24 protein-coding genes (2 of these 24 only partly in view) are annotated in these 57671 nt (G+C 70.7%); 11 read left to right on the forward strand and 13 right to left on the reverse strand.

Annotated elements, in window-relative coordinates; genetic code table 11:
- On the reverse strand, window positions 1-672 hold the 5' portion of the coding sequence (locus WNM05_RS10760) for an MFS transporter (protein WP_434634909.1). The gene continues 648 nt to the left of window position 1, outside the view; the window shows 672 of its 1320 coding nt (coding positions 1-672); the start codon lies at window positions 670-672; its stop codon lies beyond the left edge, outside the window.
- Between the two features lie 64 nt (window positions 673-736).
- On the reverse strand, window positions 737-9172 hold the full coding sequence (locus tag WNM05_RS10765) for an amino acid adenylation domain-containing protein (protein WP_434634912.1): 8436 nt from the start codon (window positions 9170-9172) through the stop codon (window positions 737-739).
- A 231-nt stretch (window positions 9173-9403) separates the two neighbouring features.
- Between WNM05_RS10765 and WNM05_RS10770 the strand changes: the two genes are divergently transcribed.
- Entirely contained in the window at window positions 9404-9637 is a 234-nt protein-coding gene (locus WNM05_RS10770; protein WP_434634913.1) for an MbtH family protein, read from the forward strand.
- A 55-nt stretch (window positions 9638-9692) separates the two neighbouring features.
- Here the strand turns inward: WNM05_RS10770 and WNM05_RS10775 are convergent, their stop codons facing one another.
- From WNM05_RS10775 to WNM05_RS10795, 5 genes are read right to left on the reverse strand one after another with little or no spacing between them, the layout of a single operon-like run.
- On the reverse strand, window positions 9693-10460 hold the full coding sequence (locus WNM05_RS10775) for a glycosyltransferase family 32 protein (RefSeq protein ID WP_434634915.1): 768 nt from the start codon (window positions 10458-10460) through the stop codon (window positions 9693-9695).
- The gene (gene hmlD / locus WNM05_RS10780; RefSeq protein ID WP_434634918.1) at window positions 10457-11227 is read right to left on the reverse strand and encodes an SDR family oxidoreductase HmlD; all 771 of its coding nucleotides are present in this window, start codon (window positions 11225-11227) and stop codon (window positions 10457-10459) included. The genes WNM05_RS10775 and hmlD overlap by 4 nt, the downstream gene beginning before the upstream one ends.
- Window positions 11224-22158 (reverse strand): amino acid adenylation domain-containing protein, encoded by a 10935-nt coding sequence (locus WNM05_RS10785; protein ID WP_434634919.1) that lies wholly within the window; start codon window positions 22156-22158, stop codon window positions 11224-11226. Before WNM05_RS10785 ends, hmlD begins: the two co-directional genes overlap by 4 nt.
- A gap of 2 nt (window positions 22159-22160) precedes the next feature.
- A complete protein-coding gene (locus WNM05_RS10790) occupies window positions 22161-31145 on the reverse strand; it encodes an amino acid adenylation domain-containing protein (protein WP_434634922.1) in 8985 nt (2994 codons plus the stop codon).
- Window positions 31142-37459 carry an amino acid adenylation domain-containing protein gene (locus WNM05_RS10795; protein ID WP_434634925.1) on the reverse strand — a complete coding sequence of 2106 codons (6318 nt, stop codon included), beginning with the start codon at window positions 37457-37459 and terminating at the stop codon, window positions 31142-31144. The genes WNM05_RS10790 and WNM05_RS10795 overlap by 4 nt, the downstream gene beginning before the upstream one ends.
- A 317-nt stretch (window positions 37460-37776) precedes the next feature.
- Here WNM05_RS10795 and WNM05_RS10800 point away from each other — a divergent pair, with 317 nt between their 5' ends.
- The 5 genes from WNM05_RS10800 to WNM05_RS10820 all read left to right on the forward strand — a co-directional run bounded on the left by WNM05_RS10800 (window position 37777) and on the right by WNM05_RS10820 (window position 41570).
- Complete coding sequence (locus WNM05_RS10800; protein WP_434634927.1) at window positions 37777-39501, forward strand: cholesterol oxidase substrate-binding domain-containing protein; 1725 nt, start codon at window positions 37777-37779, stop codon at window positions 39499-39501.
- A gap of 134 nt (window positions 39502-39635) precedes the next feature.
- Window positions 39636-39839: a hypothetical protein gene (locus tag WNM05_RS10805; protein ID WP_434634930.1), complete on the forward strand. Its 204-nt coding sequence runs from the start codon at window positions 39636-39638 to the stop codon at window positions 39837-39839.
- Window positions 39836-40459: a 3'-5' exonuclease gene (locus tag WNM05_RS10810; protein WP_434634932.1), complete on the forward strand. Its 624-nt coding sequence runs from the start codon at window positions 39836-39838 to the stop codon at window positions 40457-40459. The genes WNM05_RS10805 and WNM05_RS10810 overlap by 4 nt, the downstream gene beginning before the upstream one ends.
- A 71-nt stretch (window positions 40460-40530) precedes the next feature.
- On the forward strand, window positions 40531-40989 hold the full coding sequence (locus WNM05_RS10815; RefSeq protein WP_434634935.1) for a class I SAM-dependent methyltransferase: 459 nt from the start codon (window positions 40531-40533) through the stop codon (window positions 40987-40989).
- Between the two features lie 230 nt (window positions 40990-41219).
- Window positions 41220-41570, forward strand: coding sequence for a hypothetical protein (locus WNM05_RS10820; RefSeq protein WP_434634938.1), 351 nt, complete (start codon window positions 41220-41222; stop codon window positions 41568-41570).
- A gap of 6 nt (window positions 41571-41576) precedes the next feature.
- Here WNM05_RS10820 and kdsA read toward each other — a convergent pair whose 3' ends face one another.
- Both kdsA and WNM05_RS10830 read right to left on the reverse strand, forming a co-directional pair.
- A complete protein-coding gene (kdsA, locus tag WNM05_RS10825) occupies window positions 41577-42425 on the reverse strand; it encodes a 3-deoxy-8-phosphooctulonate synthase (protein WP_434634941.1) in 849 nt (282 codons plus the stop codon).
- A 137-nt stretch (window positions 42426-42562) separates the two neighbouring features.
- Window positions 42563-42913: a hypothetical protein gene (locus WNM05_RS10830; protein WP_434634944.1), complete on the reverse strand. Its 351-nt coding sequence runs from the start codon at window positions 42911-42913 to the stop codon at window positions 42563-42565.
- Window positions 42914-43044: 131 nt separating this feature from the next.
- Here WNM05_RS10830 and WNM05_RS10835 point away from each other — a divergent pair, with 131 nt between their 5' ends.
- Both WNM05_RS10835 and WNM05_RS10840 read left to right on the forward strand, forming a co-directional pair.
- On the forward strand, window positions 43045-43749 hold the full coding sequence (locus WNM05_RS10835; RefSeq protein ID WP_434634946.1) for a glutathione S-transferase N-terminal domain-containing protein: 705 nt from the start codon (window positions 43045-43047) through the stop codon (window positions 43747-43749).
- 674 nt (window positions 43750-44423) lie between these two features.
- Window positions 44424-45500: a glycosyl hydrolase family 18 protein gene (locus tag WNM05_RS10840; protein WP_434634949.1), complete on the forward strand. Its 1077-nt coding sequence runs from the start codon at window positions 44424-44426 to the stop codon at window positions 45498-45500.
- 66 nt (window positions 45501-45566) lie between these two features.
- On the opposite strand, the gene WNM05_RS10845 is transcribed toward WNM05_RS10840, so the two are convergent.
- The 4 genes from WNM05_RS10845 to WNM05_RS10860 are packed head-to-tail and all read right to left on the reverse strand — an operon-like array spanning window position 45567 to window position 54430.
- The gene (locus tag WNM05_RS10845; protein ID WP_434634951.1) at window positions 45567-46958 is read right to left on the reverse strand and encodes an efflux transporter outer membrane subunit; all 1392 of its coding nucleotides are present in this window, start codon (window positions 46956-46958) and stop codon (window positions 45567-45569) included.
- A 5-nt stretch (window positions 46959-46963) separates the two neighbouring features.
- Window positions 46964-50068, reverse strand: coding sequence for a multidrug efflux RND transporter permease subunit (locus WNM05_RS10850; protein ID WP_434634954.1), 3105 nt, complete (start codon window positions 50066-50068; stop codon window positions 46964-46966).
- Window positions 50065-53166: an MdtB/MuxB family multidrug efflux RND transporter permease subunit gene (locus WNM05_RS10855; protein WP_434634957.1), complete on the reverse strand. Its 3102-nt coding sequence runs from the start codon at window positions 53164-53166 to the stop codon at window positions 50065-50067. The genes WNM05_RS10850 and WNM05_RS10855 overlap by 4 nt, the downstream gene beginning before the upstream one ends.
- A 13-nt stretch (window positions 53167-53179) precedes the next feature.
- Entirely contained in the window at window positions 53180-54430 is a 1251-nt protein-coding gene (locus WNM05_RS10860) for an MdtA/MuxA family multidrug efflux RND transporter periplasmic adaptor subunit (RefSeq protein ID WP_434634960.1), read from the reverse strand.
- A 635-nt stretch (window positions 54431-55065) separates the two neighbouring features.
- Here WNM05_RS10860 and WNM05_RS10865 point away from each other — a divergent pair.
- The 3 genes from WNM05_RS10865 to WNM05_RS10875 form a co-directional block, all read left to right on the forward strand.
- Window positions 55066-56592: an amino acid permease gene (locus WNM05_RS10865; protein ID WP_434634962.1), complete on the forward strand. Its 1527-nt coding sequence runs from the start codon at window positions 55066-55068 to the stop codon at window positions 56590-56592.
- 141 nt (window positions 56593-56733) lie between these two features.
- Window positions 56734-57471 carry a hypothetical protein gene (locus tag WNM05_RS10870; protein WP_434634963.1) on the forward strand — a complete coding sequence of 246 codons (738 nt, stop codon included), beginning with the start codon at window positions 56734-56736 and terminating at the stop codon, window positions 57469-57471.
- A 137-nt stretch (window positions 57472-57608) separates the two neighbouring features.
- Window positions 57609-57671 carry the 5' portion of a MarC family protein gene (locus WNM05_RS10875; protein WP_434634965.1) on the forward strand. The gene runs 639 nt beyond the window's last position, so 63 of the gene's 702 nt are visible here — the first part of the coding sequence; the start codon lies at window positions 57609-57611; its stop codon lies off the right edge, out of view.

The following is a 57671-nucleotide window of genomic DNA, read 5'->3' on the forward strand; positions in this document are numbered from 1 at the left end:
CGAACGCAGGATGCCGGCGGCCGACTGGCGGGGCGCGGCGTCGACGGTCCGGCCGGCCGGCAGCCGGGTCAACAGCAGGCTGCCGGCGAGGAAGCAGGCGGCGCCGAGCAGGAAGGCCAGGCTGAGGCCGCCGCCGGCGCGGAGGCCGGGCAGCGCGATCAGCGCGCCGGCCAGCGCCGGTCCGGCCAGCAGCGTCAGCTGGTTGACGGCCATGAAGCAGGAATTGGCCTGCTGCAGCTGGGCCTCGGGCACGGTGTTCGGCAGCAGCGCGGCGGCCGACGGGCCGGTGAAGGCGGCGATGACGCCCATGGCCGCGGCGAACGGATACAGCAGCGCCAGCGGCAGGCCGCCGCCGAGTTGGGCCAGGCCCAGCGCGGCCAGCAGCGCGGTGCAGCACAGCAGCGAGCACTGGAACACCCGGCGCGGCGAGTGGCGGTCGGCGACGGCGCCGCCGACGATGATGAAGACGGCGCGCGGCAGCTCCATCGCGGTGACGACGAGGCCCAGGGCCAGGCCGTCGCCGCCCAGCCCCAGCACCAGCCAGGGCAGGGCGATCAGCGCCGTCTGCTGGCCCAGTATCGAGCAGAACCAGGCGGCGGACAGCCAGAGGAAGCGGCGGTCGCGCCATAGCGCGAGCCGGTCGGGGCGGAGAGCGGATTCGGTGTTGGGCATCGGTATCGGTCTGTTGATCGCAGGATGCCGCGCCGCGGCCGTCGGGCCGCGGCGCGACGGGTCGTCAGATGGCGGACGCGGCGCAAGCCAGGCTGTCCGCCAGGCCGGCGACATGCGGCTCCTTCAGCATGTCGGCGTGCCCGCCGGCGGCCTGGAACACCCGGACCGGGCCGCCGGCGTAGCCGGACCAGCCGAGGTCGGGACGTCCTGCCCGGGGCGAGGCGACCCAGACGCCGACCGGGCAGGGCACCGGCCCCGGCGCATGGCTGCGCAGGCTGGTGAGATTGGCGCGGTAGACGTCGAACATCGCTTCGATGCGGCGCGGGCCCAGGCCCTGCGGGAACAGGCCGGAGGCCAGCACCCGCTCGGCCAGCAGCGCGAAGCGGCCGGCGCGGTCCAGTGGTCGCAGCTCGTCCTCGGAGACGGCGATGGGCTTGCCGGTGGCGATCTCGACGGTGCGCGCCATATAGTGCATCAGCCCGGCCTCGTCCCGCGGCAGGCTTTGCAGGAAGGCGGCATCCGGATCGGGCGCGCCGTCCAGCGCGGCCAGCAGCCTGATGTCGGCGCCGGCCTCGTGCAGCCGGCGCGCCAGTTCGGCGGCGACGGCGGCGCCGAAGGAATGGCCGGCGACGAGCATCGGCCCCGGCAGGCCGGCCGCGAGCACCGCGCCGGCGTACCGTTCCGCCATCGCCGCCACCGTCTCGTCGGCCGGCACCGCCGGATCGAGGCCGGCCGCCTGCAGGCCGTAGACGCGCCAGCCCGCCGGCAGCTTCTCCGCCAGTTGCCGGTAGCCGATGATCTGGCCGGAGCCGTCGTGCACCAGCAGCAGCGTGAAATCGGCGCCGTCCGGCCGTATCGGCACCAGCACCGACGGCTCGGCGTCGGCCTGGCCGGCGGCCACCACGGGCGCCAGTTCGGCGACGGTGCCGGCGGTGAACAGCGCGGCCAGCGGCAGCGTCGCGCCCAGCTCGGCCTCGATGCGGGACAGCAGCTGCAATGTCAGCAGCGAATGGCCGCCCATATCGAAGAAACCGTCGTCCAGGCCGACGCGTTCCAGGCCCAGCGTCTCGGCGAACAGCGCCGCCAGCTTCTCCTCCAGCGCGTTGCGCGGCGCGCGGTAGGCGCGGACGGCCGGTTCCGGCGCCGGCAGCGCGCCGCGGTCCAGCTTGCCGTTCGGCGTCAAGGGCAGCGCGTCCAGCGTCACCCAGGCCGTCGGCACCATGTATTCCGGCAGCCGATCGGCCAGCGCGCGGCGCAAGTCCGCCGGCGCCGGTTCTCCGTCGGTCGGCACCAGGTAGCCGACCAGCCGCGCGGCGCCGGGCGCGTCCTCCCGCAGCGCCACCGCGGCCTCGGCGACGCCGGGCTGCTCGGCCAGCGCCGCCTCGATCTCGCCGATCTCGATGCGGAAGCCGCGCAGCTTCAGCTGGCCGTCGTCGCGGCCCAGATATTCGATGCGGCCGTCCGGCAGCCAGCGCGCGCGGTCGCCGCTGCGGTACATGCGCTCGCCGTCGCCGAAGGGGCTGCAGACGAAGCGCTCGGCGCTCAGCCGCGGCCGGCGCAGATAGCCGCGCGCGACGCCGGGGCCGGCGATGCAGAGCTCGCCGGCCAGGCCGACCGGCGCCGGCCGGCCCGCCTCGTCGACGATGTAGACCCGGTAGCCGGGCACGGCGCGGCCGATGTCTATCGTCTGGCCGTCGCCGGCGGCGATCTCGCCCGCCGTGCTCCAGACGGCGGCCTCGGTCGGGCCGTATTCGTTGAAGAAGCGCCGCGGCGTGCCGGCGACCAGGTCGCGCGGCGACACCGCCTCGCCGCCGAACAGCACGGCGCGCAGCGAGGCGCCCCAGCCGGCCGGCTGCGCCTGGGCCACCGTACGATACAGCGACGGCACGCTGAGCCAGACCTCGGCCCGCTCGCGCTCGACCAGGCCTGCCAGGTAGCCGGGTTCCAGCTGGCCGCCGGCGCGGCTGACGATCAGCCGTCCGCCGCTGGCCAGCGACCAGAACAGCAGCGCCACCGAGCTGTCGAAGGCGAACGACGGCAGCAGCAGGAAGGCGGTGCCCGGACGCGACAGCTCGGCCGGATAGAAGGCGAAGCGGGCCATCGTCGACGCGTGAAGATTGTCGTGCTGGACCAGCACGCCCTTTGGCTGGCCGGTGGAGCCGGAGGTGTAGATCACATAGGCCGGATGGCGCGGCAGCAGCGGGGCGACGCGTTCGTGGTCGGCGAGCTCGCCGTCCGGCAGCGCGGCCAGTTCCGCTTGCAGCAGGGCGTCGTCCAGGTCCAGCCGCAGGGCGCCGGGCGGCAGCGCCGCGTCCGAGCGGCTCAGCACGCAGCGCGGCGCGGCGTCGTCCAGCATGTAGGCGAGGCGGGCCGGCGGGTAGTCCAGGTCCAGCGGCAGATAGGCGGCGCCGGCCTTCAGCGCCGCCAGCAGCGCCACCACCGTCTCGGCCGAGCGCGGCAGCGCGACGGCGACGATGTCCTCGGGGCCGACGCCCAGCGCGATCAGCCGGCGCGCCAGCCGGTTGGCGCGGCGGTTCAGCTCGCCGTGGCTGAGGCTGCCCTTGTCGTCGACGACGGCCGTCGTGTCCGGTGCGTCCGCGGCGCGGGCCGCGATCAGCGGCAGCAGCGTCGCCGGCGCCGGCGTCGCGCCGGCGTCGTTCCAGCCGACGACGAGCTGGCGGCGCTCGTCGTCGGCCAGCAGGTCCAGCCGCGGCAGCGGCAGCTCGGGGCGGTCGGCCATGCCCAGCAGCAGCCGCTTCAGCCGCGCGGCCAGCCGTTCGGCGCCGGCCGGCTCGAACAGGTCCAGATCGTATTCCAGCATCGCCTGCAGGCCGCCGTCGCGCTCGTGCAGCGTCAGCGTCAGGTCGAAGCGCGGCGAGGTGTCGTCGCTGGACAGCGCCTCCAGCTCCAGGCCCGGCAGCCGCAGCGCGTCCAGCGGCGCGTTCTGCAGCACCAGCATGGTCTGGAACAGCGGATTGCGCGACAAGGAGCGCTCGAGCTTCAGCGAGTCGACTATGGTCTCGAACGGCATGTCCTGCAGTTCGTACGCTTCCAGCACGGTGTCGCGCACGCGGGCCAGCAGCCGCAGCGCGTCCGGATCGTCGGCGAGGTCCACGCGCAGCGCCAGCGTGTTGACGAAGCAGCCTATCAGGCCTTCGAGGTCGACGTGGTTGCGGTTGGCTATCGGGCTGCCGACCACCAGCTCCTTCTGGCCGCTGTAGCGCGACAGCAGCGCCGCGTAGCCGGCCAGCAGCACCATGAACAGCGTGCAGCCGGCGCGATCGGCCAGCCGGCGCAGGCTGTCGGTTTCGGCGCGGTCGAAGCCGAAGCGGGCGATGCGCCCGCGGCGCGGGCCGGCGCCCCGGCGCGGCTTGTCGCCCAACAGGTCCAGCGCGGCGGGCGCGCCGGCCAGCCGGGCCTGCCAGCGCCGCAGCAGCGTGTCGAAGCGTTCGCCGGCCAGCGTCTGCCGCTGCCAATGGGCGAAGTCGCCGTACTGTATCGCCAGCGCCGGCAAGCTGGGCCGCCGGCCTTCGAGCGCGGCGGCGTACAGCTCGCCGAACTCCCGCACCAGCACGCCGAAGGACCAGCCGTCGGACAGCGAGTGGTGCATCGCGATCAGCAGCGCGGCGTCGTCCGGGCCGATGTCCAGCAAAGCGAAGCGCAGCGGCGGCGCGGCCTCCAGGTCGAATTTCGGCCGGGCGAAGGCCTCGGCGGCGCGGGCCAGCGCCGCTTCGACGCCGTCGGCGGCATCCAGCGTCAGCCGCTGAAGGGCGGGGCCGTCGCCGGTCTCGACGATCTGCCGCAATTCGCCGTCGTGCAAGGCGAAGCGGGTGCGCAGCGATTCGTGGCGGCGGACGAGGCCGGCCAGCGCGGCGCGCAGCGCCTCCCGGTCCAGGCGGCCCCGCAGCCTCAGGCCCTGGGCGATGTTGTAGATGCCGACGCCGCTCTGGTCCAGCCGCTCCAGGAACCAGAAGCGCTGCTGGGCGAACGACGACGGCAGCGGCCGGCTGCGGTCGGCCGGCGGGATGCGCCGCTCAGTCGCGGCCGCCGGCTTGTCCTCCAGATCGGCCCGCTCGGCCAGCGCGGCGGCGAATTCGGCCACCGTCGGATGTTCGAACAGCGTGCGCAGCGGCAGCTCGACGCCGAAGTCGGCGCGCAGCCGCGACATCACCTGGGTGGCCAGCAGCGAGTGGCCGCCGGCCTCGAAGAAGTTCTGCTCGCGCGAGAGCCCGGCGACGCCGAGCACCTCGCCCCAGATCCGCGCCACTTCGCGTTCGGCGCCGGTCTGCGGCGGCGTGCCGGCCCCGCCGCCGCGCCGCTCGGCCTGGCTGGGCTCGGGCAGCGCGCGCCAGTCCAGCTTGCCGCTGTTGTTCAGCGGCAGCTTGTCCAGCAGCACGAAGGCGGCCGGCAGCATGTATTCCGGCAGCCTGGCCGCCAGGTGGCGGCGCAGCTCCGGCCCCAGCGTGTCGCGGGGCTGGCTCTGCGCCGGCGTGTTGAAGCAGCCGGCGACGTCGCCGTCGTCGTCGGCGATCCGTTCCAGCGCCAGCGGCGGCAGCGTCGCCTCGGTGCCGGCCAGCGCCAGGTCGAAGCGGCCGTCGGCGGCGTTCTCGCTCCAGCTGATGCGGGCCGCGAGGCTTGCGGCCCCGGCCTCGGCCAGCAGCTCGGCCGGGTCGGCGGCATCCGGCGCCGCGTCGGCGAGCCAAGGCTGGCAGGCGGCGTCGGCGTCGCCGGCCTCGTCGCGGTCCAGCCAGGAGAGGAAGCGGTTGACCGCGGCGGCACGGCGGTTGGCCAGCCCGGTCCACAGGCCGGTTCGGGATGCCGACAGCGGGCGCGGCGGCGGCGCGGTCTCCGGCCGGGCGGCGGGGTCGACGCAGGCCTTGCCCTTGCTCAGCACCACGTCGTAGCGGTAGGTGGTCAGCTCGCAGTCGCCGCCGTCCTCCTTCAGGCGGATGTCGACGGCGCCGATGTCGCCGCGGCTCAGCGCCAGCCGGCGGAACAGCGCCGGGTCGACCAGCAATTCCTTTTCCTCGGCGATCAGCGCGTCCAGCTCGCGGCGCAAGCCGGCGCGGGTGGCCTCGGGCATGCCGGGCAGCCGGTGCAGCAGGCGGCTGGCCTGGAAGTGGCGCAAGAGGCCGAGGTGGCGCAGGTCGCCCAGCAGCAGCCGGCCGCCGGGGGCGAGCCGCGCCAGCGCCTGGTCGACCACCGCCAGGAAGTAGTCGGCGTCCGGGAAGTATTGCGCGACCGAGTTGACGATCACGGTGTCGAAGTCGGTCGGCAGACCATCCAGATCGCGGGCCTCGCGCCGCTCCAGCACCACGTGCTCCAGGCCGCGGGCGGCGACGGTGCGGCCCAGCCGCTCCAGCGCGCGTTCGGAGAAGTCCAGGCCGTGGTAATGCTCGGTCTCGGGCGCGATGGCCAGCAGCAGCATGCCGCTGCCGCTGCCTATCTCCAGCACGCGCCGCGGCCGCAGCGCGCGGATGCGGGCCAGGATCTCGTCGCGCCAGCGCCGCATGTGTTCGGCCGGAATCGGCGCGTTGTCGTAGGAATCGGTCCAGCCGACCAGGTCCAGATCGGCGTCGTCGGCCGCCGCGTCCTCGTAGATCATGTCGAAGGCCGGCAGCCAGCCGCCGGCGTCGCCGGCCGCCGCCAGACCGGGGCGCTTGGCGACATAGGCGATCAAGCGCGCCTGCTCGCCTTCGCCGCGCACGACGACGGCTGCCTCGGCGACGGCCGGATGCTCGCTGAGCAGCGCCTGTATCTCGGCGGTCTCGATGCGGAAGCCGCGCAGCTTGACCTGCTGGTCGGCCCGGCCGCGGTATTCCAGATCGCCGCGCGGGGTGACGCGGGCCAGGTCGCCGCTGCGGTAGAAGCGGAGGCCGCTGTCCAGATGCGGGTCGGCGATGAAGCGCTGCGCGGTCAGCTCGGGCTGATTGACATAGCCCAGCGTGACGCCGTCGCCGCCGACATGGATCTCGCCGACCATGCCGGGCGGCACCGGCTGTTGCAGCGGGTCCAGCAGCCGTATGCACAGGTCCGGCAGCGCTTCGCCTATCACGCTGCCCAGCTTGCGTTTGACCTCGGCCAGGCCGATGCGGCGGAAGGTGACGTGGACGGTGGTCTCGGTGATGCCGTACATATTGATCAGCTGCGGATAGTCGTCGCCGTGGCGGTCCAGCCAGCTCTCCAGGCTGCTCAGGTCCAGCGCCTCTCCGCCGAAGACGACGTAGCGCAGCGCCAGATCGCCCTCGCGAGGATTCAGCTCCTCGGCCGCCATCAGCTGGCGGAAGGCCGACGGCGTCTGGTTCAGCACCGTCACCTTTTCGTCGCACAACAGCTGGTAGAAGGCGTCGGACGAGCGGGCCAGCAGCGGCGGCACGATCAGCAGCGCGCCGCCGTGGGCCAGCGCGCCCCAGATCTCCCAGACCGAGAAATCGAAGGCGTAGGAGTGGAACAGCGTCCACACGTCGCGTGGGCCGAAATCGAACAGGCCGGCGCTGGCGGCGAACAGCCGCGCGGCGTTGCGGTGGCTGACGGCGACGCCCTTGGGCCGGCCGGTGGAGCCGGAGGTGTAGATGATGTAGGCCAGGCCGTCCGGCGCATCATGCGCCGGCAGCTCGACAGCCGGCACGGCGCCGCCGTCGTCCAGCGTCAGCGTCGCGCCGGAAAACGGCGGCAGCGACGGCGCCAGCGCGACGGTGGAAAGCACGGCCCGCACGCCGCTGTCGTCCAGGATGTAGCGTATGCGGTCGGCCGGATAGGCCGGGTCCATCGGCACATAGCCGGCGCCGGCCTTCAGCACCGCCAGCACGCCGACCAGCATCTCGAACGACGGCGTCAGCCACAGGCCGACCGGTTCGCCGGGGCGGACGCCGGCGGCGATCAGCCGCCGCGCGGCATCGTCGGCCAGGCGGTCCAGCTCGCCGTAGCGCATCGTCCGGCCTTCGCAGCGCAGCGCGACGGCATCGGGCTGTTCGGCGGCCTGCCGCGCGAAGGCGCGGTGCACCGGCTCGCAGTCGGCGGCGGCCGGACGCAGCGGCAGCGCCAGCAGCGACCGGGCCTGTTCGGCCGTCATCAGCGGCAGCGCGGCCAGCGGCGCGTCGGGGGTCCGGCCGGCGCCGTCCAGCAATATCGTCAGCTGTCCGGCCATCCGCTCCACCGACACACGCTCGAACAGCGCGGTGTTGTAGCTGAACGCGCCGGACAGGCCGTCGTCGGTCTCGCGCATGAACAGCTCGAGGTCGAAGCGGGCCGCCTCCTGGCTCAGCACCGGCGTCAGCCGCAGTCCGTCGAGAGACGGCGGCGCGGCCGGGATGTTCAGCAGCGTGAACGCCACCTGGAACAGCGGGTTGCGGCTGGGGTCGCGGGCCTCCAATTCCAGCGCGTTGACCAGTCTGTCGTACGGCACAGACGCGTGCTCGACGGCGTCGCGTATCGTCTCCGACTGCCGGCGGACGAGCTCGCGGAAGCTGTCGTCGGCGCCGATTTCGGCGCGTATCACCAGCATATTGGCGAAGAAGCCGATCAGCGGCTCGGTTTCCACCTGTTCGCGGCCGGCCAGCGAGGTGCCGATGGCCAGGTCGTCCTGGCGCGCGTGGCGGGCCAGCAGCGCCTGGAAGGCCGACAGCAGCAGGCAGAACAGCGTGGTGCGCTCGGCCGAGGCCAGCCGGCGCAGCCGGTCGGCGCTGACGGCGTCTATGGCGAAGCCGACGGTGGCGCCGTCGAAGGTCTGCACCGGCGGACGCGGCTTGTCGGTCGGCAGCTCCAGCACGGGCAGGCCGGCGAGCTGGTCTTTCCAGTAGGCCAGATCGGCGTCCCAGCGCAGCTGCTGGCCGGACTCGCGCTGCCAGCGCGCGTAGTCCAGATACTGTATCGGCAGTTCCGGCAGCGCCGGTTCGCGGCCGCGGCTCAGCGCGGCGTAGGCCTGGGCGACTTCGCCCATCAGCACCGCCAGCGACCAGGCGTCGCCGACGATGTGGTGCAGCGTCAGCACGACGGCGTGCTCGTCGGCCGAGAACCGCACCAGCGCGATGCGCAGCGGCCGGCCGGCGGCGAGGTCGAAGCCGTGCGCGCTCTCGCGGCGGGCCAGCGCCTCCAGCTGCGCGGCGGCGGCCTCGGGGGCCAGGTCCGACCAGTCCAGATGCTCGATGGCCGCCGGGCCGGGCGGCAGCGCGGTCTGTTCCGGCTCGCCGTCGACATTGCGGATGGCGGTGCGCAGCGAGGCGTGGCGGGCGACGACGCAGTCGAAGGCCCGTCCCAGCGCCGCCAGCTGCATCTCGCCGCTCAGGCGGAAGGCGGAGCAGATATTGTAGGCGGCGGCGCCGGCGGTGAATTCGTGCAGGAACCAAAGCCGCTGCTGCTGGAAGGACAGCGGGCCGGTGACGGCGTCGCTCTTCGGTATCCGTCCGCCGTCGGCGGCGGCGGGCGGCAGGGCGTCCAGCTCCTGTTCCAGCAGGTGGTCGAGAAGATCCAAATCGTTGTCGTTCCAGTCGCTAGCGCTCATATTCCGTGGCTTTCAATGGTGATTTGACGCTTCGGCCATATTGGCGTGGCCATGTTGCCGATTTTGAATATTTTTGTCTGTGCTGAAAAAAGTTTAATTTGTGCGGTATATTCTTTGTCAGGCTTTAGCAGTCGGTATTCTCTTGTTGGATAATACCGATTAGTAATGTTTTATTGGTTCGATAACAATTCGGCTAGCGCCGAAGTTTCTAGTCACAGCATGGAGGTGAATATGACGCAGGATGCGATCAGCGAAGCGAAATACATCGTCGTGGTGAATCACGAGGAACAATACTCGATATGGCCGGATTATCGCGAGATTCCCGCGGGCTGGCGCTCGGCGGGCGTCAGCGGCAGCGAGCAGGAGTGCCTGGACCATATCGAGAAAACCTGGACCGATATGCGGCCGCTCAGCTTGAGAAAATTCATGCAGGAAAATCAAACGGCGTCCCCTTTGGCGGATTGATCGTTTCACCGGATTGGTTTTTAAAAGTCGCCGCTGTTGCGGCGACTTTTTTATTTCATCGTTGCGGCAACAGGCGCGAGACCAGCGGCGACAGCAGGCGGTTCAGCCGCGACAACAGCCGGTGATGCGCGTCCAGCCAGTTCAGGTCCATGTCGTGGCGGGCATAGGAGCGGTCGCCGCGCGGGGGCTGCGAGCGGCCGTCGGCCGTCGGCGAGCCGGGTTCGAAGTAATAGCCCGGGCACGGCAGCGTGGACGGCAGCGTCAGGCAACCGCTCTCCTCGACGCACATCGTGAAGAAGCGCGGCCCGACGGTGACGGCGGTGCGCATCGCCGGCGAGTCGCGCAGCTTGGCCGGCAGCGCCGGATCCAGCGGCGCCGACCGGCCGGCGGCCAGGTTGGCGTGCACCGTCGCCCACAACGGATGGCCGGGCGCGCTGCCTATCAGCGCGTTGTTGAAGCCGTGGGTGCGCGACAGGATCAGGCTGTGTCCGGGCAGGAGCGGGGCGATCGGGCGCAGGTTCTCGATGTCCATGTCGATGTAGAAGCCGCCGTAGAGCGCCAGGAACAGGTAGCGCGACGCGTCTATCCGCTGGATGTCGCGTTCGAAGGCGGCGTAGCGGGCGGCGAACCACGGATAGTGTTCGTCGACCAGCGCCTGCAACATGGCCGCGTCCCACAGCGTGAACTCCCAGTCCGGATGATTGCGCATCCAGGTCTCGCGGTAGCGGCGGTATTTGTCCGGCAGCGCCGCCGCGCCCTGATACCAGATCTGGTGGATGCGGCGCGGAATCCCGGCGTCTTGTTCGATGATGAAGTCGTTCATGAGAAGGTCGCTCCGCCGTCTATCGCGATGATGCGGCCGTTGAAGTAATCGCATTCGACGATGAAGCGCAGCCCCTGCCAGATTTCGTGCGGCTCGGCCATGCGCCGCAGCGGCACCTGGGCGATCAGTTCGTCGCGTGTGGCCGGCGAGAGGCCGGCCGCCATCGGCGTGTCGGTCAGTCCCGGCGCCAGGCCGGCGACGCGTATGCCGAACGGCGCCAGCTCCAGCGCCCAGGTGCGGGTCAGCGCGTCCAGGCCGGCCTTGGACGCGGCGTAGTTGGACTGGCCGGGATTGCCGGCGCTGGTGACCGAGGATACGTTGACGATCAGCGCCGGATCGCTGCGGCCGGCCTCGACGCGGGCGGCGGCGAATTCGCGGCTCAGCAGATAGGGGGCGGTCAGATTGGTCTCCAGCACCGCCCGCCACTGCGCAGTCGGCAGCTTGCGGGCGAAGCCCTCGACGTCCAGCCGGACCAGCCAGCCGTCGCGCAGGATGCCGGCGTTGTTGACCAGCAGATTGGCCGGTTCCGGGCCGTCCGACACCGTTTTCAGCAGCGCGCGCACCGCCGTCTCCTGGCTGACGTCGAGCACGGAGGCCTCGATGGCGCCGGGCAGGCCGGCGGCGTCCTGTTCCAGCTGGCGCAGGCCGGCGGCGTCCAGGTCGACGGCATGGACCCGCGCACCGGCGCGGGCCAGCTCCAGCGCGAAGGCGCGGCCTATGCCGCCGGCGGCGCCGCTGACGATGGCGTTGATGTGTTCCAGTTTCATTCTGCGGTTTCCGTGTTGGTGGTTCTTTGGGCGGCGGCCCGGCGCAGCGCTTCGCGCTCGGCGTCTGACATGCCGCGCAGTTTCAGGTAGACGGCGGCGATCTTGGCGGCCACGCCGGGCGACGCTTCGCGCTCGGCCAACAGCGCGGCCAGCGCGCGCGGCGTCTGGGCGTGGAACACCGCCCGCAGCGGCAACTCCAGCCGGAAGATCTTGTTGACGCGGACGTGGATGCGGGTGGCCAGCAGCGAATGGCCGCCGAGGTCGAAGAAGTCGTCGTCGGCGGCGACGCCGACGCGCTCGAACACCTCCTCCCAGATCGCGCACACCGCCTGTTCCAGCGGCCCTTGCGGCGCGGCGCCGGCGGCCGGGGCGACGGCCTCGGCCGGGTCGGGCAGCGCCTTGCGGTCCAGCTTGCGGTTCGGCGTCAGCGGCAGCGCGTCCAGCGTGGCGAACAGGCTGGGCACCATATAGCCGGGCAGGGCGGCGGCCAGTTCGGCGCGGACGCGGCGCAGCGCGGCCGGATCGGCCTCGTCCCCGGCGCGCCAGGCGCCGCTGTCGTCCGGCAGCAGATAGCCGACCAGGCGGGCGTTGCCCTGGCGGTCGCGGCGTATCGCCGCGGCGGCCTGGCGCACGCCGGGCAGCAGCCGCAGCCGGGCTTCCACTTCTTCCAGTTCCAGCCGGAAGCCGTTCAGCTTGGCCTGGCCGTCCATCCGTCCCAGCACCCGCACGCCGCCGTCGTCCCTCAGGCAGGCCAGGTCGCCGCTCCGGTAGACGCGGGCGCCGGGCCGGCCGGCCAGCGGATCGGGACGGAAGCGCGCGGCGGTCTGGGCCGGCTGGCCCAGGTAGCCCAGCGCCAGGCCGTCGCCGCCTATCTGCAGTTCGCCGGCCAGATGCGGAGGCAGCGGCTGGCCTTGATGGTCGGCGACCCACAGCGTGGTGTGGCGGATCGCGTGGCCGGCCGGCGGCGGCAGCTCGCCGCCGTCGACGCGGTGCACGGCCGACCAGATCGTCGTCTCGGTCGGGCCGTAGACGTTCCACAGCGTCAGGCCGGCGTCCAGCAGCGCGCGGGCCAGGTCGGCCGGCAGCGCCTCGCCGCCGCACCAGGCCCTGAGGCCGGCCGCCGGCCGCCAGCCAGCCTCCAGCAGCATGCGCCAGCCGGCCGGCGTCGCCTGGATCACGGTGGCGCCGCGGCGCGCGGCCTCGGCGGCCAAGGCCACGCCGTCGGCGCCGACCGAGGCCGGGGCGATGGCGAGGCCGGCGCCGCAGGCCAGCGGCAGCAGCAGCTCCAGCGTGGCGATGTCGAAGGACCAGGTGGTCAGCGACAGCAGCACGTCGTCCGGTCCCAGGCCCGGTTCGGCGGCGAAATGGCGCAGGATGTTGGCCAGCGAGCGGTGGGCGACCTGCACGCCTTTCGGCCTGCCGGTGCTGCCCGAGGTGAACAGCGTGTAGGCCGGCGTCTCCGGATGCAGCGCGTCGCCGGGCAGCGGCGCGTCGGCCTCGTCGTCGACGGCCGGCGGCAGCGGCGCCGGCAGCGTCAGCCGCGCGGCGTCGGCCGGCCAGTCGGCGTCGACGCCGTCGTCGACGATGATCAGGTCCGGGCGGGCGTCCTCCAGTATCGCGGCCAGGCGCAGCGGCGGCAGCGCCGGGTCCAGCGGCAGGTATTGCGCGCCTGACCACAGCGTCGCCAGCAACGCCGTCAATGCGCGGGCGTCCGGCGGCAGCGCCAGCGCCACCGTCGAGCCGGGGCCGACGCCGCGGGCGGCCAGCCGGCGCGCCAGGGCCCGCGACCGCGCCATCAGTTCCCGGTAGCTCAGGCTGCCGTCGGCCGCCGTCACCGCGATCTTGTCCGGATGGCGCCGCGCGGCGTCGGCCAGCATGCTCAGCGCGGTGTCGCCGGACACCGGCGAGAAGGGTGCCGGGGCCTGAGGCTCCGCCAGGCTGAGTTCGCCGACGCGGGCGGCGCCGGCGGCGATTTGCGACAAGAGCCGAGGCAGCGCCCAGAGCAGCGCCTCGGCGCGGGCAGGCTCGAGGCGGGCGGCGTCGAAAGCGCAGTCCAGCGCGATGCCGTCCGGGCCCGGCTTGACGTACAGCGTCAGCGGGTAGTTCGACTGCTCGCGGGCCGAGGCGGCGCCGACCCGCAGTTCCTGGGCGTAGCCGCCGACGGCGGCGTTGATCGGGTAGTTCTCGTAGATCAGCACCGCGTCGAACAGCGGCTGGCGGGCCGGCAGGCCGCTCCAGCGGTGGATGTCGACCAGGCGGCTGGTCTCGAACGGCGAGAGCCGGCCCTGGCTGTCCTGCAGGCTGTGCAGGAAATCGTCCAGCGGCCGCGCGGCGCCGCAGTCGGCGCGCAGCGGCACGGTGGCGATGAACAGGCCGACGGTGGACGCTATCGCCGGCAGCGCATCGGGGCGGCCGGCGACGGTGACGCCGAAGACCACGTCGTCCGCGCGGCCGATGCGCGACAGCGCCACCGCCAGCGCGCCCTGGAACAGCGTGTTCAGCGTGAGCCGCCGCGCGCGCGCCGTGCGCCGCAGCGCGTCGGCCAGTTCCGGCGCCAGCGTCAGCGTCAGATGGCGCGGTTCGGGCGCCTTGCCTGCCGGGATCAGGCCCAGGTCGGCGTCGGCGGCGTAGCCGGCGAAATAGCCGCGCCAGAAGCTTTCCTGCGCCGCGGGATCGCGCCGGCCGCGCAGCCATTTGACGAAGCGGCCGAACGACGGCGCCGGCGGCAGCGCGGCCGGGCGGCCGGCGCGCAGGCCGCTGTACAGCGCCAGCATCTCCTCGAAGATCACCGCCATCGACCAGCCGTCCAGCAGCGCGTGGTGATGGGTCCAGACCATGCGCCACGGCGCGCCGCCGCGGGTCAGCAGCGCGACGCGCAGCAGCGGCGGCGAGCCGAGGTCGAAGCCGGCGGCGCGGTCGTCGGCGAGGAAGCGCTCCAGCTCGGCCTCGCCGGCCAGCTCGACGACGGAGAACGGCAGCCTGGGCGCGGCGTGCACCCGCTGCAGCGGCGAGGCCAGGCCTTCCCAGGCGAAGCTGACGCGCAGCGCGTCGTGGCGGGCCAGCACCTGGCCCCAGGCCTGTTCCAGCAGGACCGCGTCGACGGCGCCGTCCAGCTCTGCCACCACCTGCTCGATGTAGACGCCGGCCGGGCCGTCCTCGTCCTCCAGCCTGCTGTGGAACAGCATGCCTTCCTGCACCGGCGTCGGGTCCCACAAGTCGACGATGTCGCCGTGGCGGCCCAGCGCCGCCGGCAGCGCGTCCTCGTCCAGCGTCGCCAGCGGGAAGTCGTCGGCCATCAGCGCATCGGCCGCCGCGTCGGCGTCGAGCTGCAGCAGCGCGAGCAGCTTGTCCCGCATCGCCTGGGCCAGCGCTTCCACCGTTTCGCGCGGCAGCGCGTCGCGGCCGTAGTTCCAGCGCATCGACAGCCGTCCGTCGTTGACCAGCGCGACGATGTCGATCAGCCGCGGACGCAGGCCGTCCGGGTCTTCCATCGCGCCGACGGGCTCGGACGCCGGGGCCAGCGGGCCGTCGGCCGGCAGGCTGCCGTCGAACTGGCCCAGATAGTTGAAGGCGATCTGCGGCTCCGGCAGCGCGGCCAGCCTGCGGGCGTCGGCGTCTCCGGCCAGGTGGCGCAGCGCGCCGTAGCCGGCGCCGCCGGCCGGCACCGCGCGCAGCGCCCGCTTGGCCAGCCGCAGCAGCCGCTGCGGCGAGGCGTCGGCCAGTCCGGCCACCGCCAGCGGATACATCGCGGTGAACCAGCCTACGGTGTCGGAGACGTCGAGCGCGCCGCCGTCGCGGCCGTGGCCCTCCATCGTCAGCGCCAGCGCGTCGGCGTCCAGCCAGTCGCGCAGCGCGCCCAGCGCCGCCGCCAGCAGCACCTCCTCGGCGCTGGCGCGCAGCGGCCGTCCCTGGCGCAGCAGCGCCGCGGTCGGGCCGGTTTCCAGCACCGCCTCGACGGTGTCGGTCGCGCCGTAGCGGTTGCCGTCCTCGGCCTCGGCCGACAGCGGAACGCGGGCCGAGGCGGCGACCAGCTCGGCCTGGCCCAGCCAGTAGGCGCGCTCGCCGGCGTCCGGCAGCGCGTCCCGCCGCGCCAGCGCCCAGTGGCCGAAGCCGGCGCGAGGGGCGGACGGCCGGCCGCCGGCGAGCAGCCGGGCCAGGTCCTGCAGCAGCACGCGCCAGGACACGCCGTCGACGATCAGGTGGTGTATCACCAGCAGCAGCCGGCCGGCCTCGCCGGCGCCGAAGTCGAAATGGACGGCGCGCAGCAGCGGGCCGTTTTCCAGATCCAGTCCGCGCTGGGCGGCCTCGGCCGCGGTCTCGACGGCCTCGGCGCGCGCGGCGGCGGGCAGCGCCGACAGGTCGACGCATCGCAGCCAGCCGGCGTCCTCAAGCGCCTCGGCCGGGGCGTAGCGCTGGAACCAGCCGCCGTCGTCGCGCGCGAAGCGCAGCCGGAAGGCGTCGTGGGCGCCGGCGAGGTCTTGCAACGCCCGCCGCAGCGCGGCCGCGTCCATGCCGGCGGCCACCGTCAGCAGCAGCGCCTGGTTCCAGTGGCCGGGCCGCGGCAGCGTGTCCAGCCTGTCGAAGAACCAGCGCTGGGCCGGGGTCAGCGGCAGCGCCCGGCCTGCCGCGATGTCGGGCAGCGCGGCGGCCGGCGCGGCTTCGCCGGCATGGGCGGCCAGCTCGGCCACGGTCGGGTGGCCGAAGATGTCGCGCGCAGCCAGCGTCAGGCCGGCCTGGCGGGCCTGGGCGACGATCTGCAGACCCAGTATCGAGTCGCCGCCGAGCTGGAAGAAATTGTCGTCCAGCCCGATGTCCTCGCGTTGCAGCACCTGGCGCCAGATAGACGCCAGCGTCTTCTGCCGCGGCGTTTCCGGCTCGCGGCGCGGCGGCCGGGCGGCGGCCTCGTCGGCCCGCGGCGCCGGCAGCGCGGCGCGATCGGTCTTGCCGCTGGCGTTCAGCGGCCACGATTCCAGCGCGATCAGCTGGGCCGGCAGCATGTAGTCCGGCAGCCGGCTGCGCAGCGCGTCCATCAGCGCGGCGCGCCAGTCGCCGGTCTCTCGGCCGGCCTCCAGCCTGACGTAGCCGGCCAGCTTCTCGGCGCCGGACGGGTCGCGGTAGCCGGCGACGGCGGCCTGCAGCACGCCGGGGCAGGCGGCCAGCCTGGCCTCGATCTCGCCGATTTCGACGCGCTGGCCGCGCAGCTTGATCTGGCCGTCGGCGCGGCCCAGGTATTCCAGCACGCCGTCGGGCAGCAGGCGGACGATGTCGCCGCTGCGGTAGAGGCGGCTGCCCGGCAGCGTCGACAGCGGATCGGGCACGAAGCGGCCCGCGGTCAGCGCCGGCCGGCCGTGATAGCCGCGCGCCAGGCCGGGGCCGGCGATGTACAGTTCGCCGCACACGCCTGCCGGCACCGGATTGAGGCGGGCGTCCAGCACGCGGAAGGCCATGCCGTCTATCGGCCGGCCCAGGCCGACGGCCGGCGACGGCTCGGCGCCACGGACGTATTCGGCGCTGGACGCGTCTATCGTCGCCTCGGTCGGGCCGTACAGATTGATCAGCGGAATGTCCAGCGTCTGGTGGAAGCGCCGGACGGCGGCGGCCGGCAACGCCTCGCCGCCGGCGAACACCCGGCGCAGCGAGCGGCAGTCGGCGAAGCCCGGCGTCGCCAGCAGCACCGACAGCAGGCTGGGCACCAGTTGCAGCACGGTGACGCCGTGCTCGCGCACCGCGCCGACCAGGTAGTCCGGATCGCGGTGGCCGCCGTCGGCGGCCAGCTGCAGCCGCGCGCCCTGCATCAGCGGCGCCCAGAACTCCCAGACCGAGGCGTCGAAGCCGACCGGCGTCTTCTGCAGCACCACGTCGTCCTGGTCCAGCGGGTAGCGGCCGTTCATCCACGCCATGTGGTTGTCCAGCGCCGCGCGGCCGACGGCGACGCCCTTGGGCCGGCCGCTGGAGCCGGAGGTGAACAGCAGATAGGCCAGCGCGTCGCCGTGGACCGTTGCGTCCGGCAGGTCGCCGGCGGGTTCCGGCGACTGCGCGTCCAGGTCCAGCGCCGCGCAGCCGGGCGGCAGGAAGGCCGGCTCGCCCCGGCAGATCAGCAGGGCCGGCGAGGCGTCCTGCAGGATTTCGCGGCGGCGCGCCTCCGGCTGGCCGCGGTCCAGCGGCAGGTAGGCGGCGCCGGCCTTCAGCGCCGCCAGCATCGCCACCACCAGCTCCGGCGAACGCGGCAGGTCCAGCGCGACGACGACGTCAGCTCCGGCGCCCAGCGCCCGCAGCCGGCGCGCCAGGCTGTCGGCGAGGCCGTCCAGTTCGGCGTAGCGCAGCGGTGCGCCTTCGCCTGCGACGGCGACGGCGTCGGGCCGGCGGCGGGCCATCGCCGCCACCGCTTGCGGCACGCCGACGATGTCGACGCCGGCCGAGGCGCCGCTGAGCGCCTCGGGAGCGCCGACGCCGGCCGGCATGTCAAGGCAGCAGGCGTCCGGATCGCGCGCTAGCGCGTCGGCGAAGGCCAGGTACAGGCCGGCGATCGACGCTATCTGCGGGTCGGGGAAGGCGGCCCTGTCGTAGGAGAAGCCCAGGCCGATGGAGCCGTCGGCCTGGCTGACGCTGAAGGTGACGGCCAGCGGGATGTCGACCGATTCCTCGCTGGCGGTGTCCAGCATTTCCAGGCCGGCATCGCCGGCGAGACCCTGGTAGATGTGGAAATCGACGTAGTTGAACGAGGTTTCGAACAATTCGCCGCCGGCCAGCTTGCGGATCTCCGCCATCGGGAAATGGCGGTGCGGCAGGCTGGCGCCCTCGGCTTCCATCGTCGTCTTCAGCAGGCCGCGCCAGCTGCCGCCGTCCAGGCGGACGCGCAGCGGCAGCGTGTTCAGGAACAGGCCCAGCGCCTCGGCGCCGTCGGCATCGGCCGGGCGGCCGTTGCTGACCAGGCCGGTGACGATCTCGTCCCGGCCGCACAGGCAGGCCAGCACGCGGATGTGCAAGGCCAGCAGCGCCGTCTTCAGCGGCATGCCGCCGTCGGCGGCCAGCCGGACCAGCGCGGCGGCGTTTTCGGCCGGCAGCCGGACCTCCCGCTTGCCGACCCGCGCCTTGCCGGTCGGCGCGATCCGCTGCGGCCAGCGCGGAATCGCCGCGGCCGGCGGACCGGCCAGCTGGCCGCGCCAGTATTCGCGCTGGGCGGGATCGGCCAGCGCCGCCTGCTCGGCGGCGATGAAGCCGCGCCAGACATGGCCCAGCGGCCGGCCGGGGGCCGCCGGCCCCCGCAGTCGTTCGAACAGGCGGGTGGACAGCGTGGCGACGCTCCAGCCGTCCAGGATGGCGTGGTGCACCGCCAGCGTCAGCTGCCAGACGTCGTCGGCCAGCCTGAGGCAGCCCACGCGCAGCAGCGGCGGCCGCTCGGTGTCGAAACGCCGCTCGGACAGGCGCCGCACCTGCTCGGCGACGGCGTCCTCGCGGGCTTGCTCGTCCAGGCCGCGCAGATCTTCGTATTCCAGCGCCGGCGCCGCGTCGCGCCACACCAGTTGCAGCGGCTGGGAATAGCCCGCCAGCGCGAAGCCGGTGCGCAGCGGCGCGTGTTCGCGGCCCAGCTCCGCCAGCGCCTCGCGCAGCCGAGCCGGGTCGATCCGGGCGCGCAGCCGGTGCGAGAACACGTCGTGGTACAGATTGCGGCCGTCGTCGTATTCGTTGTGGAACAGCATGCCGGCCTGCAACCGGGCCAGCGGCATCGCGTCCTCGACGCCGGCCGGCAGACGCGCGCGGTCGGCGGCCGAGATCAGCGAGAACGGCGCGCTGGCGGCCGGGGCGGCGACGGCCTCGCCGCCGTCCAGCGCCGCGTCCAGCGCCGCAATCGTGCCGTGGCGGAAGATGTCCTGTATCGTCAGCGGGCAGCCGTTCTCCTTGGCCAGGCCGGCGATGCGCACGCTGCGTATCGAGTCGCCGCCGAGCGAGAAGTAGTTGTCGTGCACGCCGACGCGCGGCAGGCCCAGCACCTGCTGCCAGATGCCGGCCAGCAGCCGCTGCCGTTCATTGGCCGGCTCGACGTACGGGGTCTCCAGCGCCGAGCGCGCGCCGTCCGGCGCCGGCAGCGCCTTGACGTCCAGCTTGCCGTTGACGGTCAGCGGAAAGTCGGCCAGCGCGATGAAGACGGCCGGCGTCATGTGGGCGGGCAGCCGCGCGGCCAGGTGGCGGCGCATCGCCTCGGCGCCGACGGCGGCCGGCTCGTCTGCGCGCAGATAGGCGATCAGCCGCGCCGCGTCGCTGGCCCCGACGGCGGCGACATGGACGTCGCGCACCGCCGGGTGGCTCAGCAGCGCCGCGCGGACCTCGCCGAGCTCGATGCGGAAGCCGCGTATCTTCACCTGGTGGTCGATGCGGCCGCAGTACAGCAGCTCGCCGTCGGCATTGCGCCGCGCCAGGTCGCCGGAGCGGTAGCGGCGGGCCGGGCCGCTGCCGGGGAAGCGCTCGGCGTTCAGTTCCGGGCGGTTCAGATAGCCGAGGCTGACGCCGAGGCCGCCGACGTGGATCTCGCCGGGCGCGCCCGGCGGCACCGGGTGGCCGAAGGCGTCCAGCAGTTCCAGCGACAGGTCGTCCAGCGGCTCGCCTATCGGGCTCAGCTCGCCGCCGGCGGCCAGGTCGGCGGCGACGATGCGGCGGAAGGTGACGTGGACCGTCGTCTCGGTGATGCCGTACATATTGGCCAGCCGCGGCGCGTCGTCGTCGTGCCGCCGCAGCCACGGTTCCAGATCGGCCAGCCGCAGCGCCTCGCCGCCGAAGACCACCCAGCGCAGCGCCGACGGGCGCGGCAGCGGCGCGGCCGCTTCGGCGTCGATGGCCAGCTTGAACGCCGACGGCGTCTGGTTCAGCACGGTGACGCCCTCCCGGCCCAGCAGCGCGACGAAGGCGGCCGGATCGCGGCTGACGGCGTGCGGCACGACGACGCTGCGGCCGCCGTGCAGCAGCGCGCCCCACAGCTCCCACACCGAGAAGTCGAAGGCGAAGGAGTGGAAATAGCTCCAGACGTCGTTTTCGTCGAAATGGAAATGGCGCTCGCTGGACGCGAACAGCCGCAGCACATTGCGCTGCGAGACCAGCACGCCCTTGGGCTGGCCGGTGGAGCCGGAGGTGTAGATGACGTAGGCGCCGTCGTCCGGCTTCAGGCCGGCCGGCGGCAGCGGCGCGGCGCCGTCGTCGGCGATCCGCTCGATCAGCAGGCAGGGGGCGGTGTCCGGCAGCCGCTGCCGGCATTCGGCGTCGGTCAGCGTCGTCAGCGCCTGGCTGTCGGCCAATTGGTAGGCCAGCCGTTCCGACGGATAGTCCGGGTCCAGCGGCACGTAGACGCCGCCGGCCAGCGTGACGCCCAGCATCGCGGCAATCTGGCCGGCCGAGCGCGGCAGGCAGATGCCGACGCGGACGCCGGGCGCGACGCCGGCCCGGCGCAGGCTGGCGGCGATGGCCGCGGCCCGCGCCAGCAACTGGCGGTAGCTCAGCGAGAGCGGACCGTCGCTGACGGCGACGCGCTCGGGGAAGCGGTCGGCGGCGGCCAGGAAGGCCGAGGCCAGCGTGTCCGGCGCGTCGCGCCAGGCGACGGCCGGCGCCGCCGCCGGTCCGGCCGGGCGGACCAGGCCCAGTTCGCGCAGCGCCGCGTCCGGCCGCGCGGCGATCTGCCGCAGCAGTTCCAGATAGCCGTCGGCCAGCGCCGCCGCCGCCGGCTCGTCGATGCGGGCGCGGTCGAAGCCCAGCTTCAGCGTCAGCGCGCCGTCGCCGGGCACCAGCGTCAGCGTCAGCGGGTAGTGGGTGCGCTCGTCCTGGCGGACCCCGGAGATGCTGAAGCCCAGGCCGTCGGACGGCAGCGCCTCGCCTATCGGGAAATTGTCTATCGCCACCAGCGTCTCGAACAGCGGCTGCCCGCGCGGCACGGCGCTGCAGCGCTGGATTTCGGCGAGGTCGCAGTGCGACAGCGACTGCAGCTCCAGTTGTCGCCGCTGCACTTCGGCCAGCCATTGCGGCAGCGCGGCGTCGGCCGGCAGCGGCAGCCGCAGCGGCAGCGAGTTGATCAGCAGGCCGACGATGCCGTCGGCGCCGGGCAGGTCTATCGCCCGTCCGGACAGCGTGACGCCGAAGGCGACGTCGTCCTGGCGGCTGTAGCGGCCCAGCAGTATCGCCCAGGCGCCCAGGAGCAGGCTGCCCAGCGACACCCGGCAGCGCTCGGCGGCGGCGGCGAGATCGCCGCCGGCGTCGTAAGCCAGGCGCGCCTCTATCCGGCCGACGTCGTCGCCGGCCAGCGCGCCGGGCAGGGCCGGGCGGTCCAGGCCCAGCGGCGTCGGCGCCTCCAGGTCGCCGACGGCGGCGCGCCAGTAGGCGTCGGCCGCGGCCGCGTCCTGGCGGCCCAGCCAGCCGACATAGTCGGAAAACGGCCGCGGCGGCGGCGGCAGCGCGGCGCCGGACAGCAGCGCGAAATAGTCGCGCATCAGTATCGGCAGCGACCAGCCGTCCAGCAGGATGTGGTGGTGGCTCCAGATCAGCCGCCATTCGGCGGGGCCGTAGCGCAGCAGCGTCAGCCGCATCAGCGGCGGACGGTTCAGCTGGAAGCCGCGGCGGCGGTCCTCGTCCAGCAGCGTCTCCAGACCTTGTTCGCGCTCGGCCTCGCCGGCGTCGCGCCAGTCGTGCACGGCCAGCGGGACCTTGCTCTCTTCGAACACCACCTGGCGCGGCTCGGTCTGGCCCTTGGTGACGAAGGCGGTGCGCAGTATCGGATGGCGCTGGGCCAGCCTGTCCAGCGCGTCGGCCATCGCCGCCGGATCGACCTCGCCGTCCAGCCGGCAGATCAGTTGCTCGAAATAGACCGGGGAGCCGGGCGCGAACAGCGTGTGGAACAGCACGCCGCGCTGCAGCGGGGTCAACGGCAGGATGTCTTGGATTTTCAGTGTCATGGTCATTCGATGTCGGTGAGGTCGTCCAGCAGGGCTGCCAATTCGGTTTCCGCCAGCGCGACGCCGGCGAAGTCCGAGGTGTGGTAGGAAACGGCGCCGCCTCCGCGGCAATCCGCGGCCAGCTCCGAGAGCGCGAGCCGGCATTGCTCGGCCAGCGCCGGCGCGTCCTCGGCGTCGGCGTAGTCGAAGTCCAGCCGCAGGCGGCCGCCTTCGATCCGGGCGTTGACGGCGACCGCGTGCGGCAGCGGCTGGCGCGGGTCCTGTCCGGGGCCGCACTCGCGCTCGGACAAGGTCGCCTGCAGATTCGGCAGCGCGCCGCCGCCGGCGTCGTCCATCCGGCCCAGGTAGTTGAAGCTCAGCGGCCGCGGCGGCGCGCGGTCCAGCTCGCCGGCGATCCCGCTCAGATAGCGCAGCGCGCCGAAGCCGGTCCCGCCGCCGGGCACGCCGCGCAGCGCGGCCTTGGTCGCGCCGACGAGGTTGTCCCAGCCGTCGCCGGCCGCTTCTATCCGCAGCGGATACAGGCAGGTGAACCAGCCCACGGTGCGCGACAGGTCCGGCGCCGGCGGCATCGCCGCGTCGCGGCCGTGGCCCTCCAGGTCCAGGGCCAGCGTCGCCAGGCCGCTCTGGCGCCGCCAGGCCAGCGTCAGCGCCGCCAGCAGCAGTTCCTGCGGCTGGGCGCGATAGCGCTCGGCGCCGGCCGTCAGCAGCGCGTCGCTGGCGTCGGCGTCCAATTCCACCGAGACGCGGCGGCGGTCGGCGACGCGGCCGACGGCGGCCAGGCCCGCCGGGACGGACAGCGGCGCGACGGCGCGGCGCCAGTAGTCCAGCTCGCCGGCGCGCGCGGCGGCGCCATCGGCCTGGGCCCGCGTCCAGGACCGGTAGCTGACCGGCACCGGCGGCAGCGCGATGTCGGCGCCGGCCAGGGCCTGGCCGTAGGCGCCGTCCAGATCGTCCAGCAGGATGCGCCAGGACACGACGTCCAGCGCCAGGTGGTGGGCGATCAGCAGCAGCTCGGGTTGGTCGTCCGGACCGTCATCGATCAGGACGGCGCGCAGCAGCGGGCCGGCCGACAGGTCCAACGAGGCCTGCAGCCGCGCGCCGTGCGTCTGCAGTTCGGCTTCGCGGGCCGCCGGCGAACCGGCTTTCAGCGCCAAGCGTTCCAGCGGCGGCGCGGCGCGCGGGCCGTAGTGCTGGCGCCAGGCGCCGTCGTCGTCGCGGGCGAGCCGCAGCCGCAAGGCGTCGTGCCGCGCCGCCGTTGCGGCCAGCGCCGCGCGCAGCGCCGGCAGCTCGACCGGGGCGCCCAGCCGCAGCCTTAGGCTGAGGTTCCAGTGATGCGGGGCCGGCAGGTCGCGCTGCAGGAACCAGCGCTGTATCGGCGCCAGCGCCACCTCGGCCTGTTCCGGCTCGTCGGCGTGGACGGTTTTCGCGGCGGCGCCGGCGACGGCGGCCAGCCCGGCCACCGTCGGATGGGCGAACAGCGCGCGCGGCTCGATGTCCAGGCCGGCCTGCTTGGCGCGGGAGACGATGCGCAGCGCGACGATGGAATCGCCGCCGGCGGCGAAGTAGTTGTCGTCGACGCCGAGTCCGGGACGGCCCAGCACCTCGCGCCAGATCGCCAGCAGCGTCGCCTCGGACGAGCCGGGCGCCGCTTCGACGGCGGCGGTCGACGGTCCGGCCGCTTCCGCCGGCGACGGCAGCGCCGCGCGATCTATCTTGCCGGCCGGCGTCAGCGGCCAGCGCCGCAGCACCACCACCGCCTGCGGCACCTCGTGGGCCGGCAGCCGGACGGCGGCGTGCTCGCGCAGCGCGGCCGGCGACGGTTCGGCCCCGGATCCGGCCAGCGCGTAGGCGACCAGCAGCCGGCGCTCGCCGTCCTGGCGTATCAGCGCCAGGGCCTCGGCGACGTCCGGGTGGCCGCGCAGCGCCGCGGCGACGCCGTCCAGCTCGATGCGGTAACCCCTGTGCTTGGTGTGGCCGCCGGCGCGGCCGAGGAAGCGGATGCCGCCGTCCGGCAGGTATTCGCCGAGGTCGCCGCTGCGATACAGCCGGGCGCCGGGCTGGCCGGACAAGTGGTCGGGCACGAAGCTGGCGGCGGTGCGGCCCGGCTGGCCGATATAGCCGCGCGCCAGCGCCTCGCCGCCGATATGGAGTTCGCCGGGCACGCCGGCCGGCACGATGTCGCCCCAGCGGTCCAGCAGGTAGAGCCGCAGCCCGGCCATGCCGTCGCCTATGGACGGCTCGGCGTCGTCGGGGCCGCAGGCCCGCATGCTGGCGCAGACGGTGGCCTCGGTCGGGCCGTAGGCGTTGACGACATGGCATGAGCCGGCCCAGCGCGCCAGCAGGCCCGGTGCGGCGGCCTCGCCGGCGGCGATCAGCGTCTGCAGGCCGGGCAGCGCGTCCGACTCCAGCTCGGCCAGCAGCGCAGGCGGCAGCGTGACGTGGCTGACGCCGTGGCGGCGCGCCGCGCGGCGCAAGGCGCCGGCCGGATCCTCGGCGGCACCGGCGTCCGGCAGGCACAGCGCCGCGCCGCTGCCGAGCGCAACGAAGATCTCCGAGATCGACGCGTCGAAGCTGATAGGCGCGAACTGGTAGACGCGGCTGCCGCCGTCTATCCGGAAAGCTTCGCGCTGGGCGAGGCATAGGTTGGCGACGCCGCGGTGGCTGACGCCCACGCCCTTGGGCCAGCCGGTGGAGCCGGAGGTGTAGATGAGGTAGGCCAGGTTGTCGACGCCGGCGGCGCAGCGCGGCGCGTCGGCGCCCATCTCGTCCGCCGCCTCGTCGTCCAGCAGCAGGCAGGCGTCGGGACGGCGGCTCAGCGTGGACAGCCAGCGGCTGTCGGACACCACGATGGCGGCGCCGCTGTCGTCCAGCATGTATGCCAGCCGCTCGCGCGGATAGGCCGGGTCCAGCGGCAGGTAGACGGCGCCGGCCTTCATCGTCGCCAGCATGGCGACGACGGCGTCGACGCCGCGCGGCAGCAGCGTGCCGACGACGGTTTCCGGCCCGGCGCCCAGCGCTTGCAGCCGGTGCGCCAGCCGGTTGGCGCGGGCGTCCAGCTCGCCGTAGTCCAGCGAGCCGCCGTCGGACAGCAGCGCCGTCGCGCGGGGCCTGGCCGCAGCCTGTCGTTCGAACAGCGTGTGCGCCAGCCGCGGCGCGGCCAGCGCCGGCCGGGAGCCGGCGACGGCTATCCGCGCCTGGCGCTGTCCGGCCGGCAGCGGGTCTATTTCCGCCAGCGCCGCCTCCGGCGCGCTCACGATGCCGTCGGCCACGCGCAGCAGCCGCTCCAGCAGCGCGGCGGCCTGGCCGTCGGCGACGCGGGCGCGGTCGAAGGTCAGCTTGACCGTCAGCTCTCGGCCCGGGATCACCGCCAGCGTCAGCGGATAATTGGTGTGCTCGCTGAAACGCGGCGTTTCGAAGCCGAGGCCGGCGGCGTCGGTCTGCAGCATCGCGTCGGCCGGGTAGTTCTCGAAGACCAGCAGCGAGTCGAACAGCTGGGCGTGGCCGCCGCCGGCCCAGCGCTGGACGTCGACCAGGCGGTTGTGCGCGTATTCCTGTATCTGCCCCTGATCGCGCTGGACGCGGGCCAGCAGCGCGGAGACGCGGATGCCCGGCGCGAGCCGCACGCGCAGCGGCAGCGTGTTGATGAACAGGCCTATCATCTCGCCTATGCCGGGCAGGTCGCCGTTGCGGCCGGACAGCGTCGTGCCGAAGACGATGTCGCCGCCGTGGCCGCTGCGGGCCAGCGTCACGGCCCAGGCGGACTGGAACAGCGTGTTCATCGTCGCCGCGCAGCCTTGCATCGCGGCGGCGGCGCGTTCGCCCCATTCCGCCGGTAGCCGGGTTTCCATCTCGACGAAGTCGGCCGGGCCGCGCGCGGCGCCGGCGAGCAGCGTGGGCTGTTCCAGGCCGGCCAATTGTCCGCGCCAGAAAGCTTCGTCGGCGCGGGCGTGGCGGCCGGCGCGGTCCAGCCAGGCCATATAGGCCGAGAACGGCCGGGCCGGCGGCAGCGCCGGCGCCTCGCCGTCGGCCAGCGCGCGGTACAGCGTCAGCAGCTCGCGGAAGAACAAGGGCAGCGACCAGCCGTCCAGCAGGATGTGGTGGTAGCTCCAGACCCAGCGCCAGCGCCGTTCGCCGAGGCGGATCAGCGCCAACCGCATCAGCGGCGGGGCGTCCAGCGCGAACGGTTTTCCGGCGTCGTCGGCCAGATAGGCGGCCAGCGCGGCGTCCGGGTCGGCCAGCGTCGACCAGTCCAGCCGGACGACAGGCAGCGGCGCCGCGCGCATCGCCGCCTGCAGCGGCTGCTCCAATTCCCGCCAGTGGAAGCCGGAGCGCAGCAGCGGATGGCGGGCCAGCATCGCGCGCCAGGCGTCGGCGAAGGCGTCCGGATCCAGCGGGCCGGACACCACGCTGCTCAGCTGCTCGAGATAGGCGCCGTCGGCGGCGTCGGCGACGCTGTGGAACAGCATGCCCTGTTGCAGCGGCGACAGCGGATAGAGGTCCTCGAACGGGCCGATGCGCCGCGCCAGGTCTTCCAGCGCCGGCTGCGACAGCCGCGCCAGCGGATAGTCGGCGGCCAGCGCCGGGACGGCGTCCAGCTCGTCCAGCGTCCGCGCCAGTTCGCCGCCGAACGTTTCGGACCAGGCTGCTATGGTGGCCGGCTCGAACTGGCCGCCCGGATAGCGCCAGTCGACGCGCAGCCTGCCGTCCAGCACCACCAGCACCAGGTCCAGCGCGAACGGGCGGCCGTTGTCGGCGGCGCGCTCGCCGGCGATCAGCTCCGGCCGCAGCCGGAACCAGTCGCCGTCGGCGCCGCGCGGCGTCCCCAGGTAGTTGAAGCTGATCTCCGGCAGGCCGGCGGCTTCCAGCCGGCGGCGCGCGTCCGCGTCCGGACCCAGCCAGCGCGCCTGGCCGTACTCGCTGCCTATGGCCGACAGCTGCGACAAGCGGGCGGCGACGGCGGCCAGCAGCTCGGCCGCCGGCGCGGCCGCGTCGCCGTCGACGCTCAGCGGATACAGCGCGGTGAACCAGCCTACGGTGCGGGACAGGTCCAGGCCGGATTCGACGTCGCGGCCGTGGTGTTCCAGCGTCACCGCGAAGCGCGGCGCGTCCAGCCGGGAGGCCAGCGTCCGCCACAGCGCCACCAGCAGCAGGGCGCTGACGCGCTGTCCGGCGCGGGCGCCTGCGCGCAGCAGGCGGCCGGTCAGCGCCGTGTCCACCTCCCTGCTGATCACGCGCGAGGCGGCCTCGGTATTGGCCGCCGCTTCCGAGGTGTCGCGGCGCAGCTCCGGGAAGCCGGCTTCGGCCTGCTCCAGCCACGGCGCCGGGTCGGCGACGGCGGCGGTCTCGGCCTGCGATTCCGCCCAGCGGCGCCAGTTGGCCGGCACCGGCGCCGGCCGCGGCGTCTCGCCGCGCGCCAGCGCGTCCAGCGCCTGGGCCAGGTCGCCGAGCAGGATGGACCACGACACCGCGTCCACCGCCAGGTGGTGGACGATCAGCGCCAGCACGTCGCCGCGGCCGCCGCGCAGCAGCAGCGCGCCGGCGATCGGGCCGTCGGCCAGGTCCAGCCGGGCCTGTTCCGCCTCGATCAGGCCGCGGATGCCGTCGTCGCCGGCGTCATCTGTCAATTTCAGCTCGCGGCACGGCCAGCGGCCGGCTTCGGCGGTCAGCAGCGGCTCCGGCGCGAAACGCAGCCTGAAGGCGTCGTGGCGGGCGGCGACGGCGTCCAGCGCCGCCTGCAGGCTGCCGTGTTCCAGCGGCCGCGCCAGGTCCAGCGCCAGCGCCTGGTTCCAGTGGGCCGGGGCGGCCAGTTGCAGTCCGGCGAACCAGCGCTGCACCGGCGTCGCCGGCAGCGGCCCGGCGGCGGCCGGCGGCTGCTCGGCGCCGGCCTCGTCCAGGGCCGCGGCCAGTTGCCGTATCGTCGGCTCCAGCAGCAGCCGGCGCGGCGTCAGCGCCAGCCCGGCGTCGCGGGCGCGGGAGACCACTTGCAGCGACAGGATGGAATCGCCGCCGAGCGTGAAGAAATTGTCGTCTATGCCCGGTTCCGGGATGGCCAGCACCTCGGCCCAGATCGCCGCCAGCGCGCGTTCGGCGTCGTTGCGCGGCGCGACGCGTTCGGTGGCGACGGCGGCCTGCGGCGCCGGCAGCGCCTTGCGGTCCACCTTGCCGTGGTGGGTCAGGGCGAAACGCTCCAGCACGACGATGGCGGCCGGCACCATGTAGTCGGGCAGCTCGGCCGCCAAGGCGGCGCGCAGCGCGGCCGGATCGGCGTCGCCGGCGGCATAGGCCAGCAGCCGCTCGCCGGCGCCGGCGCGGTCCAGCAGCACCAGCGCCTCGCGCACGCCGGCCTGGCGGCACAGCGCCGCCTCGATCTCGCCGAGCTCGATGCGGAAGCCGCGCAGCTTGACCTGGTGGTCGGCGCGGCCGAGGTATTCGATCTCGCCGTCGGCGCGGCGTCGGGCCAGGTCGCCGGAGCGGTACAGGCGGGAGCCGTCGGCGGCGAAGGGATCCGGCACGAAGCGGCTGGCGGTCAGCGCCGGGCGTCTCCAATAACCGCGCGTGACGCCGGGGCCGCCGACATAGATTTCGCCGGGCACGCCGACCGGCACCGGCTGCAGGAAGCGGTCCAGCAGATGGAAGGCCAGGTCGGCGATCGGTCCGCCGATGACGTTGCCGCGGCGGGCGTCCAGATCGGCCTGGCGGATCGCGCGTTCGGTGACGTGCACCGTCGTCTCGGTGATGCCGTACATATTGACCAGCTCGGGCTTCTGGTCGCCGCGCCGGCGGAACCACGGCGCGAGGCTGCCCAGTTCCAGCGCCTCGCCGCCGAAGATCACCAGGCGCAGATCGGGCAGCGGATGGCGCTCGGCGGCAGGGATGAGCTGGCGGAAGGCGGCCGGCGTCTGGTTGAGCACGGTGACGCGGTGCTGCTGCAGCCAGTCGGCGAAGGCTTCGGGCGAGCGGGAGACCCAGTAGGGCACGACCAGGGAGGTGCCGCCGAACAGCAGCGGCCCCCAGATTTCCCAGACCGAGAAGTCGAAGGCGTAGGAGTGGAACAGCGACCAGACGTCGTCGGGTCCGAAGGCGAAGCGCTCGGCGGTGGCGGCGATCAGGCGGACGACGTTGTGGTGGCTGACGACGCAGCCCTTGGGCTGGCCGGTGGAGCCGGAGGTGTAGATGACGTAGGCGGCCTGCAGCGGATGGAGGCGTCGCGGCGGGGCGGAGGTGTCGCCGGCCGGCTCTTCGGTGACGTCGATCCAATGCAGGCCCAGGCCTGCGGGCAGCGTCGGGGCCGATTCGGCGTCGCCGACGACGAGGCGGATGGCGCTGTCGGCGGCGAGGAAGGCCAGGCGCTCGGCCGGATAGCCGGGATCGAGCGGGACGTAGGCGGCGCCGGCCTTGAGGATGGCGACGATGGCGACGAGGAGGTCGGGCTGTCGCTGGCAGCAGAGGCCGACGCGCTGTTCGGGCTGGACGCCGGCGGCGATCAGCCGGCGGGCGAGGCGGTTGGCGCGTTGGTCCAGTTCGCGGTAGCGCAGGAGCCGGGTCTCGCCGCGGACGGCGACGCGCTCGGGGTGGCGGCGGGCGGCGTCCTCGAACCAGGCGCAGAGGTCGGGATGCGGCGGCGTGACGACGGCCGGGGCGGGCGCGGTCCCGGCCTCGTCGTCGCTCAGCAGCGGCAGCCTGGCCACCGGGCAGCCGGGGTCGGCGACGGCGGCCTGCAGCAGCGTCAGATAGTGGCCCAGCCAGCGTCGCGCGGTGTCGGCGCCTATCAGGTCGCGGCGGAATTCCAGCGTCGCGCGCAGGCCGTCGCCGGCCGGCTCCAGCATCAGGCTGAGATCGAACTTGGCCGCGGCCGGGTAGACCGGCAGCGGCTCGGCGGCGAGGCCGCGCCAGTCCAGGCGGCCCAAGGGCGCGTTCTGCAAGGCGAACAGCGCCTTGAACGGCGCGTCCTGCACGCCGCGGCGCGGGCCGGCCAGCTTGAGCACCTGTTCGAACGGCGCCTGCTGGTGGGCGAAGGCCTCCAGGCAGGTGTCGCGGCAGCGGGCCAGCAGCTCGGCGAAGCCGGGCGCGCCGGCCAGGTCCTGGCGCAGGATCAGCGTGTTGACGAAGAAGCCCAGCGTCTGCTCGAACTCGGCGCGGTCGCGGTTGGCCACCGGGCTGCCGACGCAGATGTCCTCGCATCCGCTCAAGCGGTGCAGCAGCGTCTGGAAACCGGCCAGCAGCGCCATGAACAGCGTCGCGCCGTTGGCGCGGGCCAAGGTCCGCAGCGAGTCGACCAGCGCCGCCGGCAGCTCGGCGCCGACGGTGTCGCCGCCGTCGTCATCGGGGCGGCGGACGGCGAAGTCGCCGGGCAGCGCCATCTCCTCGTCGAGGCCGGCCAGCTGGTCGCGCCAGTAGCGGAGGTCGTCGTCGGCGGCGCCGCCGTTTTCGCGCTCCCATTCGGAAAAATCGGCGTATTGCAGCGCCTCGGGCAGCTCGGGCGGCGGCAGGCCGGCGGCCAGCGCCGGATACAGCGCGCCGAGTTCGCGCACCAGCACGCCCAGCGACCAGCCGTCGCAGGCGATGTGGTGGATGACGATGGACAGCACGTGTTCGTCGGGCGCCAGCGCGAACAGGCGGGCGCGCAGCACCGGGTCGCGCCGCAGATCGAAACGGACGGCCGCCTCGGCGCGCAGCCGCGCTTCCAGCTCGTCCTCGCCGCAGGCTTCCCGCGGCAGTTCCAGCGCGGCTTCCGGGCGTATCAGCTGGCACGGTTCGCCGTCTATCAAGTCATATTGGGTGCGCAGGATTTCGTGTCGCTCGACCAGCGCGGCCAGCGCGGCCTGCAGCGCCGCCGCGTCCAGCGGACCGCGCAGCCGCAGCGCCAGCGGGATGTGGTAGGCCGTCGAGTCCGGCGCCAGGTCGGCCAGCGTCCACAGCCGGCGCTGGGCGCCGGATTGCGGGAAGACATAGGCGTCGAAAGAGGCGTTGGCGTCAGTTGCGTTCATGATTGGCCTTCGTTGGACTGCTTCAGTTGGGATTCGCCATTGGCGCCGACGCTGACGCGCGACAGCTGGCGGCGCGCCTGCCGCACCGGCCCGGACAGCGGCTGTTGGCGGCGCAGCGCGTCTATGCGCTCGGCCAGATCGGCGACGCGCGGCTGCTCGAACAGCAGCTTCAGCGGCAGCGGCTCGCCCAGCCGCTCGCGCAGCCGATTGGCGGCCTGGACCGCCAGGATGGAGTCGCCGCCCAGCGCGAAGAAGCCGTCGTCGCGGCCGACCGGCGCGACGTTCAGCAAGGTGGAGAACACCTCGGCCACCGCGTGCTCGGTAGCCGAGTGCGGCGGCTCCGCCTCGCGTCTGGCCGGCTGCTCCGGCGCCGGCAGCGCCTTGCGGTCTATCTTGCCGTGGTGGGTCAGGGCGAAACGTTCCAGCACGACGATGGCGGCCGGCACCATGTAGTCGGGCAGCTCCTCGGCCAAGGCGGCGCGCAGCGCGGCCGGATCGGCGTCGCCGGCGGCATAGGCCAGCAGCCGCTCGCCGGCGCCGGCGCGGTCCAGCAGCACCAGCGCCTCGCGCACGCCGGCCTGGCGGCACAGCGCCGCCTCGATCTCGCCGAGTTCGATGCGGAAGCCGCGCAGCTTGACCTGGTGGTCGGCGCGGCCGAGGTATTCGATCTCGCCGTCGGCGCGGCGGCGGGCCAGGTCGCCGGAGCGGTACAGGCGGGAGCCGTCGGCGGCGAAGGGATCCGGCACGAAGCGGCTGGCGGTCAGCGCCGGGCGTCTCCAATAACCGCGCGTGACGCCGGGGCCGCCGACATAGATTTCGCCGGGCACGCCGACCGGCACCGGCTGCAGGAAGCGGTCCAGCAGATGGAAGGACAGGTCGGCGATCGGTCCGCCGATGACGTTGCCGCGGCGGGCGTCCAGATCGGCCTGGCGGATCGCGCGTTCGGTGACGTGGACGGTGGTCTCGGTGATGCCGTACATATTGACCAGTTCGGGTTTCTGGTCGCCGCGCTGTTGGAACCACGGCGCGAGGCTGCCCAGTTCCAGCGCCTCGCCGCCGAAGATCACCAGGCGCAGATCGGGCAGCGGATGGCGCTCGGCGGCGGGGATGAGCTGGCGGAAGGCGGCCGGCGTCTGGTTGAGCACGGTGACGCGGTGCTGCTGCAGCCAGTCGGCGAAGGCTTCGGGCGAGCGGGAGACCCAGTAGGGCACGACCAGGGAGGTGCCGCCGAACAGCAGCGGCCCCCAGATTTCCCAGACCGAGAAGTCGAAGGCGTAGGAGTGGAACAGCGACCAGACGTCGTCGGGTCCGAAGGCGAAGCGCTCGGTGGTGGCGGCGATCAGGCGGACGACGTTGTGGTGGCTGACGACGCAGCCCTTGGGCTGGCCGGTGGAGCCGGAGGTGTAGATGACGTAGGCGGCCTGCAGCGGATGGAGGCGTCGCGGCGGGGCGGAGGCGTCGCCGGCCGGTTCTTCGGCGACGTCTATCCATCGCAGGCCCAGGCCGGCGGGCAGGGCATCGGCCGATTCGGCGTCACCGACGACGAGGCGGATGGCGCTGTCGGCGGCGAGGAAGGCCAGGCGCTCGGCCGGATAGCCGGGGTCGAGCGGGACGTAGGCGGCGCCGGCCTTGAGGATGGCGACGATGGCGACGAGGAGGTCGGGCTGTCGCTGGCAGCAGAGGCCGACGCGCTGTTCGGGGCGGACGCCGGCGGCGATCAGCCGGCGGGCGAGGCGGTTGGCGCGTTGGTCCAGTTCGCGGTAGCGCAGGAGCCGGGTCTCGCCGCGGACGGCGACGCGCTCGGGGTAGCGGCGGGCGGCGTCCTCGAACCAGGCGCAGAGGTCGGGATGCGGCGGCGTGACGACGGCCGGGGCGGGCGCGGCTCCGGCCTCGCGCTGCAGCGGGGCCAGCCAGCCGGCGTCCGGGTCGGCGGCCAGCGCGGCCAGCGCCTGTTGCAGATGGCCGTGCATCTCCTCGATCTGCCGCTGGCCGAATTCGGCCTCGTCCCAGGCCAGCGTCAGCTCGATGCCCATGTCGCGTGGGTCGCGGCTGAATTGCACCAGGCAGGGGAAGTCGGTCTCCTCGAATACCTCGACGCCGTCCACCGTCACGTCGGGCAGTTGCAGCGCCTGCTCGTAGACATGAAAGTGGATGTAGTTGAAGCCGACCTCGAAACCGCGCTGGCCACCGTTCTGCTGCATGATGGCGGCCAGCGGCAGCCGGCGCAGCGGCTGCAGGGCAAGCTCCTGCTCGAATACCTGATGCGCCAGTTGGCGCCAACTGCCCGGCGCCAGTTCGATGCGCAGGGGCACGGTGTTCAGGAACAGACCCAGGGCCGCCGCGCTGTCCTCGCTTTCCGGGCGGCTGTGGGTGACGTAGCCGGTGGCGGCCGTGGCCGCGCCGGTCAGCTGGGCCAGCACGCGCAGGTGGGCGCTCAGCAGCAGCGTCTTCAGCGGCAGGGCCAGGCGTCCGGCGGCCGCGTCCAGCGCGGCCGACAGTTCGGCCGGCAGCATCCGGCTGAGTCGGCGCACGCGGCGCACGCCGCCGGCCGGCGCCGCCTGCTCCAGCCGCGGCAGCAGAGGGACTTCGTCGTCGGCCAGCCTGTCGCGCCAGGCCTGCTGCAGCGCCGGATCGCGCTCGGCCTGTTTCTGCTCGGCGATGAAGCGGGCCGTCAGCCGGCCGTCGGCGTCGCTGACGGCGGACGTCTGCGGCTGCCGGACCAGGCGCAGCAGGTCGGTGACCAGCGTCGCCACGCTCCAGCCGTCCAGGATCGCGTGATGGAAGCTCAGCGTCAGCCGCAGCCGCGCGTCGTCGAGGCGGAACAGCGCCAGCCGCAGCAGATGGTGGCGATCGGGCTGGAACGGCCGCGTTTTCTCGGCGGCGACGAAGTCGTCCAGCGCCTGTCCCTGCGCTTGCGGGGACAGGGAACGCAGATCGGTCAGCGTCAGCGGAATATCGCCGTCGCGGTGTATCAGCTGCAGTGGTTCCGAGTATTCGTTCCAGTGGAAGGAGGTGCGCAGCGCCGCGTGGCGGGCGCACAGCCTCAGCGCGGCCTCGCGCCAGGCGGCGCCGTCCCATGGCAGGCTCAGGTCGAAGCTGAAGATGTCGTGGAAGATCGCGCCGTCCGGCGACAGTTCGCTGTGGAACAGCATGCCGGCCTGCAGCCGCGACATCGGCAGCGCCTCGACCACGTCGTCCGGCAGCCGCCGCCGGTCGGCGTCATTGATCAGCTCGAACGGGGAGAACGGTTCCGTTGCCGACGGCGCGCCGTCGGCGGCACCGGCATCGGCGCACAGCTGGCGCACCGTAGGCAGCGTGAACAGCCGCTGCACATTGATCGCCAGCCCGGCGTCGCGGGCGCGGGAGACCACCTGCAGCGACAGGATGGAATCGCCGCCGAGCGCGAAGAAATTGTCGTCTATGCCCGGTTCCGGGATGGCCAGCACCTCGGCCCAGATCGCCGCCAGCGCGCGTTCGGCGTCGTTGCGCGGCGCGACGCGTTCGGTGGCGACGGCGGCCTGCGGCGCCGGCAGCGCCTTGCGGTCCACCTTGCCGTGGTGGGTCAGGGCGAAACGTTCCAGCACGACGATGGCGGCCGGCACCATATAGTCGGGCAGCTCCTCGGCCAAGGCGGCGCGCAGCGCGGCCGGATCGGCGTCGCCGGCGGCATAGGCCAGCAGCCGCTCGCCGGCGCCGGCGCGGTCGAGCAGCACCAGCGCCTCGCGCACGCCGGCCTGGCGGCACAACGCCGCCTCGATCTCGCCGAGCTCGATGCGGAAGCCGCGCAGCTTGACCTGGTGGTCGGCGCGGCCGAGGTATTCGATCTCGCCGTCGGCGCGGCGGCGGGCCAGATCGCCGGAGCGGTACAGGCGGGAGCCGTCGGCGGCGAAGGGGTCCGGCACGAAGCGGCTGGCGGTCAGCGCCGGGCGTCTCCAATAACCGCGCGTGACGCCGGGTCCGCCGACATAGATTTCGCCGGGCACGCCGACCGGCACCGGCTGCAGGAAGCGGTCCAGCAGATGGAAGGACAGGTCGGCGATGGGCCCGCCGATGACGTTGCCGCGGCGGGCGTCCAGATCGGCCTGGCGTATCGTCCGCTCGGTGACGTGGACCGTGGTCTCGGTGATGCCGTACATATTGACCAGTTCGGGCTTCTGGTCGCCGCGCTGTTGGAACCACGGCGCGAGGCTGCCCAGTTCCAGCGCCTCGCCGCCGAAGATCACCAGGCGCAGATCGGGCAGCGGATGGCGTTCGGCGGCGGGGATGAGCTGGCGGAAGGCGGCCGGCGTCTGGTTGAGCACGGTGACGCGGTGCTGCTGCAGCCAGTCGGCGAAGGCTTCGGGCGAGCGGGAGACCCAGTAGGGCACGACCAGCGAGGTGCCGCCGAACAGCAGCGGCCCCCAGATTTCCCAGACCGAGAAGTCGAAGGCGTAGGAGTGGAACAGCGACCAGACGTCGTCGGGTCCGAAGGCGAAGCGCTCGGCGGTGGCGGCGATCAGGCGGACGACGTTGTGGTGGCTGACGACGCAGCCCTTGGGCTGGCCGGTGGAGCCGGAGGTGTAGATGACGTAGGCGGCCTGCAGCGGATGGAGGCGTCGCGGCGGGGCGGAGGCGTCGCCGGCCGGTTCTTCGGCGACGTCTATCCATCGCAGGTCCAGGTCGGCGGGCAGGGCATCGGCCGATTCGGCGTCGCCGACGACGAGGCGGATGGCGCTGTCGGCGGCGAGGAAGGCCAGGCGCTCGGCCGGATAGCCGGGGTCGAGCGGGACGTAGGCGGCGCCGGCCTTGAGGATGGCGACGATGGCGACGAGGAGGTCGGGCTGTCGCTGGCAGCACAGGCCGACGCGCTGCTCGGGCTGGACGCCGGCGGCGATCAGGCGGCGGGCGAGGCGGTTGGCGCGTTGGTCCAGTTCGCGGTAGCGCAGCGTCTGGGTTTCGCCGCGGACGGCGACGCGCTCGGGGTGGCGGCGGGCAGCGTCCTCGAACCAGGCGCAGAGGTCGGGGTGCGGCGGCGCGACGGCCGGCGGCGGCGCGATGGCGGGCAAGGCCGCCGCCAGCGCCTGTTCCGGATCCTGCAGCAGCCGGTACAGCAGCGGTTCGACGCCGGCGATGACGGCGGCCGGGTCCAGCTCGGCGAAACAGGCCAGGTTGTAGTCCAGGTCCACCTTGACCGGGCGGCGCTCATCGGCTTCGCGGATGAAGACCTTCAGCGGGTAGTGCTGGGACTGGGCGCGCATCGCCGTCATATTGCTGACGGTGCCGTCGAACATGTCGTTGTAGTCGTGCTTCTCGTACGACAGGCTGATTTCGTACGGCAGCCTGCCGCCGTCCAGCCCCTCGGTCTCGCCTATCGGATAGCGATGGTGGCGGAAGTCCGATTTCAGTTCGCGCTGGATCTGGTCCAGTAGTTCGGCGAAGCTCGCTTCCGGCCGCAGCCTGAGCCGCAGCGGGCACAGGCTGGCGAACAGCCCCAGCGAGCGCTTCGCCAGCGCGGTGCGGCGGTTCAGTATCGGCAGCGCCAGCAGCAGGTCGTCGGCGCCGAACACGCGCAGCATCTGGGTGTAGATCAAGCCGATGAAGAAGTGGAACACGCTGACCTGGTGGGCGGCCGCCAGCTCCCGTATCCGCTCGTAGGTCTCCACCGGAATCCAGAAGCTGTGCTGGCCGCAGGCCAGCCGGCCGTCGGCCTCGGCGAACAGCCGGGTCCGGTAGCCGGCCAGCTTGTCCCGCCAGTAGCGGCGGTCTTTCTCGTAGTGGCTGGAGGCGTAGTAGCCGTCCTCGTCGTCGACGATGTCCTGTGGCGCCATCATCGTCGCCGGCGCCGGCAACCGGTTCCGGCGCAAGGCATTGTAATGACCGCATTTCAGCTGGTAGAGCTGGGCGATCGCCCAGCCGTCGAAGGCGATATGGTGAAAGCGGCCGTAGAGGATGAAATCCCGCTCGCCGTGGCGCAGCAGCGTGTAGGCGACCAGAGGCGTCTTGCCGTCGAAGGCGAAGGGGGCGGCGAAGTCGCGTTCGGTCCAGTCCCTGGCCGCCCGCTCCGGGTCCGGCTCGCCGCGCAGGTCGATGAAGGCCAGCGGATCGGGCGCCGGCGGACACAGGACCTGGCAGGGCTGGCCGCCGTTGTCGTCTATCGCCATTCTGAGCGTCGGCGTGTTTTCCATCAGCGCGGCCACCGTCGCCTTGATCGCCTCGATATCCAGCTCGCCCTGTATTTTTATGAAACCGCCGATATTAAAGAGTGCCGGCTCCGAGAATAACGATTGATGAAAATATATTTCCAGCTGCCGGCGTGTAAGCGGGAATTTTTTCATTTGAGTTATTCCAATCTGATTAAGAATGTATGAATTAAAAATGTACAGGCTGATTACGTGTATCTGCGTTAATCTACACGCAAGAGATTTACGATTGTTGGTCAATTTGGCTGGTAGAAGTGTCAGGTTTTTGATCTTGTACTGCGTGTTACCGTCCGGCTATTAAAATAATGGGAGACCGTTGGCGCTCATTAAAATTTGAATTCTCGGGTAATTTTCCAGTGAGAATTGTATTAATCAAACCAATCTGATTGATATTGTTTTGACTTTATTTAAAGCAGGGGTGCGGGATGAATTCGAAGCATGATGAAAAGGCCATGAGCAACAGCCGGCGCGATTTTCTGACCGGCGCATTGAAACTGACTTCCGTCGGCGCGCTGGCGGGGTGGTTGCCGGCGGAGCAGGTCAGCGCGGCGCGCCTGGCCTGCGCCCAGCCGAGCAACTTTCCGGCCGATATCGCGCTGTACAAGCAGACCTTCCAGAACTGGGCCGGCGACATCAAGGTGGACGATGTCTGGTCTTGCGCGCCGCGCACGCCGGACGAAGTGGTGCGCGTCGCCAACTGGGCCAAGGACAACGGCTTCAAGGTGCGTCCGCGCGGCATGATGCACAACTGGTCGCCGCTGACGGTGGCGCCGGGCGCGGCCTGCCCGTCCATCATCCTGCTCGACACCACCCGCAACCTGACGGCGATGTCCATCGATCGCTCGGGTCCGGTGGCCAAGGTCACCGCCCAGACCGGCATCACGATGGAGGCGCTGCTGACCGGGCTGGAGAATGCCGGGCTGGGCATGACGGCCACGCCGGCGCCGGGCGATCTGACGCTGGGCGGCGTGCTGGCGATCAACGGCCACGGCACCGCGATTCCGGCCAAGGGCGAGAGCCGGCCGGCCGGCGCCAGCTACGGTTCGGTCAGCAATCTGGTGCTGAGCCTGACCGCGGTGGTGTACGACAGCGCCAGCCGCAGCTACGCGCTGAAGACGTTCTCCCGCAACGATGCGCAGATCGCGCCGCTGCTGACCCACGTCGGCCGCTCGCTGATCGTCGAGGCCACGCTGCAGGTTGCGCAGAACCAGCGCTTGCGCTGTCAGAGCTGGTTCAACATCCCGTATACCGAAATGTTCGCTCCGGCGGGCAGCGGCGGCAGGACTTTCGCCAGCTATCTGGACAGCGCCGGCCGGGCGGAGGCGATCTGGTTCCCGTTCACCACCAATCCGTGGCTGAAGGTGTGGAGCGTCTCGCCGAGCAAGCCGGCGTTCAGCCGCGAGACCACCCAGCCGTTCAATTACAGCTTCTCCGACAATCTGCCGAATGAAGTGACCGATCTGGCCAGCAAGATCATCAATCTGGGCAACGGCAGCCTGACGCCGGCCTTCGGCAAGGCCCAGTTCGTCGCGGCTAGCGCCGGCCTGGTGGCGACGGGGACCTGGGACTTGTGGGGCTGGTCGAAGAACCTGCTGCTCTACGTCAGGCCGACGACGCTGCGCGTCACCGCCAACGGCTACGCGATACTGACCCGTCGCGACAGCGTGCAGCGGGTGCTGAACGAATTCACCACCTTCTATCAGTCCAGGGTGCAGGCTTATCAGCAAATGGGCCGCTACCCGATGAACGGTCCGGTCGAAATCCGCGTGACCGGCCTCGACGACCCGAGCGAAGTGGCGCTGGCGGGCAGCGTGGCGCCGGCGCTGTCGGCGATACGCCCGCGGCCCGATCATCCGGAATGGAATGTCGCGGTATGGCTGGACATCCTGACCTTGCCGGGCACGCCGTACGCCAATCAGTTCTACCGCGAGATCGAGCAGTGGATCCTGTCCAACTTCAGCGGCGACTACGCGGCGGTGAGGCCGGAGTGGTCCAAGGGCTGGGGCTATAGCGACCAGGCGGCGTGGTCCGACGCCAATATGCTGCAGGCCACGATACCGAACGCCTTCCGCGCCGGCCAGGTCGCCAACAACTGGGACGCCTCCAAGGCGGCGCTGGCGAGCTACGATCCGTACCGGCTGTTCTCGTCTCCGTTGCTCGACAGCCTGGGCATCTGATCCCGCCGTCCGTTTCCGGGCGGAAAGCCGGCGGTGCCCCGATGGGCACCGCCGGTTTTTTCATTTGGCGGGACATGGCCGTCGCTATGATAAAATGCACGGTTTGCAATGCATTGATTCGATGGGAAGCCGCGATGGCGAATAGACGGGAAGAAAAGCTGGACGAGGAGACGTTGGCGTTGCTGGCCTGGTGCGCGGAGGTGGAGACGCATCTGGTCGCCGCCGGCGCGACCGAGGCCGAGGCGCAGGAGCATATCGAGGAACAGGCCGAGTGGTATACCGACCAGTTCTTCGAGGGCCTGACGCCGGAAGAGGCGGCCAAGGCCGCGCTGGCATGAGGCAGCGCATCGCCGTCATCGACTTCGAGACCAACGGCGCATCGCCGGGGCCGGACTGCCGCGCCACCGAGATCGGCGTGGCGATGGTGGAGGACGGCCGCGTCGTCGATCGTTTCCAGAGCCTGATGAACGCCGGCGTCTGGGTGCCGCCGATGATAGAGCGGCTGACCGGCATCAGCAACGCGATGCTGAGGGACGCGCCGCCGGCCGGGCAGGTGATGGCCGAGGCCGCCCGCTTTGTCGGCGACGCGCCGCTGGTCGCGCACAATGCCGGTTTCGACCGCAAGTTCTGGGATTACGAGCTGGCGCAGCTGGGACTGGCGCGTCGGCAGGAATTCGCCTGCACCGTGCTCTTGTCGCGCCGCCTGCTGCCGCAGGCGCCGGACCACAAGCTGGGCACGCTGGCGCGCTGGGCCGGCCTGCCCGATACCGGGCGCGCCCACCGCGCGCTGGCCGACGCCGAGATGGCGGCCCAGCTATGGCTGTTCCTCGGCGATACGCTGGACCGGCAGTTCCAGCTGCCGGGCATCGACCATGCGCTGCTGTGCAAGCTGCAGAAGGTCGCCGCCGCCAAGGTCGGGCCGTATCTCCGGGAGTTGCGGGCCGCAATGCCGGCATGAGGAGCGGAAGCCGAGGCTTCCGCTTGTCGTTTCATGTTTCGGCGCATCGGCGCCGGAAAGGGAGAGGCGGCATGGATTCGATACACCAGGCGGCCAGCCAGGGTTTTTCCAAGGAGGCGCAAGCCTACGAGCGCGGCCGGCCGGCGTATTCGCCGGCGCTGGCCGGCTGGTTGCGCGACAGCCTCGGCGTCGACGCCGCCACGGCGGCGCTGGACCTGGGCGCCGGCACCGGCAAATTCACCCGCCTGCTGGCGACGGTGGCCGGCGAAGTGGTGGCGGTGGAGCCGGTGGACGAAATGCGCGCCGAGCTGCAGGCAAGCCTGCCGGGGCTGAGGGCGCTGAAGGGGACGGCCGAGGCGATTCCGCTGCCGGACGCCTCGGTCGACGTCGTCACCTGCGCCCAGGCCTTCCACTGGTTCGCCGGCGAGGACGCGCTGCGGGAAATCCACCGGGTGTTGAGAGCCTGTTCAAGGTCTTTTTGTGAGCAGCGCAGCCCAGCCAGCAGGCCAGATGCAAGGCGGAGGGCGTAGGCCTTGGCATTCCAAGGCCTAGCCTGACAACGCCGCAGATGGCCTGCTGGCTGGGCTGCCCTCTGGGGCCGTTTTCTGCCGGCGCATGGCTTTGTCAAACGTCCCTTGCAGTGAACGACACTGCGGTGGGCCGCTTTCCGCGCCCTGCATCCGGCAGAAAACGGCCGCTGCCACAAAAAGACCTTGAACAGGCTCTTAAGCCCGGCGGCAAGCTGGGCCTGGTCTGGAACGTGCGCGATGAATCCTGCGACTGGGTCGCCAAAATCACCGGTCTGCTGGCGCCGTACGAAGGCGATGCGCCGCGCTTCCATTCGGGCAGGTGGCGGTTGCCGTTCGAATCGTCCCGGTACTTCTCGGTGCCGGAGGCCAGCGCGTTGCCGCACAGCCATGTCGGCAGCCCGGAACGGGTGATCGTCGACCGCTTCCTGTCGGTCAGCTTCATCGCCGCCTTGCCGGACGACGAAAAACGGCGCTTCGCCGAAGCGCTGCGCCGTCTGATCGCCACCGATCCGGACTTGAGCGGCAGGGAGGAAGTGGCGTTTCCCTACCGCACCGAAGCCTATTGCTGCGTCCGCCTGTAGCCGCGCTCAGTCTATCTGCAGCGGCGGGAAGGACTTGACCAGGTCGTCTATCGCCTTGATCTCGGCCAGGAACGGCTCCAGCAGCGCCAGCGGCAGCGCGCTGGGGCCGTCGCACTTGGCTTCGGCCGGATTCGGATGGGCCTCGAGGAACAGGCCTGCCAGGCCGACGGCCATGCCGGCGCGGGCCAGTTCGGCCACCTGGGCGCGGCGGCCGCCGGAGGCGGCGGCGCCGGCCTCGCGCTGCTGCAGCGAGTGGGTGACGTCGAAGATGACCGGGCGGTTGCCGCTGACCTTCTTCATCACGCCGAAGCCCAGCATGTCGACGACCAGATTGTCGTAGCCGTGGCAGCTGCCGCGGTCGCACAGGATCAGCTGCTCGTTGCCGGCCTCGACGAATTTCTCCACCACGTTCTGGATCTGCGGCGGGCTCATGAACTGCGGCTTCTTGATGTTGACGACGCGGCCGGTCTTGGCCAGCGCCACCACCAGATCGGTCTGGCGGGCGAGGAAGGCCGGCAGTTGCAGCACGTCGGCCACTTCGGCCACCGGCGCGGCCTGCCACGGTTCGTGCACGTCGGTGATCACCGGCACGCCGAACGTCTCTTTCACCGCCTGCAGAATCCTGACGCCTTCTTCCAGGCCAGGGCCGCGGTAGGAGTGGATCGACGAGCGGTTGGCCTTGTCGAAGCTGCCCTTGAACACGTAGGGAATGCCCAGCTTCTGGGTGACGCGTACGTATTCCTCGGCTGCGCGCAGCGCCAGATCGCGCGATTCCAGCACATTGACGCCGCCGAACAGCGTGAACGGCGCCTGGTTGCCGACGGTGACGGACGGGGAAAGGGGGACGTTGATCAACGGAGTCTTCCTGTATTCGTGCGCGGCCGCTCGCAAGGCGCGGCCGGATTGGGCAAAACGACATGATATACCCGCGGCGCGGCGCGGGCCATCCTCAGCGTCTGTTCCCGGCCTTTCGCCGGGAGCGCAGGCGCGGCTCAGGCCCCGCCTTGCGTCACCACGTCGGGCACCGTGTCGGCGGAGCGGACGCAGCCGTCGACCGAATCGACCAGGCCGTCCCGCTTCATGCCGAGGCACCACTCGGCCTTCAGCTTCTGCTTGGCCTGGCAGGCGTGGGCCGACGGCTTGCCCGGATCGATCTTGTTCGCCTTCGCCGTCGAGAAGATGCAGGACTGCATCTTGGGGCTTTCTATCTCGTCCGATTCGTTGCGCTGCTGGCAGACCGCGATGATCCAGTGCATGGGCTCGCCGGGCGCGCCGGCCGGGCAGGCGGCGAAGATCGGCAGGCTGGTCGATGCCAGCGCGAGCGCGATGAGGATGTTGCGCATGGTCCGGCTCCGGATTCGCGTGCGGATTGTCGAGGGCGGGATCGTAGCATGGGCGTGTCGCCGCCGCGAGAGACGGCGCCATGCCGAGCGGGTATAGTGGGCGTTTCGCCGCCCAGCATAAGGATAAAGCCATGGCAGATCTGTCCGTCTTCCCCATCACCGGCAAGTGGCCGGCAACGCATCCCGACCGCCTGCAACTGTATTCGCTGCCGACGCCGAACGGCGTCAAGGTCTCCATCATGCTGGAGGAGACCGGCCTGCCTTACGAGGCGCACCTGGTCAGTTTCGAGAGCAACGACCAGCTGTCGCCGGCCTTCCTGTCGCTGAACCCGAACAACAAGATCCCGGCCATCCTGGATCCGAACGGCCCGGACGGCCAGCCGCTGGCCTTGTTCGAGTCCGGCGCCATCCTGATCTACCTGGCCGAGAAGACCGGCCGGCTGCTGCCCGGGGATCCGGCCGCGCGTTACGAAACCATCCAGTGGCTGATGTTCCAGATGGGCGGCGTCGGACCGATGTTCGGCCAGCTCGGCTTCTTCCACAAATTCGCCGGCAAGGACTATGAGGACAAGCGTCCGCGCGACCGCTACGCCGCCGAGTCGCGCCGCCTGCTGCAGGTGCTGGAGAGCCGGATGGCCGGCCGAGCCTGGATAGGCGGCGACGAGTACACGATAGCCGACATCGCCATCTGGCCGTGGGTGCGCAACCTGGTCGGCTTCTACGGCGCAGGGGAGCTGGTCGGCTTCGACGACTTCCCCAATGTCCAGCGCGTGTTGCAGACCTTCGTCGAGCGGCCGGCCGTTCAGCGCGGCCTGGCGATACCGGCGCGCGATTGAGGCTCTCCGAGCCGGGTCCTCGTCTCCGGCGGATTCAGCGCAAGGCGCCGCGCTTCACGCGCGGCTCTCGCATGCTGCCGCTATCCATCTTCCAGCCGCCGTCTTGTTTGACCGCCACGTAGCGGGCCTTTTCCTCGCCGCCCCTGGGGTTGGGCTTGCTCGTCGGATGGGCGGGTAGGGGCCAATCGGTAGCGGACTACGAATTCGCAGCGGCGCCAGCCGCATTGCCGCGGCGGGATGCCGCAGCCGGCGATCGGCGTCTCCATGTCCCAGCCCGCTTCATCCTGGACGACTGCCGGCCTGCTGGCGCAACCGCGGGCGATGCAGATGATTGCAGCCAGGCCGATACGATAGGCATCGGCCGGCCGTCGCCGTGCATTTTCTTCGAATGCAAGCTGCCCGTCAGGATGACGCGATGTCCGGGCACCATTCGCCATGGTGGTCAAATCCGGCATCGGATCGACGCCATCGACCAGGCCGCCTGCATGGTATTCCGCAGGGCTTCCCCTTCTGTCCATTCCTCTCGCAAGCGGCGCGCACCGTCCGGGCTGTCTGGGGCCGATGGTTTGCGCCGGAAACGGAAACGAGGTATCTTCCAATTTAGATAAGTACTTATCTTTCTGGTCGAATCTTGACGGGAAGTTTGAAAGTAAAACGTCAGGATGCGGGTGTATATGTCAAATCAGCCTGCTGCGGCACAAGACGTGCATGCCGCGGGCGATGTCCTTCAAGGTGAATGCATGAAAAGAATGATTGCTGTTTTGCTGGCTGGCTTGGCTTTTTCTTCCGCCGCGGTTTCGGCGGCCCCGATGGTGCTGACGTACTACTCGGATTATCCGGGCAATTATGCGGCGCTGACCAAGTACTACTCGAACTTCAACGCGGTTTCCGTCGACTTCTACAACATCACCAGGGAAGGCGCGATCACCGGCAATGGGGCGGCCGCGCCGACTAATGCGCTGTCATTCCTGCGAGACAGAAAAATCGCCGCCTATGGCTGCATTTCCAATGTCGACAGCGATTGGAGCGCGGACATTGCCCATGCGGTGTCAACCACCGCGTTGACTCAGTCTGTGGCCAATCTGGTGAAGTTCGCCCAGGCCAATGGCTTTGCCGGCATCAACATCGATTTCGAGGCGGTGGCGCAGGGCGACCGCAACAACTTCAGCAACTTCATCCAGACGCTGGGCCGGGCATTGCACGCCAAGGGGCTGAAGCTGATCGTCAGCGTGCCGGCTTTTTCCACCAAGGATGAGAACCACGAGGCCAATTATGGTTACGACCTGCAAGCGTTGGGCGCGGCGGCCGATTATCTGCAGATCATGACCTATGACGAAACCATTCCCACTTGGGGGCCAGGCCCGGTGGCGGGGTCTGACTGGATGGAAAACGATCTGGACTACGCGGTATCGCGGGTGCCGGCGAGCAAGATATTGAACGGCATTCCCGCCTATGGCTATGACTGGAAGGCGGACAACAGCGGCAAGCAACTGTTCTGGAGCAAGACCCAGGCCTTGATCGACCAGTACGGCGTCAAACCGCGCTACGACGTAGGCACTCACTCGGTCAACTTCACCTACGCCGCGAAGGACGGCAGCGGCCGGCATACCGTCTGGACCGAGAACGCCCGCAGCGTGGCGCTGAAGGCCGGCCTGGTGAACGCCTACGGACTGGGCGGCACGTCCTTGTACGCGCTGGGCATGGAGGACGCCGGTTTCTGGGCCGCCGTGAAGCAAGGCCTGGCGCAGTGATGGCTGATTGTCGGCGATGAAAAAAAAACCGGGCCTCGGCCCGGTTTTTCGTTTGGGATGGCCGGATCACCAGCGGCCGCCCAGCGCGGCGATCAGCGCCACGCTGCCGGTGTACTGGCGATTGACCACGGTCCACAGATTGTTCTCGGCGGCGATGCGGGCGTTCTGCGCCGACAGCACGTTCAGGTAGGCGACGGTGCCGGCCCGGTACTGGTTGAGCGCGATGGCTTCCGCCCGCTTGGCGGCGGCCAGCGCCGCCGTCTGCATGCCCGATTCGTCCTTCAGCAGGCTCTGCGCCGACAGATTGTCCTCGACGCCCTGCAGCGCGGCGAGCACGGTCTGGCGGTAGCCGGCGACGCTGGCGTCGTAGGCGGCGATCGCCTGGTCGGTCTGGGCGCTGCGCAGGCCGGCGTCGAACAGCGTCAGCGCCAGCGACGGGCCGACCGACCAGATGCGGTTGGGCAGCGTCACCCAGTCGGCGAAGCTGGAGCCGCGGTAGCCGCCGCTGGCGCCCAGCGTCAGCGTCGGGAAGAAGGCGGCCTTGGCGACGCCGATCTGGGCGTTGGCGACGGCCATATTGCGCTCCGCCGCCGCCACGTCCGGCCGGCGCTCCAGCAGCGCCGACGGCAGGCCGGCCGGAATCTGCGGCAGGTGGGGCGTTTGCGTTGCGGGCGGCAGCGAGAAGCTGGCCGGCGCCTGGCCCAGCTGGGCGGCGATCGCGTGCTCCAGCTGGGCGCGGGTCAGCCGCTTGTCCACCGTCGCCGCCTGCGCGGCGTGCCACTGGCTTTCGGCCGAGGCCACCGCGTCGTCGCCGACGATGCCGGCGGCGAACTGGTTGCGCGTCAGCTTCAGCGCCTCGGCCAGCGCCTTTTCGCTGTCGCGCAGATTGGCCAGCTGCCGGTCGGCCACCACCAGTTGCAGGTAGGCGGTGGCCAGCTGGGCCTGGCTGCTCAGGCGGATGGCCGCCAGCTGGGCTTCGGACGCCTGCTGCTTGGCCTTGCCGGCCTCGACCTCGCGCCGCACCGCGCCCCACAGGTCCACTTCCCAGCTGGCCGACAGGCCCAGGTTGTAGCTTGTCGCGGCGCCGGCGCCCGGCGTCGTCACGCCGTGGCTACGGGAGGCGTCGGCGCTCAGCGACGGAAACAGTCCCGCCTGGGCCTGGCGCAGCTGGGCCTGGGCCTCGCGGTATTGCGCCTCGGCCTGGGCGATGGTCGGGCTCTGCTTGTTCAAGGTGTCCATCAGGCCGTCCAGCGTCGGGTCCTGGAATACCGTCCACCAGTCGCCGCGCGGCATCGCGTCCTGCGGTTCGGCGCTCTTCCAGCGGCCGTCCTCCTTGAAGCCGGCCGGGATGTCCAGCTTGGGCCTGGCGTAGTCGGGACCGATGGCGCAGCCGGCCAGCGCGGCGGCGGTGAAGAGGGCGCACAGGCCCTGTTTCAGCGGTGTTCTTGTTCTATTCATGGCTATCATTCCTCTTTGCCGCCGGCCAGCGCGCGGCCGTGGCTGCCGCGCCATTTCAGGCACCACAGGCGGAAGCGGTCCAGGTACAGGTAGACGATGGGAGTGGTGTACAAGGTCAGCAGCTGGCTGAGCAGCAGGCCGCCGACGATGGAGATGCCCAGCGGCGTGCGCATCTCGGCGCCGTCGCCTCGGCCCAGCGCCAGCGGCAGCGCGCCGAACAGCGCCGCCATCGTCGTCATCATGATCGGGCGGAAGCGCAGCAGGCAGGCCTGCAATATGGCTTCCTGCGGCGGCAGCTTCTGCTCGCGCTCGGCGGTCAGCGCGAAATCTATCATCATGATGGCGTTCTTCTTGACGATGCCTATCAGCAGCAGCACGCCGATCAGCGCGATGATGTTGAACTCGCCGCCGGTGGCCATCAGCGCCAGCAGCGCGCCGACGCCGGCCGACGGCAGCGTGGAGAGGATGGTGATCGGATGGACCACGCTCTCGTACAGCATGCCCAGCACGATGTAGACCGCCACCAGCGCCGCCAGGATCAACACCGGCTGGCTGTCCAGCGAGGCCTGGAACGACTTGGCCGTGCCCTGGAAGCTGGCGTGTATGCTGCTGGGCAGGCCGATGTCGGCGATGGCCGCGTCTATCGCATGGGTGGCGTCGGACAGCGAGTAGCCCGGCGGCAGGTTGAAGGAGATGGTGGTGGCCGCGAACTGGCTCTGGTGGTTGACCGACAGCGAGGTGTTGGTCGGCTTCCAGCTGGCGAAGGCCGACAGCGGCGTCGGCGAGCCGCCCGGCGTCTGCAGATAGATGTCGCGCAGGCTCTCCGGGCTCTGCCAGTACTGCGGCGCCACTTCCAGCACCACGTGGTACTGGTTCAGCGCATTGTAGATGGTGGAGACCTGGCGCTGGCCGAAGGCGTCGTTCAGCACCGAGTCCACCTGCGCCTGGGTCAGCCCCAGCCGCGCCATCGCCGCGCGGTCGAAGTTCAGCGAGGTCTGCAGGCCCTTGACCTCCTGGTCGTTGTTCAGGTCGGCCAGGAAGGGGATCTTGCTCATCGCCAGCTGCACCTTCGGCGTCCATTCGCGCAGCTCGTTCAGATCGTCGCCCTGCAGCGTGTACTGGTACTGCGCGTTGCTGGCGCGGCCGCCGATGCGGATGTCCTGCACCGACTGCAGGAACAACTGGGCGCCCGGTTCCTTGGCCAGCTTCTTGCGCAGCCGCGCGATCACCTGATCGGCGTTCTCCTTGCGCTCGGACAGCGGCTTCAGGCTGACGAACATGTTCGCGCCGTTGCGCTGGCCGCCGCCGGTGAAGCCGACGACCTTGTCGACCGCCGGATCGGCGCCGACCACGTTGATGAAGCGCTGCAGCTTGATCTGCATCGCCTGGAAGGAGATGCTCTGGTCGGCGCGTATCATGCCGGTCAGGCGGCCGGTGTCCTGCTGAGGGAAGAAGCCCTTGGCGATCACCACGTAGAGGAAGACGTTCAGCGCGACGGTGGCGCCCAGTATGACCATCATCAACCGGCTGTGGCGCAGCGCCCAGGTCAGCGAGCGGCGGTAGCCGTCCAGCATCGCGTCGAACGCGCGCTCGCTCCAGCGGAACAGCTTGCCCGGCTCCCGGTGCGCGTCGTGCGGCTTCAGCCAGCGCGCGCACAGCATGGGCGTCGTCGTCAGCGACACCAGCAGCGACACCATGATGGCCACCGACAGCGTCACCGCGAATTCGCGGAACAGCCGGCCTATGATGCCGCCCATCAGCAGTATCGGGATGAACACCGCGATCAGCGAGATGCTCATCGACAGCACGGTGAAGCCGACCTCGCGCGCGCCCCGCAGCGCCGCCTGGAACGGCTTCATGCCGTCCTCGATATGGCGGGAGATGTTCTCCAGCACGACGATGGTGTCGTCGACGACGAAGCCGGTGGCGATGGTCAGCGCCATCAGGCTGAGGTTGTTCAAGGAAAAGCCGGCCATATACATCACGGCGAAGGTGCCCACCAGCGACACCGGCACGGTGATGGCCGGTATCGCGGTGGCGCGGCCGTTGCGCAGGAAGAGGAAGACCACCAGGATGACCAGCGAGATCGAGATCGCCAGCGAGCGCTCCACCTCGGACAGCGAGGCCCGTATCGTCGGCGTGCGGTCCATCACCTGGTTGATCTTGATCGCCGGCGGGATCGACGCCTGCAACTGCGGCAGCAGCGCCTTGACCCGGTCCACCGTCTCGATGATGTTGGCGCCGGGCTGGCGGAACAGGATCAGCATCACCGCCGGCTGCTTGCCCAGCATGCCGGCGTTGCGCAGATCGACCACCGAGTCCTTGACCTCGGCCACGTCGGAGATGCGCACCGCGTTGCCGTTCTTGTAGCTGACGATCAGCGGCAGGTAGTCGCCGGCCTTGCCGGCCTGGTCGTTGGCCTGCACCTGCCAGTGGCGGTCGTCGTTTTCCAGGAAGCCCTTGGGCCGGTTGGCGTTGGTGCCGGTGATGGCGGCCCGCACCGTCTCCATGCCGATGCCGTAGTGGTTCAGCTGCATCGGGTTCATTTCCACCCGCACCGCCGGCTGGGCGCCGCCGCCTATGATGACGTTGCCTATGCCGTCCACCTGGGACAGCTTCTGGCCCAGTATCGAGTCGGCGGCGTCGTACATCTGGCCGCGGGTCAGGCTGTCCGAGGTCAGCGCCATGATCATGATGGGCGCGTCGGCCGGGTTGACCTTGCGGTAGGTCGGGTTGGACGGCATGCCGGTGGGCAGCAGCGAGCGGGCGGCGTTGATCGCCGCCTGCACGTCGCGCGCGGCGCCGTTGATGTCGCGGTCCAGGTCGAACTGAAGCGTGATATTGGTCGAGCCCAGCGAGCTGGACGAGGTCATCTCGGTGATGCCGGCGATCCGGCCCAGCGCGCGCTCCAGCGGCGTGGCCACGGTGGCGGCCATCGTCTCCGGGCTGGCGCCGGGCAGCTTGGCCGACACCGAGATCGTCGGGAAGTCCACCTGCGGCAGCGGCGATACCGGCAGCAGCTTGAACGCGATCAGGCCGGCCAGCAGGATGCCCAGCGTCAGCAGCGTGGTGGCCACCGGCCGGCGGATGAACGGTGCCGATGGAATCATGCTTCGAGCTCCCCGCTCGGCTCGGGCTTGTCCTTGCGGCCGAAGCGGCGCGCCAGCCGGTCGAAGGCCAGGTAGATCACCGGCGTCGTGAACAGCGTCAGCACCTGGCTGACCATCAGGCCGCCGACCATGGTGATGCCCAGCGGCTGGCGCAGCTCGGAACCCATGCCGCCGCCCATCATCAGCGGCAGCGCGCCCAAGAGCGCCGCCATCGTCGTCATCAGGATGGGGCGGAAGCGCAGCAGGCAGGCCTGGTAGATCGCCTCGCGCGGCGCCATGCCCTGTTCGCGCTCGGCTTCGAGCGCGAAGTCTATCATCATGATCGCGTTCTTCTTGACGATGCCGATCAGCAGGATGATGCCGATGATGGCGATCACCGACAGATCGGTGCCGGACACCATCAACGCCAAGAGCGCGCCGATGCCGGCCGACGGCAGCGTGGAGAGTATCGTGATCGGATGGATATAGCTCTCGTACAGCACGCCCAGCACGATGTACATCGTGACGATGGCGGCCAGGATCAGCCACAAGGTGTTGGACAGCGAGGCCTGGAAGGCCATCGCCGCGCCCTGGAACCTGGTGTCCATGCTGGCCGGCAGGCCCAGATCGGTCTCGGCCTGGCGGATCGCGTCCACCGCCTCGCCCAGCGACGCGCCCTGCCTCAGATTGAAGGAAATGGTGGTGGTGGGGAACTGGCCCAGGTGGTTGATCGCCAGCGACGCCGGCCGCTCCTCTATCGTCGCCACCGCGTCCAGCGGCACCGGTCCGCCGGCGGCGGTCGGCACATAGATGCCTTTCAGCGACAGCGGGTCGCGCTGGTGGTCCTTGTCCACCTCCAGCACCACGCGGTACTGATTGGTCTGGGTGAAGATGGTGGAGATCAGCCGCTGGCCGAAGGCGTCGTACAGCGCGTTGTCGACGGCGGCGGTGGTGACGCCGAGACGGGAGGCGACGTCGCGGTTGATGTTGACGTAGGCCTGCAGGCCCTTGTCCTGCAGGTCGCTGGCGACGTCGGCCAGCGCCGGCTCCTGCTGCAGCCGGTGCACCAGCTTGGGCACCCAGGTCGACAGATCGTCCTGGCTGGTGGCCTGCAAGGTGAACTGGTACTGGGTGCGGCTGACGCGCGCGTCTATCGTCAGATCCTGCACCGCCTGCAGGTACAGCGACATGCCGGGCACCTCGTCGGCGCGCCGCTGCAGCCGCGCGAGCACGGTGCGGATGTCGTCGCGCTCGCCCTTGGGTTTCAGATTGATCAGCAGGCGGCCGCTGTTCAGCGTGGCGTTGGTGCCGTCGACGCCGATGAAGGACGACAGGCTGTCCACCGCCGGGTCCTTCAGCAGTTGCTCGGCCAGCTTTTCCTGGCGGTCGGCCATCGCGCCGAAGGAGATCGATTGCGAGGCCTCGCTGATGCCCTGTATCGCGCCGGTGTCCTGCAAGGGGAAGAAGCCCTTGGGCACCCAGACGTACATCGCCGCGGTCAGCGCCACCGTGCCGATGGCCACCAGCAGCGTGGTCTTCTGGCGGTCCAGCACCCAGGTCAGCATCTTGCCGTAGCCGGCGATGATGTCGTCGAAGAACTTGCCGCTGGCGTGGTAGAAGCGGCCCTGTTTCTCTTCCGGCACATGTTTCAGCAGCCGGGCGCACATCATCGGCGTCAGCGTCAGCGAGATGAAGGCGGAAATCAGGATGGACACCGCCAGCGTGATGGCGAATTCGCGGAACAGCCGGCCGACGACGTCGCCCATGAACAGCAGCGGGATCAGCACGGCGATCAGCGAGATGGTCAGCGAGATGATGGTGAAACCTATCTGCTTCGAGCCTTTCAGCGCCGCCTCCATCGGCTTTTCGCCTTCCTCGATGTAGCGGGCGATGTTCTCTATCATCACGATGGCGTCGTCGACGACGAAGCCGGTGGCGATGGTCAGCGCCATCAGCGTCAGGTTGTTGATCGAGAAGCCGGTCAGATACATCACGCCGAAGGTGCCGACCAGAGACAGCGGCACCGCCACCGCCGGGATGATGGTGGCCGGCACATTGCGCAGGAAGACGAAGATCACCATCACCACCAGCGCGATGGCCAGCATCAGCTCGAACTCCACGTCCTCGACCGAGGCGCGTATGGTCACGGTGCGGTCGCTGAGCACGGCGACGTCGACCGAGCCGGGCAGCGTGGACTTCAGCTGCGGCAGCAGCGATTTGATGCGGTCGGTCACCTGGATCACGTTGGCGCCGGGCTGGCGCTGCACGTTCAGGATGACGGCCGGCGTCGTGCCCGACCAGGCGGCCAGCCGCACGTTCTCGGCCGATTCCACCACCTTGGCCACGTCTCTGACGTAGACCGGCGCGCCGTTCTGGTAGGCGATGATGACCTTTCTGTAATCGTCGGCCGACTGCAGCTGGTCGTTGCCGTCGACGGTGGACGCCTGCAGCGGGCCGTCGAAACTGCCCTTGGCCTGATTGACGTTGGCGCTGGCGATGGCGGTGCGGATGTCCTCCAGCGTCAGTCCCCGCGCGGCCAGCGCCTTCGGATTGCTCTGTATGCGCACGGCCGGGCGCTGGCCGCCGCTGATGCTGACCAGGCCGACGCCCGGCACCTGCGACAGCTTCTGCGCCAGCCGGGTATCGACCATGTCCTCCAGCTTGGTCAGCGGCAGCGTCGGCGAACTGACGGCTATGGTCAGGATGGGCGTGTCGGCCGGATTGACCTTGTTGTAGATCGGCGGGCTGGGCAGGTCGGACGGCAGCAGGTTGCCGGCGGCGTTGATCGCCGCCTGCACTTCCTGTTCGGCCACGTCCAGCGTCAGGTCCAGGCTGAACTGCAGCGTGATCACCGAGGCGCCGCCGGAGCTGGACGACGACATCTGCGACAGGCCCGGCATCTGGCCGAACTGGCGCTCCAGCGGCGCGGTGACCGACGAAGTCATCACGTCGGGGCTGGCGCCGGGATACAGCGTCACCACCTGTATCGTCGGATAATCGACTTCGGGCAGCGCCGATACCGGCAGCATGCGCCAGGACACCAGGCCGGTCAGCAGGATGGCGAGCATCAGCAAGGTGGTGGCCACCGGCCGCGTAATGAACGGACGAGAGGGATTCATGCGGTGTCCTTGCTCAGTTTGCCGCCGAGGCGTGGCGCTTGCCCCAGGCGCCGGTGCCGCGCTTCTTGCGGGGCTTGGCCTCGCCGGCCGCCGCCGACGCCGCCTCCTTGGCCTGGGCCGCGCGGTCTATCACCTTGACCTGGGCGCCGTCGCGCAGCTTGTCCACGCCGTCTATCACCACCCGCTGGCCCGGCTTCAGGCCGTCCTCGATGATGGTGTTGTCGCCGGAGACCGGACCGGTCCTGACCTTGGCGATGCTGACGGTGGCGTCGCCGCCGACGGTGTAGACGTAGTTGCCGACCTTGCCCAGCTGCACCGCCACCGTCGGCACCACCACCGCGTCCTTGCGCACGCCCAGCTGCAGATTGACGTTGACGAACTGATTGGGGAACAGCAGCTGCTTGTCGTTGGCGAACCTGGCCTTGATGTTGATCGTGCCGGTACTGGTGTTCAGCTGGTTGTCCAGCGCCAGCAGCGTGCCGTCGGCCAGCTTGTGGCGGTTGTCGCGGTCCCAGGCCTCGACCCGCAGCGATTTGCTTGCGGCGGCGGCCTGCAGCACCGCGTTCAGATTGACTTCGGGAATCGCGAACACCACGTTGATCGGCTGGGTCTGGGTGATCACCACCACGCCGTTGGCGTCGCCGGCGTGCACCACATTGCCGGGGTCGACCTGGCGCAGGCCGACGCGGCCGCCGACCGGCGCGGTGATGCGGGTGTAGTCGACATTGACGCGGGCGGCGGCGACGGCGCCCTGGTCGACCTTGACCGTGCCCTCGTACTGGTGGACCAGCGCCTGCTGGGTGTCGACCTGCTGCTTGGCGATGGAGTTCTGGCTGGCCAGCTGCTGGTAGCGGGCCAGATCGAGCCTGGCGTTCTCCAGCAGCGCCTTGTCGCGCAGCAGCTGGCCCTCGGCCTGGGTCAGCGCCGCCTGGTAGGGGCGGGCGTCGAGTTCGGCCAGCAGCTGGCCCTGCTTGACCAGCTGGCCTTCGTCGAAATGGATCTTCTCCAGCTGGCCGTCGACCCGGCTGCGCACCGTCACGGTATAGGTCGAATTGACGGTGCCCAGCGCGTTCAGCTGCAGCGGCGCGTCCATGGTCTTCACCGTCGCCACGCCGACCGCCATCGGCGCGCCTCCCTTGTTTCTGGCGGCCGCCTCCCTGGCGCTCTGGCTGTGCTGGTGCCACCACCAGCCGCCGCCCAGAACGGCGATGATGGCGATGACTATGGGCAGACGCTTGGTCTTGGCGGGAGTGGGGGTCGACATGCGGTGTGCTCCGGACGGACGGTTCGCTTGTTATTGATGAGGCAGAGCATGACATTATTTCATGCTTTCTGCCGCTTTATGCTGATAAACCAGCAGTCTATGCCGGTATTGCCATGTTGAAGAGTGAATGAATAATATGAGTCTGGTTTGAGCGGCGGGCCGCTTTGTGTTGTGAATTGTTAATTAAAAAAGAGCGTTTGATTTTTATATTACCGACCGTGAATGAAGCGCTTGCCTAAGGCATTGGCATTGCAGGATTTGCCGACAGCCCGCCGACGGCGCGCGGCGCGCCTGCGCTTTTACCGTTTATTTACATTGCATGTTGATTCCAGCGGCCCGGCGCGCGAAGAAGCGCGCCTCGGGCCGGGAGGGCGGCCCGGCGCCCAATGGCGCTGTGGCGTCTTGTCCTCACCCGGGCGGCGATCCGGCGGGCGGCCATCCCGCCTTGTCCGTCGTGGCTTTTCTTTCATTTCCGAACATGACATCTTCGTTTTTTGCGCAAATCGCCTGATCCGGACTAGGCAATGCCGGCGAACGATGTCATTCTTTTCCGCTTTGATTATTCGGACCCGGTTTTCGACCGACCGGGCGGCGCGGAAGCTTGCCGCGCGGCAGAACGATAGAGTGAGTTGGATATGAACAAGAAACAAGACGCGCCGGAGCTGAGGCGCTCGCTGCAGGCGCGCCACCTGTCGATGATCGCCATCGGCGGCTCGATCGGCACCGGCCTGTTCCTGGCTTCCGGCGCCACCATTTCCGGCGCCGGCGCCGGCGGGGCGTTGCTGGCCTACGCGCTGGTCGGCCTGATGGTCTACTTCCTGATGACCAGTCTGGGCGAGATGGCGGCCTTCATGCCGGTGTCCGGTTCCTTCCAGGTCTACGGTTCGCGCTTCGTCGATCCGGCCTTCGGCTTCGCCCAGGGCTGGAACTATTGGTACAACTGGGCCATCACGGTGGCGGTGGAGCTGGCTGCGGCCTCCATCATCATGAACTACTGGTTCCCGGGCATGCCGGGCGTGGTGTGGAGCGGGGGCTTCCTGGCCGTCATCTTCGCGCTCAACTACTTCTCGGTGAAGGGGTTCGGCGAGGCCGAATTCTGGTGCTCGATGCTGAAGGTGGCCACCATCGTGGCCTTCATCGTCATCGGCTTCCTGATGATCTTCGGCATCATGACCGAGCCGGATCCGAGCCGCATCGCGCCGGGCCTCTCCGTGATGATGCAGGGCGAGGGGCCGTTCGTCGGCGGCCTGGCCGCCTTCGTCGGCGTCGCCATGGTGGTCGGCTTCTCCTTCCAGGGCACCGAGCTGATCGGCGTCGCCGCCGGCGAGTCGGCCAATCCGGGCCGCACCATCCCGCGCGCCGTGCGGCAGATCTTCTGGCGCATCCTGATGTTCTACATGCTGTCCATCCTGATCATCGGCCTCATCCTGCCGCACAACGACCCGTCGCTGCTGAAGAACGACATGAAGGATGTCGGCGCCAGCCCGTTCACGCTGGTGTTCAGCCGCGCCGGCCTGGCCTTCGCCGCCAGCCTGATGAACGCCGTGATCCTGTCCGCCATCCTGTCCGCCGGCAACTCCGGCATGTACGCGTCCACCCGCATGCTGTACGCGATGGCCAAGAACGGCATGGCGCCGAAGGCCTTCGGCAAGCTCTCCGACAACGGCGTGCCGCGCAACGCGCTGTACGCGACCACGCTGGTGGCCTGCCTGTGCTTCCTGACTTCGCTGTTCCAGAGCAACGCGGTCTATATGTGGCTGCTGAACTCTTCCGGCATGACCGGCTTCATCGCCTGGCTGGGCGTGGCCATCAGCCACTACCGCTTCCGCCGCGCCTACGTGAAGCAGGGCTACAGCCTGGACGATCTGCCGTACAAGGCCAAGTGGTTCCCGCTGGGTCCGCTGTTCGCCTTCGCGTTGTGCCTGCTGATCATGCTGGGCCAGAACTACACCGCCTTCACCGCCGCCAAGGTGGACTGGAACGGGGTGATCGCCACCTATCTGGGCATCCCGCTGTTCCTGGCGTTGTGGTGGGGCTACCGCGCCAAGCACAAGACCCGCGTGGTCCCGCTGGACAAGATCGAACTGGCCGAGGCGCACCGCAAGGCGCTGGACCTGCGCGAGGAAGGCCGCGGCGGCAAGCTGGCCGCATCGAAAGCCTAGTCCTCTCCCGGTCCCCATGACAGCGACAGGCCCCGTTCGGGGCCTGTTTGCATTGGCGACCGTCACGACGGCGCGGCGCGCGCGTTCCCTTGACGGCGGACCCGGCTGGCGGGCCGCGCCGGCACGACAAAGGAGAGCGCAATGTCCATCATCGCAAGATGCACGTATCCGAATCCCATCAATAACGGCGCCTTGCCGCCGGTGCCGCGGCCGCAGGACGCGCCCTCGCTGGCGCCGGCCCAGGGCGACCATGTCTTCGGCGATGTGATCGGCGTGATCGACAACGCGCTGGCCGCCGTGTTTGGCGGCGGGGCGGTGTGGCGTCAGAGAATGAGAGCCTACAGCGTGCCTCTGGATGAGGCCTGGGCGGGCCTGGCCCAGCTGGATCTGGGCCACAGCGGCGCCAATCAGCCGCTGGTGGCCCGGCGGGGGGCTGCCGAGCGCGACCGGCATGCTCATATGTTCGGCGGCTACAGCGGTCGCCTGCAGTGGCAGTGGTGCGAAATCATTTGCGCCGGCTTTCCTGCCGGCGGAGGGGGAGAGGACAGGCGGATAGGCGGCAGGACCAAGGCCTGGCGCAGCGAGGTGTTGAAGGCGCTGGACGATGTGCTGGACAATCTGGTCGACGATACCGCCTTGCGGGCCTATATCGCCAATCCCGGCCAGGAACGCCAGGCGAATCCGGCCACGGTCTTCCACGACGCATTGTCGCTGGCGCGCGCCCAGGCCGTCACCGCGGGCTTGAACGGGCCCGGCAAGGCGCGCATCGAACAGGTGCTGCGCAATTACGACTCGCTGCGCAATGCGGTGCTTGGCCTGCTCGACCGCTTCGATACCGAGACCCGGACCTTCGATCCCACGACAGGGCGCTGGTCTTGAGCGCGTCCCGACGGGCCCGCGGCCGGGTCTGTCGGGACGTGAATCGGGATGGTAAAACCAGGCTGGCGCCTGCGCTTTTTTTATGGTTTCATTCGCCAAGCCGATAACATTTTAAACACCCGCCAGCGGAGCGCCGCATGCAGTTGCTGTCCATCTTCGTGACCAAATTCCTTTTCGTGATGGCGGCGCTGCTCCCCATC

This window comes from Chromobacterium sp. CV08 (assembly GCF_051129845.1).
GTDB lineage: Bacteria > Pseudomonadota > Gammaproteobacteria > Burkholderiales > Chromobacteriaceae > Chromobacterium.

Coding starts and splice junctions, on each gene's coding strand:
- WNM05_RS10765 (WP_434634912.1), bottom strand. CDS start 9,172: ATGAGCGCTAGCGACTGGAACGACAACGATTTGGATCTTCTCGACCAC.
- WNM05_RS10770 (WP_434634913.1), top strand. CDS start 9,404: ATGACGCAGGATGCGATCAGCGAAGCGAAATACATCGTCGTGGTGAAT.
- WNM05_RS10775 (WP_434634915.1), bottom strand. CDS start 10,460: ATGAACGACTTCATCATCGAACAAGACGCCGGGATTCCGCGCCGCATC.
- hmlD (WP_434634918.1), bottom strand. CDS start 11,227: ATGAAACTGGAACACATCAACGCCATCGTCAGCGGCGCCGCCGGCGGC.
- WNM05_RS10785 (WP_434634919.1), bottom strand. CDS start 22,158: ATGACACTGAAAATCCAAGACATCCTGCCGTTGACCCCGCTGCAGCGC.
- WNM05_RS10790 (WP_434634922.1), bottom strand. CDS start 31,145: ATGAACGCAACTGACGCCAACGCCTCTTTCGACGCCTATGTCTTCCCG.
- WNM05_RS10795 (WP_434634925.1), bottom strand. CDS start 37,459: ATGAAAAAATTCCCGCTTACACGCCGGCAGCTGGAAATATATTTTCAT.
- WNM05_RS10800 (WP_434634927.1), top strand. CDS start 37,777: ATGAGCAACAGCCGGCGCGATTTTCTGACCGGCGCATTGAAACTGACT.
- WNM05_RS10805 (WP_434634930.1), top strand. CDS start 39,636: ATGGCGAATAGACGGGAAGAAAAGCTGGACGAGGAGACGTTGGCGTTG.
- WNM05_RS10810 (WP_434634932.1), top strand. CDS start 39,836: ATGAGGCAGCGCATCGCCGTCATCGACTTCGAGACCAACGGCGCATCG.
- WNM05_RS10815 (WP_434634935.1), top strand. CDS start 40,531: ATGGATTCGATACACCAGGCGGCCAGCCAGGGTTTTTCCAAGGAGGCG.
- WNM05_RS10830 (WP_434634944.1), bottom strand. CDS start 42,913: ATGCGCAACATCCTCATCGCGCTCGCGCTGGCATCGACCAGCCTGCCG.
- WNM05_RS10835 (WP_434634946.1), top strand. CDS start 43,045: ATGGCAGATCTGTCCGTCTTCCCCATCACCGGCAAGTGGCCGGCAACG.
- WNM05_RS10840 (WP_434634949.1), top strand. CDS start 44,424: ATGTCAAATCAGCCTGCTGCGGCACAAGACGTGCATGCCGCGGGCGAT.
- WNM05_RS10845 (WP_434634951.1), bottom strand. CDS start 46,958: ATGAATAGAACAAGAACACCGCTGAAACAGGGCCTGTGCGCCCTCTTC.
- WNM05_RS10850 (WP_434634954.1), bottom strand. CDS start 50,068: ATGATTCCATCGGCACCGTTCATCCGCCGGCCGGTGGCCACCACGCTG.
- WNM05_RS10855 (WP_434634957.1), bottom strand. CDS start 53,166: ATGAATCCCTCTCGTCCGTTCATTACGCGGCCGGTGGCCACCACCTTG.
- WNM05_RS10860 (WP_434634960.1), bottom strand. CDS start 54,430: ATGTCGACCCCCACTCCCGCCAAGACCAAGCGTCTGCCCATAGTCATC.
- WNM05_RS10865 (WP_434634962.1), top strand. CDS start 55,066: ATGAACAAGAAACAAGACGCGCCGGAGCTGAGGCGCTCGCTGCAGGCG.
- WNM05_RS10870 (WP_434634963.1), top strand. CDS start 56,734: ATGTCCATCATCGCAAGATGCACGTATCCGAATCCCATCAATAACGGC.